This window comes from Rhizobium sp. ERR 1071 (assembly GCF_007828675.1).
Taxonomy (GTDB): Bacteria; Pseudomonadota; Alphaproteobacteria; order Rhizobiales; family Rhizobiaceae; genus Rhizobium; species Rhizobium dioscoreae.
In genome coordinates this window covers 1-56,292 of the sequence record NZ_VITM01000018.1, presented here as the reverse complement: position 1 = coordinate 56,292, position 56,292 = coordinate 1, and the positions used below count along the sequence as shown (strand labels likewise).

The window sequence follows — 56,292 nt, the reverse complement described above, 5'->3', positions numbered from 1 at the left end:
ATTGTGGCACGCGGGTTGCTTCGCCATCGTGATATCATTGGTAAACTACCGAACGGTAGTTTGTAAATCGGCGCGGGATCAATTAATGATGAGGAGCAGGCAGGCGTCGTCTGCACGGCGATCAAGGAGACAAACTGATGAAGGCATCAAAGGAAGAGATCGTGTCCGCTGCGCGTGAGCTCTTTCGCAACAAAGGCTATGCCGGAGCCTCCATGCAAGATTTGGCAGACAGAGTGGGTCTGCGCAAAGCCTCTCTCTACATGCGCTTTCCGAACAAGGAGGCGCTGGTAGCCGAAGTTCTCGACATGACGTTACGGGAGAGCGTGACGGAAGACGGATCGGATGAACGGCCCTGGATCGAGATATATTCTGACAGGATTCGAGACATCGCCCGGAGCCTCGCCGATCGGAGGCGGTGCGTGGGCCTGCATCTTGCCTACGGGGTTAATGACGAAACACCTGCCGCCAGGCAAGCAGTGCGCGCTTTCTTTCTTTCACTGAGGGAGTATCTCACGACGATACTCGCAAAAGGTATGTCGCGCGAAACCGCCATGCGACTGGCGACGGATGCGCTGGTGCGGATCGAGGGTGCAACCTTGATGACGGCTGTCTTCGACGAAAGCGATGCCATGGATCGGGCAATTCAGGCTGCCATCCACGATGCGACCACAGCCCCAAGCTAACCGCGGCCATAGGATCGTTCGTCATCAGGCCCCTCCCGGCAGGAGTCTGTCAGGACAGCGATTTCATAGGCGAGCGCTAGCGCCACGCCTCACATGGTCGACGAGCGCACGCAGTTTCGGAGCGAGATTGCGCCGACTGGGGTAATAAAGAAAGAACCCGGCGAAGGGCGGACAATAGTCCTGAAGGAGAGGGACCAACTGACCGGATTCGACGTAGGGCTTGAAGGTGTCCTCCATCCCGAAGGTGATGCCGCCGCCGGCACAGGCTGTGCGGATCATAAGCCACATGTCGTTGGTAGTGATCCGCGGATTAACGGCTACGTCAAACTCCCGTCCATCCTGGCCGAATTCCCACCGGTAGGGCGCGCTGTGCGGCGCCGGGCGCCAGCCGATGCACCGATGTGCCGAGAGTTCCGAAGGATGCTTGGGCCTGCCGAAACGTTCAATGTAGGACGGCGCGGCAAAGGCGCTCTGACGCTGCTCGCCCGACACCGGAACGGCGATCATGTCCTGGTCGATGACTTCACCCAATCGCACCCCCGCGTCATAGCCTTCCGCGACAATGTCGAATTCCTCGTCCGTGACTGTTACGTCCATCTGAACGGCGGGAAACTTGTCCGCAAAACCCGCCAGTAGCGGCCCGGAGATGAAGTGCTCGGCAATGGATGACACTGCCAGCCTCAATAGTCCGCTCGGCGCACTGTCGCGGTCCGCCGTCGCGTCGAGCGCCAGTCCGACCTCCGAAATGGCTGGAGCCACCCGCTGATACAGTCGCTCGCCAGCCTCTGTAAGACTGACACTGCGCGTCGTGCGCTGCACGAGCGCCACTCCCAGCCGATCTTCGAGACGCCGGATCGTCTGGCTTATGGCGGGCCTTGTAACGCCTAAATTCTCCGCGGCCACGCGAAAGCTGCGCGCATCGGCGACCGCCAGGAAAACAGAAATGCCGTTCAGATCGATTGCCATTGGTTAGTTTAGATTACCACCTTGGTCATCATTGAGCAAATTGTTCGATCTTATCGATGCGTCTACCTTGGATTTCACAACTAGGAGACAGCCGCTATGACGCTTGATCATTACAAACTTCTGGGACGGTCGGGCTTGCGCGTCTCGCCGTTGAGCTTGGGAACAATGACCTTTGGTTCCGAGTGGGGATGGGGTGCGGACGGCGACGAGGCCCGCCGCATCTTCGATCTCTATGTCGACCGGGGCGGCAATTTCATAGACACGGCGGTCAACTACACCGATGGTGGCGCCGAACGCCTGCTCGGAACTTTCATCGCCGACAAACGCGAGCGGATCGTCCTCGCGACGAAATTCACGATGGCGCGCGAACCGGGTAACCCCAATTCGGGCGGAAACCACCGCCTGAACATGGTGCGCTCCGTCGAGCAGAGCCTGACGCAGCTCGGCACCGACCGCATCGATCTGCTTTATCTGCATGCATGGGATATGACGACCCGGCCGGACGAGGTCATGCGGGCGCTCGACGACCTCGTTCGGGCCGGAAAAGTCCTCTATCTCGGCATCTGCAATACGCCTGCCTGGCGTGTCGCACAGATGCAGACGCTCGCCGACATCCGCGGCTGGTCTCCATTCGTGGCGCTGCAGATCGAATACAGCCTTGTGGAGCGGACCGTGGAACACGAGCTCTTTCCAGCGGCGACGGCCCTGGGCCTTGGGGTTCTTCCGTGGTCGCCGCTCGGCGGTGGCGTACTTACGGGCAAGTACTCCCTCGCCGATGTCGAGGATTCGCAAGAAGCGAGCGTGTCCGCCAGCCGCAAGGGCGTCATCGCCTCGTCCGGGCATCTGAACGAACGGGCGATCGAAATTGCGGAGGAGGTGAAGGCCGTCGCTGAAGAGGTCGGTTCCACGCCGTCACGGGTGGCGTTAGCGTGGACGCTGGCCAATCCGGTCGTCGTCTCGCCTATCGTCGGCGCCCGCACACTCGCCCAGGCGGAAGACAATCTGAAAGCATTGGATCTGGTGCTTACGCCGGAACAGGTGGACCGTCTGAACCGGGTCAGCGCGCCGAGCCCCATCTTTCCGGCTCGCTTCACGCAACGTCCTCTTGTCCAGCAACTGATCTTCGGCGGTGCCGCGGTCGAACGCCGCGATTGACCGAGAAAACGACGTGAGGCCTGTCGACGCGCGCAGCTTCATGCCTGTCGATAGGTCCCACCAAGCCCTCAGCAACAGGAAAGGACCGATATTATGACCATTCTTCCGACATACCGCCGGGCTGCCAGCCCGAGCTGGATAGTTCTGATCACGCTGGCATTGCTGTCGCTCGCCATGCCGGGCGCAGCTATTGCCAACACCGCGGCAACGCAGGTGCAGTCTCAGGACCGTGCCGCAATCGAGCAACGGAACAAAGCCATCGTCGAAGCCGCCTTCGAGAAATGGCGAGGGGGCACCTACGTCTTCGCGGAGCTTCTCTCGCCCGACGTAGTCTGGACGATCCATGGCTCCGGGCCGGTTGCCGGCACCTATCGCAACCAGGAGGATTTTGTCGAACAGGCGTCACGCCCGCTGACCAGCCGCCTTGCGACACCGATCGTGCCCGAGGTGCATAACATCTTTGCCGACGGCGACACGATCATCATCCGCTTCGACGGAGCGGCGACCACGACCTCAGGCGCGCCTTACCGCAACCAGTTTGTCTGGATACTCAAGATGAAGGACGGCCTCGTTGCCAATGCGGAAGCCTTCCTCGACCTCGTCGCCTACCAGCAGGTCGTGGACAACAACGCGCCACGCTCCCAGTGACCGACGCCTGCGGTTTCGGCGGACCTGGGTGTCTGCCGAAACCGCACCGCGCGGCAAAGCGCGTGCGCCTTCAAACTGAGAATACTAACGCTTTACGGAGCCCGACCATGCGACAGCCTTTTGCAGCACTCATCACAGCGGCCACCCTTTCGATTCAGCCCGTAGAGGCACAGGAGACGAATGTGCAGCCGAACCATCCCTATGCCGGTATGTGGGTTACCGACGACAACCGTGTTCGCCATGAGCTTCTGCCGAACGGACGCTATGTCGAGGCCCGCGGTCAGCGCGAGCGAGCTTATGAGGGCCGTTACGAAGTCGACGGGACGCATATCGAGTACTGGGACGACACGGGCTTCACCGCCGATGGCGATTTCGTTGATGCCAACACATTGCACCATGGCGGCATGATCTTGCGCCGCAAGTCGGTGACGCCGTGACATGCCGACGAGCCTCCACGGATGCGGGGCGGTTCAGAGCAATGGCTGAACCAGGTCTGCCTGAAGCCATCCGACAGGGGGCGCCGTTCACCTGCGCCCATCATCGTGACCTCTCCGCCTCTCGCAAGAGGTCTATGAAGGCCCGTAGCGGTGACGGCACGTGGCGGCTGCGCGGGTAGTAGAGTGCCAGCCCCGGTATCGACGGGCACCACTCTTCAAGGACGGTTATGAGTTGGCCGGACTCCAGAAACGGGCGGGCGAAGTGATCCGGCACATAAGCAATGCCACGGCCGTCTGCGGCTGCCTGCACGAGAAGATCGTTGTCGTCGAGAGTGAGATTACCCGGGACATCGATCGCCATTTCGGCGCCGCGTCTGGAAAATTCCCAGCGGTAGCGCTTTCCACTGGGCAAACGTTGGCGGATGCAACGATGCGCATTCAGGTCGTCTGGTGTATTCGGCCTTGCTCTGCCGCGGAGATAGGACGGCGCTGCCACCGCAATGAAACGGACATCGCCCCCGAACTTCACCGCGACCATGTCTTTCGGAACGGATTCCAGCAAGCGTATTCCAGCGTCGAAACCGTGTTCTACGATATCGACGAGCCGGCCTTCCGAAACCACGTCGAGCTCCACGTCGGGATAGAGATCCATAAAGCGAGACACGATGTCTGAAAGGAGAATGCGAGCGCCGCTTTTGTTGGCATTGATCCGCAGTGTGCCGCTTGGGGTTCCGCGCTCCTCCGCGAGGGTGTCGAGCGCTTGATCGAGATCCTGCAGAACCGGATCGAGGCGCGCCAGCAGACGCGCGCCAGCCTGGGTCAGGGATACACTGCGCGTCGTCCGATTTAAGAGCCGCACGTCCAATTTTGCCTCCAGGCCTATGATCGCGTGGCTAAGGGCGGAGCGCGAGACCCCCATAACGTCGGCCGCCTTGCGGAAGCTCTGGTGATTGGCCACCGCGGCGAAGGCGGCAAGATCGTTCAGGCTGGGACGCGCCATTCGTGAATTGTCCTCACTACCTCATCTCAAATTGAAGATCTTATAGCACCAGTCTGACAGCATTACCTTCGAAGTTGAACAATGAGGAAAATCACATGCCAAAGACATGGTTCATAACCGGCGCTTCTTCCGGACTCGGTCTGGAGATGACGCAACAACTGCTCGCGCAGGGGCACAAGGTGATCGCAACTCTCCGCCGGCCGGGAACGTTGACGGAATTCCAGCAGGAATACTGCGATCACCTGGATATCGTTCAGCTCGATCTGGTCGAGCCGGAGAGCATTGCCACTGCGGTTGACGCAGCCTTCCAGCGGCACGGCCGGATCGATGCGATTGTCAGCAATGCAGGCTATGGCCTGTTCGGTGCGGCTGAAGAACTCGCGAGCGAGGAGATCGATCGACAGATCGCCACTAACCTTACCGGGTGCATTCATCTGATCCGTACAGCACTGCCCCATTTGCGAACGCAGGGCGGGGGGCGGATCGTCCAGGTCTCGTCCGAAGGCGGGCAGATCGCTTATCCGGGCTTCAGCCTCTATCACGCGACCAAGTGGGGCATCGAGGGCTTTGTCGAAGCCGTCGCACAGGAAGTGGCGCCCTTCGGTATTGACTTCATCATCGCCGAGCCGGGACCGACTGGCACGAATTTCGGTGCCAATCTCGTCCACGCGACGCCGATGGATGCCTACGAGGAAACCCCCGCAGGCGCCGTTCGCCGTGCGATCAGCTATGGTAGCTTCGAGATCAAGGGGGATGCGGCGCGCACGGTGGCGGCTATCATAACAGCCGCCGAGAGCGAGAAGCCGCCGTTGCGGCTGACGCTGGGCAGCACCGCCTATTCGTCCATCTCACAAGCACTTTCTGCGCGCCTTTCCGCTCTTGAGGCGCAGCGAGACGTGGCAGCTTCCGCCGACAGGCCGGATCTATGAACCGCAGCAGTCCGGAACGGACTTCGAGAACATAAAAGGAGAGAACATGTCCATTCGGACAGCTATATTGGCCCTCGCCTTAGGCGTCTCGTCTTCTGCTTTCGCGCAGACGGCCGCTGAAAACCAGGTTGTAGGCACTTGGCGGATGATGTCGGCGACCATCGATCCCGGCGGCAAAAATATCGCTGCCTACGGAGAAAAGCCCAACGGCCTTCTCGTCTTCATGCCCGACATGCACTTTGTCGAAGTTCTGACCGACGCCGATGTTCCGCGGTTTGCGTCCAATGCCCGGGGTGAGGGCACCGATGACGAAAATCGAATGGCCATGTCAGGCAGCATCGGGTTCTTCGGCACCTACACGGTCGATGAGAAAGGAGAATTCAGCGGTAATCGTGTAGAAGGATCAACTTTTCCGAACTGGGTCGGCAGCGTGCGAACGCGTGACGATTTGAGGCTGGTCGTTGAAGGCGATCGCATGACAGAACGCTTCCGCAGGCCGGAAGGTACCGAAATCAGGATCGAGTGGCAGCGCGTCAAATGAGAAGCCGGGCGCGAGGCCTCCGAGCAAGGTCTCGACCTTGAGCGATTCGCGCTGCCAACCTGCCCGGGTATGGAGTCGATACAGAGCAAGAAAGCGATGCTGCACTGGCTCTTTCATCGCCTCAACTCCTGACACACGCAGCGTCACAGGCGGAGGGAATGATCCCTCCGCCTGTTCCATTCGTCATCGCAGTCCGATACTTGACGGTTCCGCGCTGAGTGCGTTTTCGAACAACGTTTTTCCTGGACCGGCCGGCCACTGGTCCAACCTCAACATAGGTCCGATCTCGCGTTCGAGGGCCGCGATATCTGCGATTCCCGCAACTGCGCCGTTGTCGACGAGCGCAGTCAGACGTTTCAGAAAGTCGTTCTCGCCCAGCAATTCCTCGGAAACCGCTGGCAAAGTATCTGCGCGTTGATGCGACCTAGGTCATGGAGCGCAATCATCTGCATCGACTGATCCGGCTGCATGAAATATGTGAAAATGCTGGTGTTCAAACCCATTCCCGGGAGCATCATCATCTCCATGAAGCTAGCGGCGCGGGTGATTGCCGTAGCGACCGAACTGCCGCCGCGCGTGGAATACGAGTTGACCGACCGCGGAAAATCGATGCTGAAGCCGCTTGCGGGATTTACCGATTGGATCCGCGACACATGGCAAGACATAGAAGCCTCGCGCACAGAGTTCGATGCGGCCGAACGACGCCGGGGTTAAAAGAAGCTCCGATCTGCCTCTACGAAAGCCGCAGGCCAATCACTGCGGCGCAAGGGCGTCCTTCGCCTCCCAGTCGTAGCTCCTCATATAGTCGAGAAACGCGCGCATGGCGGCGCTCGGGAGGCGGCGGCTGGGGTAGTATAGAAACCAGTGGGGCAGGGTAGGGCTCCAATCGCAGAGGAGCTCCACCAGTCGGCCGTTTTGTATGTGTGGTTTCGCGTAATCATCGAAGACATGGGCTATCCCTCTGCCCGCCAGCGCGGCCTGTAGTTCATTGTGCGCCGAACTGACGGTCAAGCGACCCGTTGGAGTGACCTCGATCTCCTCGCCTCTTTCGGCGAACCGCCAGGTGACCAAGGTGCCACCAGGAAAACGCCGTTTGACACAGTCGTGATCAACGAGTTCGTGCGGCGTCTGCGGCTCTCCGCACCGCTTTATGTAGTCGGGCGAAGCGACGATTGCATAACGAAGCGCGGGTCCAAGCGGGAGCGCTATCATGTCTTGGGCCAGTTGCTTGCCGAACCTGACGCCGGCATCAAAACCCTGTTCCACGATATCGATGACGGCCGCGTCGCTGATGATCTCGATCTTCACCTCGGCATAGGCCTCCATGAAGTCGAACACGAGCGGGCAGAGCACATGATCGACGGCCGGCGCCGGCGCGTTGATCCTGACAGTCCCGGATGGGCTATCGCGTAATTCGTCGACCTCGGCGATGGCAAGCCTGATATCGCTCAGCGCAGGTGCCAGACGTTCAAGGAGGCGCTGCCCGGCTTCCGTCGGAAATACGCTCCGCGTCGTCCGGTTGAGGAGCCGGATCCCTAGAGCCTCCTCTAGGCTATTCATTGTTTGACTAAGGGCGGATGAAGAAATCCCTCGCTCGAGCGCTGCCGCACGGAAGCCGCCACACCGCACGATGGCAACGAACACGTCAAAGCTGTCCAGTCGGATAGGATCCATTGCGAAGTTTTTCTAATCAAGCCGATAAACTAAGTGCAGGTTATCAGATCAATTGCGCCGTGTCATGATCAACGGAACTAACGCTTTGCCCTGTGGAAACCGCTTATCTTTGTTGATCTTTGATCGAGAAATGCGCCCAGAAAAGGAACGACTGATGAATGCCTTCACCCTCAACAGACGCACCATCATGCTGTCCGCTGTCGCGGGCGCATCAAGCCTGCTCCTGCCGAACCTAGGCGGCTCCGGCAGCGCCAACGCTCAGGCAGCGTCTTCGGTGGCTGGCAATGCTGGTCACTACCGCTTCCGCGTCGGCGAAATCAGCGCAACCGTGTTGAGCGATGGTGTAATTGGTGGCCCGCCGCGCGTCTATGCAAGCGACGCACCCGAAGCCGAACTTCAGGAGGTCCTGCGTCAGGCGTTTCTACCGGTCGACCACATGACGCTCAACCTCAACACGCTGCTGATCGAGACCGGTGGCCGGCGGCTTCTGATCGAGGCTGGCGCCGGCAAGACAATGGGCCCGAACGGTGGCCGCATCTTTAATAATCTGGCGGCTATCGGTCTTAGCTCCACGGACATCGACGCCATCGTCATCTCTCATACCCATCCCGACCATGTCGGCAACTTGAGAACCACGGACGGTGGCAAGGCCTTTCCCCGCGCCACTGTCTTCGTCCCGAAGGCCGACTGGGACTTCTTCGTCCGCACCGATCCGGATCTCTCCTACATGCCCGTGCCGGAGGAATTCCGTCTGCGCTTCGCGGCAAACATCAAGAACAGCCTCGCGCCGGTCATGAACGACGTCGAACTTTATGAAGCCGGCACCGAGATCGTGCCGGGTCTGGCGACGATCGTCGCATCCGGCCACACGCCCGGAATGGCTACCTTCCTCGTCCATTCAGGAAGCGACCAGTTGCTGCTGACGGCAGACCTTGCCTATCACCCCGTCGTCAACGTCGACAAGCCATGGCTGCCCGGACCCGACCGCGACAAGGAAACGGCCCTTGCCTCCCGCCAGCGCATCTTCGACCGCGCGGCTACCGAGCGCATGCCAGTGCTGGGCTTCCACTATCCGTTCCCCGGCCTCGGACGGATGCTAAAGACGGATGGCGGCTACGCCTGGGTACCCGCCAACTGGCAGTTCTGACGGCTGAGGAAAAGGAGAGATCGCATGGACCAGTCGAAGATTAACAGACGCGGTTTTCTCGGCACGATGGGCGCGGCCGCTACAGGACTGGCGCTTGCCACTCAGGCTACAGCGCAGACCCAGGAAACGAATGCTGCATCTCGAACCCCAGAATCAAACCAGAATATAGTAACTCGCACTTTGCCGCGCACCGGCGAGAAGGTCACAGCCCTGGGCCTCGGCACCTTCCTGACCTTTGACCTCAAGCCCGGGGATCGGCGCGACGCGCTCCGGCAGGTCTTCGAACGGTACGTCGCCGCAGGCGGTCGCGTCGTGGACACGTCGCCCCTCTACGGCTCGGCCGAAGTCAGTGTCGGCCAGTTCATGGGCGAGTTCGAAGGATCCTCCGAAATGTTCCTCGCCAACAAGGTCTGGTCGACGGGAGAATATCTCGGGGACGAAAGCCACGCCGTTGAAAGCTTTCGCCAGTCGCGCCTGCGGACATGGCGTGACACGATCAATCTGATGCAATGCCACAGCATCACCAATGCGCCGGTCGTCATTCCGCTGATGAAGGCATGGAAGAAGGAAGGTCTCATACGCCACGTCGGCGTGACCCACCACGAGTCGGCTGCGCAGGACCAGTTGCTGGCGATCGTTCAACGCGATGATGTCGATTTCATCCAGACGAACTACTCGATCTTCAACCGCGATGCCGAACGGCGCTTGCTGCCGGCTGCGGCCGACAAGGGTGTTGGCGTCCTCATTAATCTACCGCTCGAAAAGGCGCGCCTGATGAAGGTGGTCGAGGGACATCCGCTTCCAGGCTTTGCGCAGGAGTTCGGAGCGACCAGCTGGGCGCAGTTCTTCCTAAAATGGGTCATGGCACATCCGGCCGTTAGTACCGTCCTCTGCGGCACGTCCAACCCCGACCATATGAGTGACAATGTTCAGGCGATGACAGGCCCGCTTCCGGACGCACGCATGCGTGCCCGCATGGTAGCGCACATGGAAACGATCCCCGGCTTTGGCTCCATCGGTACGATGCCTTGGTATCCCGGCAAAGAGAAGATGTATTCCGGCCTGATCCGTCAGGCACAGGCCAATGCGGCGCAGCGCCTGCGGTAACGAACGCGGGCAACACGCCTTTGAGACTCACAGCACCGGGAGATATAGTCTTGCGCCCCACCAGACGTTCTCTTCTGACGGCCTTTCTGTCGCTACCTCTCATCGACGCGTCGAGAGTGATGGCGCTTGCACAGGCCGCTCCTGAGCTACCCCTGACCCCGTCTTGTCATGCTGGGGAAGACCTGACCCTTGAACGCGAGGCTGGCCCCTTCTTCAGGCCGAACTCCCCGCTCGAACGCGATCTTTATCCCGACGCGCCCGGCGGTGAGAGGATCACCGTGGCGGGATTCGTTTTCGACAATCGCTGCCGGCCAATCGCCGGTAGCCTCGTCGAGATCTGGCATGCGGACGAGAAAGGTGACTACGATAGCGTCGGCTTCCGACTTCGGGGGTATCAGTTCACCGATGCTCAGGGACGCTGGTGGTTCAACACTATCATCCCGGCGCTTTATCCCGGCCGAACACGTCATTTCCATTTCAGGGTCCAGCGCCCGGGAGGACGCCTCCTGACAACACAGCTCTATTTTCCTGGAGAAAGCAGAAACGCCAGGGACCGGCTCTTTCATGAGACGCTGGTCCTTGACTTGAGGAAAGCCGACGATGGCCAGTTTGGGCAGTACGATTTCGTGGTCTGACCTCTGGCGCGAGCCGGTCAAGCCATTGATGAGCTTCGAGATTGCTCCTCTAGGTGGAGTGAGACGAGTGTTCCGCAAAGCGGCTTGGCGAGCAGCCGACAGCGTGGGTGAAGGCGGTGCTGAACGCACTTGCTGACTTATAGCCAATTGAAAAAGCGATCTCCTCGATCCTTGTCGTGCCGGACTTAAGCGCTTCTTTGGCCAGCGCCATGCGCCACCGCAAAAGGTACGCGATCGGACCGATCCCGACGACAACACGAAAGCGCGTGGCGAAGGCAGACCGCGAGACACCGCAAAGCCTCGCCAGAGACGCGACCGTCCATTCTTGCACAACATTTTCGTGCATGGCGCGAATTGCTTTGGCCGTCACAGGATCTCGAAGGCCGGAGAGCAGACCACGGTCGGCAGGATCAGTTTGACCTGAAGGATCCAATGAAGGCATCCGGAGAATTTCGACCAGCGCCAGTTCGACGAGGCGGACAATAATGAACTCGCTGGCCGGTCCAGGATCTCGGCCTTCGGATTCCATCAGCGCGAGCAGGTTGTGAAGCCGGTGGAGTTTCGGTGAACGAGAGGGGATGTGGACAATGGGCGGAAGAAGCCCCGTCAGGAGATCCTCGTTGGCTGTCGAGAACAGAAATTTGCCCATGTGAAGCGAAATCGGTCTTTCCTGACCGGAGCCCAACTCTAACCGTCCCCCCTGTTTGGCGGCTACTGCCGCGACGCTGTCCAATGGTTCTATGTCCCTATTCGAAGTCAACGTAAAAGAAACCTTTGTCCGCAGCAGCACGAAATCGCCCTTGTTTAGCGACAGAGTATCGCAACCAGGTCGTATCAAGTCGCAGTTGCCATCCTCTATCCAGAAAAACAACAGGTCTCCCCGCGCTGGAAAACTCAAGCCCCAGTCACCGGCGGCGTCAATACCGCGACCGAGGAGAGCAGCGCGCGGTTGCAGCAGTCGGATGAGATCGAGGAAAGGATCCATTTTAAGGCTTTAGATAAAGTATTCTGGGGTTTCCATTATGGAGCGTGCAGAGGCGATAGCATAATTTGCCGGCGATTGAACGAGGCTGAAGCCTCCATCGCTGGAGAATATGATGATTAAAGTCACTGCCGCCGACATAGACCGCTTTATTGCCGAAGATGACGGCCAGCCCGTCGTGATGCTCAACCTGCTTCGGTTCAAGCCAGACGGAGGTCGCCAGCGTTATCTCGACTACCTCGCCATGGCGGGTCCGATCGTCGCCCGGTATGGCGCGGAAATCCTCTTCGCCGGCGATGGCGCGACCGCGCTCTGCGCCGAACCCGGCCAATCCTGGGATGCGGTGGCGCTGGTGCGCTACCCCAGACGAGCAGCCTTCGTCGAGATGATCGCCGATCCTGAGTACGCCGTTGCCGACCCAATCCGGATGTCGGCCTTGGAAGAGGCGGTACTGCAGCCAATCAGTACCATGACTAGATAAGCGGTGAGACAGACACATTTTAAAATTTGCAAGATCGTGCCTCCCTTCGCCGCCTGCCTGCAAGCAGGAAGGGCATCGTTTGCCCTTTCTTCGTCATGCATGCCTTGCTGATGAGACCTGCTCTACAGCAGGTCTTCGATCCTGATCGGTAGATGTCGTATACGTCTGCCGGTCGCGTTGTAGACAGCATTGACCACGGCTGCGGCCGCTCCGACCATGGCGACTTCGCCAAGCCCCTTAACGCCGGACATGTTGAGCTTGAAGTCCGGTTGATCGATGAAATCGACATCGATTGCGCCTATGTCGGCATTAACCGGCACGATGTATTCCGCAAGATCGTGGTTGAGCACACCGCCGAAGCGAGGATCTGTTTCACCGGCCTCGCGAAGTGCCGCGCCGATACCCCAGACGGCACCACCCCTGACCTGGCTTTCTGCCGTACGCCGGTTCATGACCCGGCCACAGTCGGCAACGCTGACGAAGTGTTTGACGCGCACGCGGCCGGTCGAGGTCTCTACGTGAACTTCCGCAAAATGAGCGATCCAGCTGAAGGCCATGAAGTCTGGGTATTCGGGGCCGGTGGTAGATGGGATGCCTCTACGCAATTGCTCGATCACCTGGCCGTCCTTGCCGAGCGGGATCGTGTTGACCGTTACCTCCAGGAAGGGGCGGCGGGTACGGGCTAGCTGGACATGAAGCGGCGCTTCCGACAATTGGGCACCGGTTAGAACCCTAAGCTCTTCCCGCAGCTTCAGGGCAGCGCTTCGCGCCGCCGGGGCAACGCTTCCCGTCCCCCACGACCCCGCGGTTATATGCTGCGGCGCATGTCCGGTATCGCCGATGCGGATATCAAGCTTGGACGGGTCCACCCCAAGAACTTCTATAAGCTCCGCGGCGATGACGCTACGGATGCCCTGTCCCATTTCGTGGCCGGATGTCGCGATCTCGCATCGTCCGCTCGAAGAAAGGCGAAGTGTCGTGACGGCCGCCGTCATCGATCCCTTGTAGCTACCACAGGCAACACCGAGGCCGATGCGGTCGCCATTCTCTGCCACCAAGGACCCCGCTTCGCGGGCTCGCCGGTTCCAGTCGATCATCTCAGCCCCGCGTCTCAGACAGTCCACAAGATGGCGCGAAGAGAAGGGCTTGCCAGTGATCAGATCGTTCTGAGCGTCATTGCGAATGCGGAACTCAACAGGATCTATTCCGACAGCCTCCGCAAGCTCATCGATTGCACACTCTGTGGCGTAACTCGCGGGATGTTCATGCGGCGCGCGCTGGTGGCCGGGGGTCTGGGTATCAACTCGGACGATATGGTCAGTGCCCAGCCAGGTCCCGTAGCCATACATGCGCGGGGGATTGGCGCCGTGCTCACAACCGAATCCGTCGTAACGGCTGTTCTGCTGGACAGTTTCGTAGAGTCCTGCCAGCAGGCGACCTTGTTCGTCTGCCCCAAGCCGAACGCGGTGACGGCTCCGCGGGCGATAGGATGCCGTATGAAACAAGTGAGCGCGAGGCATCACGAGTTTCACAGGACGGCCAAGCAGGGCAGCGGCACTGGCGACGAGCACACTCTGCTCCTGAATGCCGTTCTTCTGTCCAAAGCCTCCGCCGGTGTAGGGGCTTACGCCACGCAGACGCGTCGGCTCCAGCCCCATCATCCCCGCCAAGCCGCCGGCAAACGCCGCCGCCGCCTGCGTTCCTTCATAAATCCTGAGCTGACCATCCTCGAATGCGGCAGTCGTCGAGATCAACTCAATCGGATTATGATGCTGTTGGGGATGCAGATACTCGACATCGACGCGATGATTGGCGGAGGCGAAGGCAGCCTCAGCATCACCGGAAGAAAGCCGGCTCTCGGGCTCCGGCTCGCGGCTCGCTCGGTCGTCTTCCATCGCGGCGCTGAACGGCTCTTTGGCATAACGCACCTTAACGGCTTCCGCGCCCTCTATTGCCGCCTCCAGCGTCTCGGCAACAACGAGAGCGACCGGCTCTCCGCGATGACGGACGACGGGAACTGTCATCGGCTGATAACCCTTACCAGGTCGGCCGTAACCACCACGGGCCGCAGGCGTGGTCTTGATCTGCGAGAAATCTTCATGCGTGAAGATGCGAACGACACCGGGCACTTTTTGAGCGACGGTTGCGTCGATTGTCTCAATACGTCCCCTGGCGATCGTCGCTGGAACCGTCATCGCATGAAGCAGACCGATGATCGGCTGATCTGCTGCATATAGCGCTCGACCAAGCACTTTTTCTTGAGCATCGACCCGAGGGCGATCAGCGGTACGTTCCTGCGTCATTGCATCTTCCTTCCAGCTGTCATGATAGCGTCGGCAAGGGTGCGAGCACCGAGTTCAATTTTGAAGGCGTTGTGCTCGCCGGGTCGGGCATTGGCGAATGCCGCTCTGCCGGCAGCCAGAGCAATCTTTGGTTCGATAGACCTGCCTATCAAAAGCCCCTCTGCCTCATGGGCTCGCCACGGTCGGGTCGCAACGCCGCCGAGAGCGATGTGCGCCTGCCGTACGTGATCCCCATCCATCGTCAATGCGACAGCTGCCGAGGCGAGAGCGAAGGCGTAAGATTCGCGGTCGCGCACTTTCAGGTAGGTTGAATTCCTTCCGGCGTCTGTCTTTGGAACAGAAATTCCTGTCACGATCTCGCCGGTTTCAATCGCGAACTCGAGATGGGGCGTGTTACCGGGCAATCGGTAGAACTGGGCGATGGGAACGGAACGCGCTCCTGCGGGTCCGTGAAGCTCTATCGTTGCGTCCATCGCCGTTAACGCGACCGGCCAGTCACCAGGCGATACCGCTGTGCAATCGTCACTGATACCGAGCACGGCTTGCCCGCGATCCAGGCCACCGATCGCTGCGCATCCGGAGCCGGGCGCTCGTTTGTTGCAGGGGTAGGCCCCGATCGCGCCGTTCCGGAAGTACGGACAGCGGGTCCGCTGTAGCAGGTTGCCGCCAACGGTTGCCATGTTGCGAAGCTGCTGAGAGGTGGCCTTCGAAAGGCTCTCAGCCAACACGGGGTAATCACGACAAACGACGGCATGTTCGGCAACATCCGCCATCCGTGCCCCGGCGCCGAAAAACAGAACGTCGCCGCTCGTATCGATCCGGTCAGCTCCCTCCAGGGAGGCGATGTCGATGAGATGCATGGGACGCTCGACCCCGAGCTTCATAAGATCGTAAAGGGTGGTACCGCCGGCGATATAGCGCGCACCTTCACCTGCCGCCGCAAATGCTTCGGTGGCCTCACCAACGGTTTGGCGTTCACGTAGGATATTGATCTCATGGCTCAGCCTCGCTCGATCTGAGGAGCTGCCTGTTCGATCGCGGCAACGATGCCGACATAGGCTCCGCATCGACAGATGTTACCGCTCATATATTCCCTGATCTGATCTGGCGTCGACGCAAGTCCTTCCTTGACGCAAGCGATTGCCGCCATGATCTGGCCGGGCGTGCAGTAGCCGCATTGCAGAGCGTCATGGTCAATGAAGGCCTGCTGCATGGGATGGAGAGCGTCCGCGCTGCCGATACCTTCGATGGTCGTGACATCACGGCCATCGACTTTGGCGGCAAGCGTCAGACAGGAGGCGACCCTGCGCCCGTCGATGTGGACAGTGCAGGCGCCGCACTGACCGTGGTCGCATCCCTTTTTGGCGCCGACCAGTCCCAGTCGCTCTCGCAACATATCGAGCAACGATGCCCGTGCATCTATCTCTATGGCTCTGGGCTGGCCGTTGATCTGAAAGCTGACCTGAATGGTCGTGCCATTCTCAGGTGTAAGCTGTGGGCTCGATACTTGAGCTTTCGCTGTCACGGGCAGCAGGCCGGACACCGAGACCAGCGTTCCTGCCTCTAAAACTTGTCGCCGAGTGATCTCCAGAAACTGCCTATCGCGCGTGTCTGACATGAGGACTTCGTCTCCTGCTGGGTTACAACAATTTTGGCGTCATCCATTTCGGCACCAGCCGAAACCGCTCATTCCTTTCAAAGTAAGTCAGGCCAACCGGGAAGATTAGCCCGCAAATATCGCGCGGACTGATTAGCCAAACTTAGCAATGACCTCATGTGCTGGGCCGCAGGCGGGCTCGCGAAGATCGCATCCTCTTTAGGAAATCGAAAAGCCGGCATTCATTGCGCCATTGAGGAATGGCAAACTCTGCGTCGGCGTGCCAGACAAGGCGAGCATGGCATTCGCCACCGCTGGCGCGATCGGCGCCACTCCGGGCTCACCCATACCGGTCGGCTTGTTATCAGACGCGATGATGTAGGTTTCGACGGCAGGCATTTCGTTCATGCGCAAGACTGGATATCGGTCAAAGTTCGTCTGTTGCACAAGTCCATCCTTGAGCGTGATCGCGCCGTATAAGGCGGCGGACAGACCAAAACCGATACCTCCTTCCATCTGAGCCGCAATTTGGTCCGGCGCAACCGCGATGCCACAATCGACGACGGCCACAACACGACGCACGATCGGCCGGCCATCAAGCAGCCGAACTTCAGCAACCTGGCCAACAATCGTTCCGAACGCCTGGTGGACCGCCATGCCCCGAGCCCAGCCCGCTTCGAGTGGAGTATCCCAGCCTGCCCTGGCACAAAGCTCCTCAAGTACCGCCAGCCGGCGCGCGTCGCCGGCCTTCTGATAGAGGAAGCGACGATAGGATGCCGGATCCTGGGCGGCCCGGCGTGCCAGCTGATCGACGATATGCTCCATCACCATCGCCGTGTGCGAATTGCCGACGGAGCGCCAAAACCCAACAGTGACTGGAAAAGATGGCGTGAAAACCTTGCCATCGACAGTTATCGCGGTGGATAGATTGGGCGACTCCGCGATACCCTCGGTCGCCGTAAAATTCGGGGCAAGGGGAAGCAAGTTCTGGCAGACCGAATGGACGCGCCAACGCTCCGGGAAACCGTCCGCGCCGACCTGCACCCATATCCGATGATGCGACATCGGCCGGAAGTAGCCCAACCTCATGTCGTCCTCGCGGCTCCAGATCAGCTTGACCGGACGGCCCTCGACCCGCTTTGCGATCCGCACACACTCGACGACATAGTCGGAGCTCATGCCACCGCGGCGGCCGAACGAGCCGCCGGCAGGGATCACCTCGATGTCGACCCGGCCCGGAACGGTCCGAGCAGCCAGTGCCGCTTGAACCTGATCGACTGTGACAAGATGAGCGCCCGATGTGATTGTAACATCCCAGCCATCGACCTTGGCCACACAATCGAGCGTTTCCATCGGGGCATGGGCCAGATAGGGAAAATCGAATGCAAACTCCATGACATCGCCGTCGAAAGGCGCCTCCGGCGACGGACCCGTCGATTGAAAACTGCCGGGCTCCACATCGGTGCGCTCGGCAGCGATATCGCGGAAGTACGCCACAAGATCGGAAGACGAACGCATCTCGGCTTCGCTATCGTCCCATTCGATACGCAGTGCGTCACGCCCTCGCTTGGCGGCAAACGTCGTCTCAGCAAGGACCGCGACCCCCGTCTCGATGGCGAAGACATGCGTGACGCCCTTTACTTTCAGCGCGTCGGATGCGTCGAAGCGCAAAAGCTTTCCGCCGAAGCGGGGACTATGAGCGACCATTGCGACCAGTAAGTCCGGACGCTGGATATCCTGTGTGTAGACCTGGGCACCTGTGCTCTTCGGCAGGCTGTCTTTTCGCCGCACGCGCTCCGTGCCGATTAACCGGTAGTCTTCTCGGCGTTTCAGGATCGGCGTCTCGGGTGGGGTTTGCCGGGCGGCGTCGGCCAGGAGCTCGACGAAGGTCGCGCTTCGGTTGGAGCCGGGATGGGATAGGATACCGTCGCGGACCACAATACCACTGTCTCGCACGCCCCAGCGAGCGGCTGCCGCGGCTACGAACATAGCGCGTGCAGCAGCGCCTGCGTTGCGCATCAGATCCCAGTTCGAGGCGATCGAATTTGAACCTGCTGTCATTTGCACGCCGTAGGCGCGGAAATTGCTGTGCGCGTCGACGACGCGCACCTTGTTCCAATCCGCGTCGAGTTCTTCCGTGACGATCGCGGCGAGTCCAGCGTGAATGCCCTGTCCCAATTCCTGCTGTTTGTTAACGATCGTCACCCAGCCGTCATCGGAGATGCGGATGAATGGTCCGAAAGCGCTCGGCTCCGGGTCACCGCCGCCACCTTGCAGGATGGCGCCGATAGCCTGCATCGGATTGGTTGCGGCGTAGCCGACCACGAGAGCGCCGCCGATCAGAGATCCACCCAAAATCAGGCGTCGACGGGTCATCCGAAATCGTGGCTTTCTGTCTGAGGCGTCGGTCACGGACATTCTCCTGTTACCATCCTTGCTCTCACTTGCGCCTACTCACTGTGGGCACGCGGCGCCCGTATCGAGCCAAGCCTTGACCAATGACCCGAAGGCCTCTTGGGTGCCGGGGGCGGGCTTGCGGTTTGCACCCGGATGCCAGGCCCACCCCACCAGTTCATCCTGCGCCATGTGATGAAGCAGTTCATCACGTGTCATATGCGAACGCGCCGGATCCAGGAGCTGCCTGCAGATGTCGCCGAGCGTCTTGCCCTGCCAGGCCATCTCGATCGGCGCGAGCCTCCACTTGGGGTTTCCCGGCACACCGGACGCCTCGAAATTTTCGGCCTGATGGCAGGTTGAGCAACGAAGTGTCGGGGCTCCGCCGCCGTCGGCATCACGTGTAACCCAGGGCGTATGCGGGCGCATCGCCTCCGTCTGGGTGGGACGATCCGTGCGCGGATGACAGTTCATGCAGCGCGGATGCTCGATCACACGGCCGGCTTCTTCGAACAGCGCGACAGACCGCGCGGTCGGGTCCGTAATCTCATTGAAATCTGACACTTGCCGCAAACGCTCGAGTTCGACAGGCGGCAGTCTGGCCTCGATCGATTGTGTTTGTGGCATGGTGCGCGGGTAAAGGGTGTAGACAAGGCCCACGGCCGCCGCAACGACGATCACCCCGAATACCGTAGCAAACGCGAGCTTTAGCCGGCGACGCCATCGTCCTTTTGTGGCTGTGGGACCCGTCATGGTGCGGTAGCCAGCTTTGCTGCTGCATCATGGATCGCCGCGCGAATCCGAGTGTAGGTGGCGCAGCGACAGAGGTTACCGCTCATCGCGATATCGATATCCTCATCCGTAGGCTGCTTGTTCACTCGCAGCAGTGCAATCGCGCTCATGATCTGACCGGACTGACAAAACCCACATTGCGGTACATCGCGCTCAACCCAGGCATCCCGGAGAGCTGCTGCTTCAGCGCCGTTCATGCCTTCGATTGTGGAGATCTGAGCCGAAACGGCCGATCGTAATGAAACCGAGCAGGATCGAGCCGGCCTCCCGTCGAGATGGACGGTGCAGGCGCCGCACTGGGCTGCGCCGCAGCCGTATTTGGTGCCGGTCAGCGACAGATGATCGCGAAGCACCCACAGAAGCGGGGTTTCGCCATCTTCGTCGACGTCATGGGTTCGGCCATTGACCGAAAGCGTAAAAGACATGGACTAAATCCCTTTGACAGCGGCGAGTTTAGGATCGTGCGACCGTGATCGGATATGCCCGATCCGACAAAAAACATGCCTGATCCTCTCTGCGACTGCAGTGTGAGGCCACTCACGATTTTGGGACCCCACGTGTGAGCGGTGAACATCAACGTGATGAAGGCGATGAAAGCGCTTGCGGCCACGAACAGGGCGCACGCTAAGAGGTCGGCACTCGCGGTACGATTTTGCTGGCCGGCACGGATGACGAATTCTGCGACAATCATGTTCGGGACGTAGAAAAAGAAAACCATGACCGCGTCAAACCAGTCGTTCCACTCCGTCAGCGAACCGAAGAATCGCGATAGCAGAAACCAGGCGCCATACTCGATTCGATAGAGCCACGAGCCAATCGTCAGAGCAAACAACCGGATCGCCCAGGCACGGTGCAGTTCGTACTGGCGCGATCGTGCGTAGAGATAAGACATGGCTGCACTCAGCACCATGAGGACACCGTAAAGCCCAAACCCGATATCCATCAAAGTGCCGCCGACGGTGCCTTGTCCGACGATGAAAGCCAAACCTCCCACACCAGCGGCTGCGGCCGAGGCGACATAGATCCGTCCGAGCCATCTGTGCAGCCACGGGATCCTTCGCCGCAGCCTGCCGATTAGCTGGACCGGGCCCAGCAGAACAAGGATACTGCCAGCGAGGAAATGCGCGCCGATAGCGCTTGTCGACAGTCGCGAGGACGGATCGTATAAGTCGGGCAACGCCTCATTCCACCGATAGGCCTCACCGCCAACGAGGCTACCGCCGAAAAAGGCAATGATGTAGCCGGCGAATATAATGCCGCTCAGCCAACTCACCGCCGCAAGCAATCCCGCACTCCAGCTGGCAGCCAGACTGTGAAAACGGCGGCTGCTTCCGGAAAACGCCGTCATTGGGAGCGATACAGAACCATAGTCCGCCCGAGGAGTGGGATCCCCGCATAGCCTCTCAGTTCGAGCGCACCATCTTGTATCGTTGCCTGCCCTGAATAGGTGCGCCCGGACGATCCATCGTAGAATTTCCCGTCTTCCCAACGGCGATCCTGTGGATCCCATTTCAGATCGGTGAGGAAAGTGATCCCCTGAAGTGAGCGGCCTCGTAGCTTCGGGTCAGGATTATGGATGTCCTTCTTGAAGGTCTTACCGTCCGCTTCCATGAGCCGATCGCCATAAATGACACGGGCGGCAAAGCTGCCACCGGCGTCGAATACTTCGAACTTGAAGTTGCCTTCCTCTGTTTCCCAAACGCCCTCGATCTCGCTTGGCGACGAAGCTTGAGCGAGAGCCGTTGTGATCTGTAATCCGATCACTGCTGCCGTAACCATGACCGCCAGTGAGAACTTCTTGAGACGGGATTTCATCATATCGCTTCCTTTCCTTGGTGGAGAAAAGTTACGGTGAGGTCTTCCGCTGTAGAATGTCTAAAGTTTCAAATTATCTGCCTGATCCTCCGAGGCTTATGCGCCCAGAGAGTCGCCAGGTCTCGATGAATTTTCCGCTGTCGCCGGCCAGTCGTACATGGCCACAGCACCGCGCAGGCCAGGGCCGTCCTTTGTCGTCTTGGGCGACCGGCCTCGGAACCAGAACGTGACCGTGACGACGGCGGTGCCCGAACGTACGGTCTTATCCAGGAATTTCGATAATTTAGGCATCGCGCTGGGCATGAGATAGCACGTCACTGCATCAGCATCGGCGAGATCGCAAGCGTAGAAGTTGCTTCTGATGACCGAGACGTTGGGAATGTTTCTGGTGCGGACCCAAGCCACGAAGCACGGAAAAGGGGAGATCTCCACCCCTTTGATATGAGCGCCGGGAAAAGCCTTGTTGAGCGCAATCAGAAGCGAGCCCCATCCACAACCAAGATCATAAATTACGGCCTGGTCGGAAAGGCCCGCGTCGCGTAACAGGGCAACCACGTCGGCGGCTTCAGATTTCGCCAGTGGCCATGATGGCACCCTTGTGAATGCATGGAAGAACAATAGCGAAAGACAGACCGACGAGACTGCGGCAAGCAGAACGAGGGAAAATGCTTGATGCATTTGCGGTTCTCAAACTTTAAGCTTTGTCACGCCGCGATGGAGCGTCCGAGCATGGTCGAATGTCCGAGGACCGACTGTCTTAACCCGAATTGGAAGAACGATCCTGATCGCGATGTTGCTCATTAAGATGGATTTGCTTTCCATCAGATAGCAGATGCCGACGCGTCCTTTCGAGCACCATCCGCGGCCTTCGTCGGCTTATACGGTAGACGGCTGCAGGTGGAATATTGGCTAGGGTCCAGCCGACATACGTCGCCTTAAGGCCTAGACGATCGAGCAGCGGCCTGGCGATCGGGCATTTCGGGCCGTAAGTGAATTGGTAGAATGCTCCACCCGGGCGAAGATGCGAGAATGCACCTTCCAAGATAGCATGCACTTTGCGTAATGGCATCGATAGAAGAGGAAGGCCACTGACGACAGCACCCACAGGCGCTGAGGCATGAAGCGACAACTTGCTCAGCTGGGCCGCATCCATCTGGAGGGTTTTTGCGGTTGGGAAGCGATCGCTAAGTTGGTTCGCAAACTCTGAACCATACTCGACCAGCACGAGATTTTCTTCAGCGACACCTCGCTGCAGCAATGCCTCCGTAAAAACGCCGGTTCCGGGACCCAGCTCGATGACTGTGCCCGTCTGCGCGGATATTTCGGCGGTCATGAGTGACGACAGGGCGCGACCTGATGGGGTAACCGAGGCGACCCGAAGTGGAGCGGAAAGCCAAGCGCGAAAAAACAAGAATGCATCGGAAGCTCTATTCTTCATCGCTTGCTTGCTCCAAGATCCGGGCGCGTCCAATATCGCCGCTGAAGACGCCATCCCAAGGCGATGAGAAGTTCCGCGGCAACAAGCAGGATCAGTATTTTCAGCGCGAGCGCAGACGAATTGATGCCGGGGATCGCCAGTACCGCGAGGTAACCGGCGGCAATAAACAGCCCGTTCCACAGGACAATGCCCACTGAAACGCCGGCGACAAACCGCAGCGCGCTTGTCCCTAAGAGCCCCGCTGCGACAGGCGAGATCAACCGAACGGTCGGAATAAGCTGCGACAGGATCGTGAGCGCGCGCTCACGATCGCGCAGGGCGGACAGGGTCCAGTCGATACGGGGTCGCGATAAGCCAACCCATCCGCCAACAGAGTAAAGAAGCGCTGACGTCCGCTTTTGTCCGACCGCGCTGACGAGAAGATAGAGGCCGAAAGCTCCGAGCGCGCTGCCAACCGTCGTCCCCAAGACGGCCGTGTGGAGCGACCAGGCCTCATCGTTGGCCGCAATGCCAATAGCGACAAGAACCCCATAAGAGGGCAGGGCGGGTAAGAAACGCTCCGCAAGCCCGATCGCGAACAGACCAAATATGCCGTATATCGCAATCCAGTCGACCAGATGTCCGAGCGGGTCCATCTCTCAGCCCTCCCGCGCAATCGTTGTCGCGCTCAGGCTTGAGAGCTCCAGGGTGGGAGCCTGCGCGTTGAACGAAATCCCGGTCAGTTTCTCCGACATTTCCCAGAGCTTGTGCGCGACATGTTTTTCCAGCGCCTGGCGCGGGATTTGTGCTTCCGTCGGGTGTCCGCGCGTTTCGCCCAATCTATCTGGCCCGTAGTAGCCACCGCCTTTGGCCTTCGGAGATGTCGCCGCAAACAACGTCGGCAACGCGCCTTGTGCAACAGGCTGGAACAGGAACCACATCAACGACCGAAGAAGCCCCTGACCGCTGCGGCGACCCGGTCCGTTGTGTAGTAGATCGGTGCGCGATATTCCTGGATGCGCCGCGATACTGGTAACACCCCAGCTCGCTTCTTCGCTGCGCCGTTGCAGTTCGAACGCAAACATCAGGCAGGCCAGCTTCGACTGAGTGTAGAAAGGCATCGGCTTATAGCCACGCTCCGCTTGCAGGTCGTTGAAATTGATTGCAGCACTTGCGCTTCTAACAGCAATGCTGGAAAGCGTGACGACGCGTGGAGCTTGTGCTCGCATGAGCAGCGGCAGCAGGTGACCGGTCAGGGCGAAGTGGCCGAGGTAGTTGGTGCCGAACTGCAGTTCGAAACCGTCCTTGGTCGTCTGACGCGTCGGCGGCGTCATGACGCCGGCGTTGTTGATGAGCACGTCGATATGGTCGCGCGTTTCTTTCAGTCTTTTGCCGAGTGCCTCGATCGATGCGAGGCTAGCGAGGTCGACGATTTCCAGCGTGACCGATGCCTGCGGCGCCTGTTCCTTGATGCGCCGGACGGCTTCCGCGCCCTTTGCCGGATTGCGCCCTGCGATAATCACGTCGCCACCGGCGCGAGCCAACGCAAGTGCATCTTCGAAGCCCAGACCACCAGTCCCGGTGATCAGGATCGTCCGGCCCTTCTGGGAGGGCATATCGTCAAGTGTCCACGATTTCGACATCGTCAGTTCCTTTTGTTTCTGCTGGGGCAAGATCGTCCGCCGAAGACGCATAGTTCGGGGGCACGCCTTCGGCGGACAGACGGTCGCCCTGAGGTAAAGCGACCGTTCACGGATCCAGAACGGGGCGGTTCCGGGTTCCGAGCCTATGCGTTCGCGAGCGGCGGCCTTACCGCGACCTCACGCGTTCGTTGCATCCATGCAGGATATTCGGGCGCGATTCTGCTGATAGCTTCCAGCTCGGCAACCTCATCGGCACTAAGCGTGATCTCTGACGCCCCGACGCTGTCGTCGAGCTGCGCGACCGTTTTGGCGCCGACGACAACGCTTGTGACGTGCGGCTGATGCAGCAACCATGCCAGAGCAATTCGCGCGACGCTGACACCTTTGTCGGCGCCGATGCGTTCCATCACATCGATCACATCATAGGCTCGATCCATGGCGACCGGCGGAAAGTCGAACGTGGTCCGGCGGCTGCCTTCCTCGCCCTGCTTGTCGCGGCCGAACTTGCCGCTGAGCAGCCCGCCTGCAAGCGGACTCCAAACCAGAAGACCAAGTTTCTCGGCGTTGACGAATGGCACAATTTCCCGCTCGATATCGCGGCCTGCAAGCGTGTAATAGTTCTGCGTGGTGGCGATCTTCGAGATATGGAGGCGTTCGCTGTGGCCAAGGGCTCGCGCCATCTGCCAGGCTGACCAGTTCGACACACCGACGTAACGAACCAGACCCTGCTGGACGAGCGTATCCAGTGCGGAAAGGCTTTCCTCGATCGGCGTAACGGTATCGATATTATGAAGCTGATAGAGATCGATGTGATCGACCTGCAGCCGTCTCAGACTTGCTTTGACGCTGTCGATGATATGGCCTCGCGAGTTCCCCGCCTCGTTGGGCCCCGGGCCCATTGGACCGCAGACTTTGGTCGCGATGACCACGTCTTCTCGCCGAACAGCGAGATTTTTGAGCGCCTTCCCGACCATCTCTTCCGACGTGCCACTTGAATAGATGTCCGCGGTATCGATGAAGTTGATCCCGTGCTCGAGTGCTCGAGCGATCAAAGCCTGAGCGTCGTCCTGCTGAACGTTGCCCATATTGGCCCAGACCCCTTGGCCGCCGAACGTCATCGTGCCCAGGCAGAGCTCGGAGACGAAGAGGCCTGTGTTTCCCAGTGTGTTGTACTTCATGATCAGGTTCCGTGTGTTTCTTGCGATCAGCTTGGGTGACTGGTGGTTTAGTCAGCGCCGCCGAAGGAAAGTCGCGATGCGTTGATTTGTGATCAGGTAGACGATGCCCGCGAGAGCGCTCGCCAGCGGCACGATTAGCAAACCGAGCCCGAGCCCGTTCGGGATCTCGGCTGCCGTCGCCGCATCACTGACGACTCCGACGATCAGGGGGCCAAGTGCAGGTCCGGCAAGGCCGGATGCGATCATGACGAGGCTGGTCGCCTGTGCCTGACGCCCCGGACCGGCGATCAGATGCGCGGCACCAAAACCCCAGGGCAGCATGAACGAGAAAGACAGCATTCCGGGGACGAAGAGCGCAATGGACATCCAGCCATTCGGGGCAAATAGCGCCGCCGTTGTCGTCGTACTCGCGATCAGGAACAGAATAGCCGGCGGGCCAAGCACCTTGCCGGTACCTGAACGAACAGCGTGGTCAAACCAGCGTCCGCCGCCCAATGTCCCGATGATCCCCATCAACCCCTGCAACATGCCAAACGAAACGCCGACTTCTGTCGCGGTAAAACCATGAGTGCGGATCAGAAAAGGAATCGAAAAGGCATAAAAAGGTGCGCCTGCGAAGCCCAGAAAAACGGCGCCTGCGAACAACCAGCGGAAGGCCGGGGAGGACAACAGATCAAGGCTGGTACGCAGGAAGGGTTCGTCGCGGGAGGCTGTGGCTGGAAGCGAAGGAGTGGGGCCCGCCACAAGGATGGTCAACAGCCCGATCAGGACACCGATGGCTCCGGCACCCATCAAAACAACGCGCCAGCCGAAGACGTCTGCAACTGCGCCGCCTGCGGCAAACCCCACCATCGTGCCAAGTGGAATGCCCATTGCGAAGAGACCGATTGCGAGTCCCCGCCGCTCAGGCATGACTTTGCGGACGATAAGAGCATGGCCGGCCGGGACCGCGCCGGCTTCCCCAAACGCAACGCCGAGCCTAGTGAGCGCCAGGAATATAAAACTGGCAGCGAACCCGCCGAGTGTAGTCATGACGCTCCAGATCAGGATGCAAGAAACAAGTACGAGCCGGGGGGAGCCGCGATCGGCTGCTCGGGCGAGCGGTAATGAGAGAAGTGCATAGACGACGGCAAAGGCAAGGCCGGTGAGCAGGCCCATCTCGGTGTCAGTCAAGTCCAGATCCGCTTTGATCTTTTCTGCCAAAATGAATGGCAATATTCGATCGATCTGAGAGAACGCGTTGATGAGCAGAAGGACGACGCAGATGGCGGCCATTCGCGCGCCTTTAACGTACTCCCAGGTCGTGGCAGCAGGCTGTGCTCGTGTCTGTGAAGGGTCTATTGACCGGGCGACAATTTCTGTCATCTTGAGGTCACTCCTCGCTTGGTTGCACCCTTAAGCTAGATGGAGTGACCAATGACCAGAATGCCCGAACCTTCAAGAAACTTGCCTATTCCTGCAGAAGAGGCAATAATGCCGGCGAGGAGCCACGTATTGCCGTGGCCCCTGAAGCAACCGGAGCCTCGCTTGAATATACCCCTGCTCTCAGCCGTCAACGCTTACATCGAAGAACAGGGTGGCGGGCAGGGCCTGTTCCCAACGGCCATAGAAGGCTTCAATATCGTCCGCTCGTTTCAGTCGATGATGCCCATGCGGAACATCTATCGGCCATCGCTATGCGTGGTGCTGGAGGGAGCGAAGGAGTTGCAGTTTGGCGACGAGCGTCTTAATTACCGCAGCATGGAGTGCCTGGTCGTTAGCGTGGGCGTCCCCGCGACTGGTCAGATCGTCGCGGCAAGTGAGGAAACCCCTTACGTCGGCGTGGTGATCGACTTTGACGTGGCGACCGTGCGGGAAGTGCTCGAACAGTTGGAGGCGCTCCCCCCGCAGCCGGAAGTCTCGGGTCCGTGTGCCTTCGTTGCGAAGGTCGATCAACCGTTGGCAGATTGCATCCTCCGCATGGTTCGGTTGCTGGCTACACCAAAGGCAATTCCGATCCTGGCGCCCTCGATAGTGCGAGAGATCTGCTACTGGCTGCTGAGTGGTCCACATGGCGGCGAAATATGCAAACTAGCCTTGCCTGAATCTAATATTGAGCGCGTCGTTCGAGCCGTCTCAGTCCTGCACGCCAATTTTGCAGAGACGCTGCGGGTGGAAGAACTGGCTGGTATTGCCCGAATGAGTCCGTCATCTTTCCATCAGCATTTTAAGGCGCTGACGGCTATGACACCGCTTCAGTTCCAGAAGCAACTCCGTTTGCTTGAAGCCCGTCGCCTCATGGCTACGCAGGCTGCCAATGTTGCCGAAGCGGCTTACAAGGTCGGGTACGAGAGCGCGTCGCAGTTTAGCCGTGAATATTCAAGAACCTTTGGCGTTGCGCCCAAACAGGATGCTTTGAATCAACAGCGTCTCCACAACGAATATGCAAGCCGCACCGTTCGATCCGCGTAACCCAATTTGCAGCTAAAGTTGCAAGCTGGTCGAGCTGAGCCTGAACCGCATCCGACTACCCTTTCGGAGCCTGCAATTGGCAATAACTGCTCTCGGCTTTGTGGGTCGAGAGCACATCGAAACAGACAGGCGCCGAGCAAGGCCCCGCTCAGGCGCAACGTCGATCCTGTTCGACACGACAGCCTCCATGTGGCCGCGCTACCAGATTTCAAAGCAAAAAATCTGTCGTCACGTAGCAACATTCGGCGACCTGAAAGCGCGCGTTGCCATCTTCCCACGAAATCCACGCATGAGCATTTTCTCAAGCGGTAATCATGGAACGCAATGATTAGGAACCACATGAACCGTCAGAAGGCACATAACTCGCCGGGCGGGGGATTAACGCATTCCTGATCCGCCAGGCTTAAGACGCCGGATTCATTTTGGCCGCCGTGGGGTGAGGCCGGTCGAAATCGGGCCCGATAATATGCAGGCTTCGCAATGTTGGTAGTTCGAATTTCAGGAACCGCTCCGCCATTTGTCGCAGCTCGACGATGTTGTCGCTATCAGATTCAATTTTCCTACCCTGCTTCACGAGGCGTTCGCCAACTTCTTCCAAGAACGTCCAAACGTATGTCGCCAGCTCATCGCCACTCTTGAAGCCATTTTCGAGCGCCTGGATGAACAACTGGATCATGTGCGGCACACCGATCGCGCATCCGGTCACGGGCGAGGCAAGATGGCAGAGATCCGTGCTCACGCGAGCCCGTTGCACAATATGCCGGTTGAGGGCGCGACATTGATCAAGCGCTGTATCTGTCGGCTCCTGCGCAGGCTGAAGGAAGCCTGCGCCTGTCAACACAACAAGGCTCTCGACAAGTTGGCGAAAATCTATCCCACTCAGTTTCGGATGCCTCGCAAGCTCCCGCACGTGCTTAACCTGACCGAGATCGGCCGCCAATACCTCGATAACGGGATCATACAGCTCTGCGGGCAGCTCAACCTCTCCTCGTCCCAATGGAATTTTTTTCGGGATCTCGTCTGCTGGGACCGACAGCACGAAGGCTTGCGAATTCCACGCATCCCGCTGCTCGATGTTGGAGAGTTTTCGCGGACCTTTCACAAAAATATCGCTACGGAAACGGCGATTCACCAAATGGTCGCGCACCGTTTCGCGCATGAGGGGATTGTTGAATTTGGCAATATGGGCTTGCCCTTCCGGGCTTAATTGCAAGGTGTCGATGTCATCAAGCAGCCTAGCCGAACCGACAAATGTCAGCTTTGCTTCGGCAAGGCTCTCAGCTACATCTGAGAAATGATCGACATGCCAATCGGCGTTCAAATATTCGTGGGCGATGTAGTTGGGATCCTGTCGAGCAAGCTGGCCGAAATGATGCCCCGCAAACGGGTTCTGCCTGAAGAACAACGATCCCGCGTCAGCGATTTCCTTGGCGAACTGGAGCGCCGATTCAATGACCTGGCTAAGTCCGGATATGTCTCCACTTTGCCGTTGATACAAAGACATCAGGTGTCGGATTGGAACAATCGGTGCCCAGCCGGGCAAACAGTTGTAACTCACATACACGATGCCGCCCGGGCGAAGTCGCTGTCTAATAATCTGTTTGATCACCGCTCTGTTCGTCGCGGATACCCAACTCCAGACACCATGCAGCGCGATGATGTCAAACTGCGGAAGATCGCTTCGAGCCGCAAACTCTTCAAAAGAATCGTCGGAAAGCTGAACGTCGGCCCCGGAGGCTTCGGCGAGCTTGCGCGCTTCCACAGTTTGAGCGGGATTGAAGTCGCATCCCCAGTATGACCCGGTGGAGCCTGCCGCATGGATGTTGATCGACACGCCCTGCCCGGAGCCGAGCTCCAGATAGGTCGGAGCATCCTTAAACCCGGTCTCCACGCCCCGGCACAGGCAGGCAAGGCGTAGCATCGCGGGGCTCAATTCCCGATAATATCCGAAAGTGTATCCCAGTTCGGTAAAATAGCCGTGCGACCAGTCCATGTAGTGACCTTGTGACCGTACTTTTTCTCGTGCGGGCACCTGGAATTTTTGCGATGGCCGCATCGATCAAAATGCCGTCTCTTCGGCGGAATACCATGCCAAAACCGGCAGAAAACATGCCTAATCCTTCAATCCGCTATTGCACGGAAGAGGAGAGCCAGCGCTGGGGTTCGGAGATGGGCCGGAGTGCGCAACCGAAGGAGACACACTCACGGCGCTCCTTGGGCCAGTGCACGTGCCACGAAAATCGTCGATCCCTCGCCTTTATCCCAGTCATTGGTAAGGATTAGCAATTCATCGGTGCCGGGACGGATGACCATCGATGTGGAGCGCAAGTTATGCCCCTGATCCCGACCGGGAATAAGATACTGGCCTATGGGAAAACCGGCTGGATTGAATACCATAATTCGGCCCTGACCGTAGATCGCGACATAGACGTTGCCGTCAGCATCGATCCGGAGCGAATCCGGGCCTCCGCCCACGAAACTGTAAACTACTGACGATCCGAAGGGCGCAATTGTGGTCGGATCCGACAACGATACCTTGTGCAACTGACCGCCAGCAAGTTCGGTCACCCAAAGTGTCTTTCCGTCTGGGCTGAGGCCAACTCCGTTTGCTATTCTAAGGTTAGGTACTACCGGCACAGGCTTGCCACCGTTCGGCGCGATATAATAAACACCGCCGGTCGGTGTAGTTGATCCCCCCTTGAAGTCAGTGAAATAGAAGCCGCCTTCCTTGTCGAAAACGAGGTCGTCCGGCAGAAAACCGGCATCCCTCGACACGATCGGCTGGACGTCAGTACCGTCGGCCGCCATGCTTATCACCGACCCCCTGGACACAAAGTCACCGAGTTCGGCCATGTAGATGCGACCCCGCTTGTGAACGGCGAGGCCGGCAGGACGCAGTGTGGCATCGGGCAAAAGGCTGGACAGCTGTTTGTCCCGCGTCAGGCGAAAGACGGTCCCTCCAAACACTTCGCAAAACAGCAGGTCGCCGTTCGCGTCAAAAGTCGGACATTCAAGTTGAAGACCTTGTTTGGAAACCTTGAAATATTCTCGCGCCTCAACGGAAGGCAGATCGGCTTCGGCGATTGGCAAAGGCACCGCGCTTCTCAGCTTCTCCGGCAATTCGAGGCTGGGAAGCGCGCTGTTGGCATCCGCGGCCTTCGCGATGAAGCTCATCGAAGTCAACCCCGAGATCAACGCGATCACCAAAAGCAGCTTGTTCATCGTCTTTTCCTCTCGATTGGTAATGTCGCTCACAGAGCACGGGCCGTGATCAACCCAGGAGCTTCATGATTGCCGGCACACTGAGGATCGCTGCGTAGTAGCCCATGAACTGGACGCCGGTGTTCATTCCCAACACGCGATAGAGAATGCCACCGACGAGACCCACTGTCAGGATGACCAGAATGGCCAGAATGCCACCCTCCCAGAGGCCGATGACCAGGACCAAGCCGGCGAATGTCGCGATGATCGCCTCATGGCTTATATATTTAGCCACAAACGCTGCGGCGCTGCGGGCATGGTTCATGGCAAACGGATAGGCGATGGCAGCGGCGATCACGACGGAAATCAGACCCCAGATGAGGAATTCCGGTACCGACATCATTGTGTGGAGGTTGTTGATCGTGCCGCTTGCCGCATCGACCGTGAAGCGCGGCGGCGCGTTGAACAATGGTGCAGCAGGGCCAGCGGCGACCGGGCTAAGCGGCAGGCCAAACGCGATCAACGGGATGAGCGCTTCCGCGATATAAGTCGACTCTGTCACCCCATTGCGAACGGCGAGAACCGAGGTAAGCCGATGATAGGCATGCTTGATGCGAGCCCCGACGATTTCACCAGCGATAACCGTGACCGCAACCGGGCTGAACACGAACGTCGCGCTGGTGACGGCCGCGGCAGCCGCTGTTGTCGTGACCTGGCTACGATCGAGAACCCGGAAGGGGTTGGGGAAATAGCCGCCCCAGCTTTTGACATCCGGTGCCAGGGTTGTCTGACGGAGCTCACTGCGGTTCATACGCTTCTTTTCCAGCGGCGACATTGCAGAGAAGAGTTCAGCGACAAGCGGGCCCACGGCGATCCCGAGGAAGTAACTAACACCCAGCTTCACGTTGTTAGCAGCGGTGAAGCCCTGCAGAGCGACGATCATTAAAGTGAAGGGCACGAGCGCGGCGATCGATGCCCAGCGGCCAGCGGAGAAATAGGCGATGATGACAGCTGCGCCGATAAACAGCCACGGCGCCGACGCAGTGATGTAGGTCCCGAAGGGGGCGAGAATTACCGCGAACAGCACTGCGAGTGGCACGGCGATGAAAGCCGAGATCACCGAGCCGGCCAGCATCTTGCGCAACGCCACATGGGGCGCGCCCAGGTTACGAAGCGCTGTTGCCTGCTGGAGGAGGGGCAGTGCAAGCGTATCTCCGGGAATACCCAGCAGCGCCGTTGGCACAGCATGGGTCATATGTTTGGAAATGGCAGCGCACATCCAAAAGGTAAATACCGCAGCCGGGGGGGCGCCGAGGAGGACGACCAGAAGCGTTACCGGAGCGATGGTCGTCGTTTCGTCGGTTCCCGAGATCAGCCCAACGGCCGAAAACAGGATTGCGCCGAGTAGGCCGAGGCTGACCGTGAGGACAATTTCGTAAAGCAGACCGTCCATGTCACTCCCCCTTGCGGCCGGTGCTGCGGCCTTGTTCGTAGCTTTGGAAGACCTCGTAAAGACCGACCTGCCGCATCTCCTCTGCCACGACAGGAGGTAGGTCGCTCAGCCGTCCGATCTGGCCGCCTTCCTGTTCCAGCTGTTCAAGCACCTCCATCTGCCACGCGCTGGCGTCGGCCACATGCTCCGAGACCACACGTTTGGGCGGGTATATCCTGGCGCACACCGCACCGCTGGCAACGGAGCCGATAATACCGGCAAGCATGGCAAGCGCCTTGCCAACAGCCGGCGTGGCAGCCAGTGGCGCGATTATTTGGAGTGCTACGAAATATACGGCGACGCTCATTACAGCGCCAATCATCATAGCCTTGCCGAGTTGCGGACGGGAGACGACATCACCCCATACCTCCGCAAGCTGGCCCTGCGTGCCGGTGGCCCGCAAAACCTTAGATTCAGTCATGGTTTCCTCCCAAACAGCGCGACGCCGGCAAAGCTCCTCCTTCGCCGATCGCAGATCTTCCTTAAATGCGCAATTCAGCTAAAATCTCTTCAGCGCGGGCCGAACGCACGTCGTGATCTGCGGCAAGCCGTCTTGCGACCACATCGATCTCTTCGCCTTCCGCGCCGGCACCGATGGCGATATTTCTGGCATGCAGGGCCATGTGCCCTCGCTGAATGCCCTCTGTCGCAAGCGCCCTGAGCGCTGCCATATTCTGCGCGAGCCCGACGGCGACCGTCACTTCGGCAAGTTCCACAGCTGTTGCGACATTGAGGATCTGTAATGCGGCCTGGGCCGCCGGGTGCGTTTTGGTCGCTCCACCAACAAGACCAAGTGCCATCGGCATCTCGACTGTGCCGACAAGGGTGCCCTTGGTGCTGATTTCCCACGTCGTCAGCGACGTGTAGCGGCCCGAACGAGCGGCATAAGCATGAGCGCCGGCCTCGATCGCCCTCCAATCGTTGCCGGTTGCAACAACAACCGGATCGATGCCGTTCATGATGCCCTTGTTGTGTGTTGCTGCACGATAGGGATCGACAGCGGCAAACTCGTAGGCGTCCACTATGCCTTCCATGATCCGCTGGCCAGAGAACTCCGTTGTTGCGAGCGCTTCTTCCGTTACCTCGATGCGCGCGCGGGCAAGGCGTAGATCCGCAAGGTTCGAAAGGATACGAAGCCTGACCTCGCCGCCGGTGATCCGCTCAACGATCGGTGCGATGGCCTCGGCCATCGTGTTGACGGTGTTGGCGCCCATGGCATCGCGAACATCTACAAGCAGATGCAGAACGACCATTGTTCCGCGCGTCGTGGAGGGGAAGACATGGACTTCAATATCCCGGCATCCGCCGCCAAATTTAACGAGGACCGGGTCCTTCCCGTTGGCAACCGCGATGATCTCGTCACGCGCCGCAAGGATTGCCAGGCGGGCGCCGAACGGGTCGGACGTGCCCAGCACCTGAACCTGGGCACGCATGATTGGCGCGGTGGACGACGTCTGGAAGCCGCCGCAGCCGCGCACGATACGGGCCATATAGGACGCCGCCGCGACCACAGACGGCTCTTCCACGGCCATGGGAACAAGATAGTCTTTGCCATTAATCGTAAAGTTCGTCGCAATGCCGAGCGGCAGCTGGAACGTGCCGATGACATTTTCGATCATCCCGTTCGCTCGGGAGACTGGCAAGGCATCTGTCGAGCTGAGGACGGCACGTGCGGCTTCATCCAGTGACGCGGCCGCTGCCACTTGCGCCAGTCGCTCCCCCGGGGAAAGATTGCGCATGTTTTCTATGCGCGACGTCACCGTCCTCTTTGTCATGGCTCACTCCCAAACCACTGCATGCGTGCTTGCATTGGTGGTAAACTGTCCTAGAATTACCCCGTCGATCAAGGGACAGTTGTCCGCTTTATTGGAGGCACTGTCCCAATACAAAGGTGGGACAAGTTGAAGAGGGTCGATACCATCGTTGCGCATGTCAGCGGGCAAATCGCATCGGGCGTTTATGGGCCGGGCCACAGGCTGCCATCCGTGAGGGGAGGGGCAGAGAAGTTCGGGGTGTCCAAAAATACCATGGCGGAAGCCTATGATCGGCTTGTGGCTCGAGGGCTTGCCGTGTCTCGCCAAGGCTCAGGCTATTTCGTTTCGGAAAGCCGGCCTGCGCCCGTTCCGAAGCTCAGGCCGGATGTCACCGAAGCCTTGGGCATCATGTCGCTGCTGCGTGAGCAGCTAGACCAGAACTACCAGACGCGTCCCGGGGACGGACGCCCGCCAGCAAGCTGGACCGAGGATGCGGATATGCGTCGTATTTTACGGACGAGCCGCAGCGCCACCGCTGAGGTTGACTTCGGGTACGGAAGCTCCTGGGGCCTGGGGGCTCTTCGTGAGTGGCTTCGCTTAACGCTTGCCGAGCGCTCAATCGCCACCGACACCGATGGCGTGATGCTCACAAGCGGCGTCAACCACGGCCTCGATCTCATCATCCGCCAATTTCTTGAGCCTGGCGACACGGTATTCGTCGACAGTCCGGGCTATTATCCGCTCTTTGCCAAACTGAGGCTTGCAAAAGCAAACGTTGTTCCGATCCGGAGATTGGAGGACGGCCCGGATCTCGACGACATGCGTCAGAAACTGATGGTTCACCGCCCCAAGCTGTTTTTCACGCAGAGCCAGGCCCACAACCCGACCGGCGGCACGCTGTCGCCTGCCCACGCCTTCAGTTTGCTGCAGATGGCGGAGGTGCATGATTTTCGCCTGGTTGAGGACGATATATTCGCTGACCTGATCGCCCCGACACTGCCGCGCTTGGCTGCCTTTGGCCAGCAGCAGCGGGTTCTCTATGTCGGGTCGTTTTCAAAGACGCTGTCTGCGAGCTTACGCTGCGGTTACATTGCAGGCGCTCCGGACATAATTCGCAGTCTGGTGGATCTCAAGATGATCACCATGGTGGCGACATCTCTGCATGTCGAGCGCGTCGTGCTGGAGATGATCGAGAGTGGACAGTATCTGAAGAACCTGAGGCGTCTGCGCGGCTGGATCGAAGAGGGGACGAAGGCAACGGCCCGGGCGCTCGGCGATGTCGGACTGGAGGTTTCGCTGCCAAAGGTTCGCGGCTTTTACATCTGGGTACCCCTTCCAAATCAGATCGAAGAGGTCTCCTTCTGCCGTCGGGCGGCCGAGGCGAACATTTTCATTGCCCCTGCGAGCGTTTTCCACGTCGACCGCGATACGCCGGCCACACCGGCAATGCGTGTCAACGTCGCCTACGGCGCAGATTCGCGCTTTTGCGCCTTCCTGCGTGAAGAGATCCAAAGCAACTGAGTAAGAGATGCAAAGATGGACAATGTTAGGATAGTCGAAGTCGGGCCCCGGGACGGACTGCAGAACGAGGCGCGCGCTTTGGGCGTCGCCGAGCGTGTGCAGATGATTGAAGGTTTGATCGACGCCGGACTGAAAACCATCGAGGTCGGCAGCTTCGTTTCGCCGAAATGGGTGCCACAGATGGCGGGTTCAGCCGAGGTCCTCAAAACACTGGGCCAGCGCGACGACGTGACGTTTCAGATGTTGGTTCCGAACATGAAGGGTTTTGAGGCGGCGCGCGCCGCTGCGTCGCGGGAGATCGCGATCTTTGCCTCCGCCTCCGAGAGCTTCTCTCAGAAGAACATCAATTGCTCTATCGAGGAAAGCTTTGGTCGTTTTGCGCCCGTGCTCGAAGGTGCCAGAGAAACGGGCATTCGTGTAAGAGGTTATGTGTCCTGTGTTCTCGGCTGTCCGTATGAAGGCAGGGTTGCCCTCGGGTCAGTGGTCGACGTTGCCCGAAAACTTCACGATCTTGGTTGCTACGAAGTCTCTCTCGGGGACACGATTGGAACGGGAACACCCAAGGCCGCCGCCGCGATGGTTCGCGCCGTCGCTCAGGAAATACCCATGGCCGCCATCGCTCTTCATGAGCACAACACCTATGGGCAGGCGCTTGCAAATATCCTTGCCTGCCTGGAAGCCGGGGTGACCACTTTCGATGCGTCCGTTGGTGGTCTAGGAGGGTGCCCCTATGCGAAAGGGGCCACGGGAAACGTTTCGACGGAGGAACTCGTCTATATGCTGGAGGGCATGGGTGTATCCACAGGCGTCGACTTGGCTAAGCTGGCGGCCGTCGCTGTTACGACTGCAGAGCGCCTCGGGCGGCGTCCGGTGTCGCCAATTTCCGAAATCATCGCAGAAGAACAGCGTTCGGCCTTTTGAGGGCGCGAAGCTTAGTCCAGGGGCCCCCCGCCGCCAGCGCCACGCACCGCGCTTCGGAAACGGAAATCTCCACCTTCAGGAGCGCGCGCCCGACACCGTCGCGATAAAGGCGCGCAGGTCGGCCAGCATCAGTTCCGGCTCTTCCAGCGCGGCGAAATGCCCGCCCCGCGGCATGTCGGTCCATTGCACGATGTTGTAGGTCTTCTCCGCGAACGAGCGCGGCGGCGGCACGAACACCGGATCGGGGAAGGCCGCAAAGCCGGTCGGCACCTGGATACGGGTGCCGGCCGGGAGCATCCGCGACTCCTCAAGCCGGCTGCCGTAGTAGATCCAGGTTGCAGTCACGAACGATGCCGGCGCAATGTAGAGCATGATGTTGGTGAGGAGTTCCTCTTCGGAAAACTTCCTCCAGATGTCCGGGTCGCCATCGGCGGTTGTCGGAAGGTCGGCCCACTTGCCGAACTTTTCGAGTATCCAGCCCGCCGCTCCGACCGGGCTGTCGGCCACCGCGACGCCGAGCGTTTGAGGGCGGGTCGCCTGCTCGTGGAAGTAGGCGCTCTCCCGATCGGCAATCGCGGCCCGCTTTGCGGCGAAGGACTTCTCCACGTCGGTCGTCGGAGCGGCATCCTCCGCACGAACGGTCATCATGTTGATATGGATGCCGAGCAGAGCGTCCGGTCGATCATGCGCTGCCCAGACCGCAAGGGCGTGGCCCCAATCGCCCCCTTGAATGAAATACGGCGCGCCGCCGAAGAGTTGGATCATCAGCCCATGCAGGAGCGTAGCAGCTCGCCGCGGGCCGATCGGGCCCGTGATCGGGCTGGAGAACGCGAATCCAGGTAGCGAGGGGACGACGACATCGTGCCCATCCGCTGCGAGCGGCTCCAACAGCCGCTCGAATTCGAGATACGAACCCGGCCAGCCGTGGAGAAGCAGGACAGGCGGCTTGGAACCATCGCCCTTCACATGAACAAAGTGGATGTGCTCGCCTTCCACGTCGGCCATGAAGTTGGGGAGTGCGTTGAGCCGCTGTTCGATCGCACGCCAGTCGTAGTGTCCCGCCAATACGCGACGAGCCGCTTGAGGTCTTCAACCCCGACCCCCGCCGATCAGCCTCCCGCGTCCGGCAGCTGGCTCCAGTCATAAGCCTCGACCTTGGCTCTGATCGTGGCGAGCCGTTCGTCATGGATGTTGATCGTGTAGGTTGAGATCATGATTGTTCTCCGCTTAGAGTGAAAGGAAACCGCCCTATTGTGCCGAATTCCCAAGAACCCCGCGTCATCTCTATCGATAGCCGTGTTACAAGCGCTACGGACTCGCCGGGACGAGGGCCGGGAAGACAGGTACGGCTCCGTCGGTCAGCAAAGCACCTTGCCCTCGATCGCGGCATGCCGGCGAGAACAACGCCGCCGCGGCTCCGCGGCGGCGGGTTTGCGAACTGGCTATCTCTTGAGAAGTGAGACCTGCTTCTCGAAGTCGGCCAGATCGAAATAGTCGCGCCAGACAGTGATTTCCCCGTTCTCCACGGTGATCGTACCCATGACCGGCAATGTGATCGTGGCGCCACTTTCATGGGAGAACACATCCATCCGCTCGTTCAGAACAATATTCCCCGATGCCGCGATATTGGTCACAGCCCAGTCTACCGTAAACGCCGTTCCAACCCCGAAGTCCGAATGGAATTTGCGAACGTTGTCCCTCCCTATGATGTCGGGCAGCGGCACGTTGTCATAGAGGACGTCATCCGACAGCATCGCAAAAGGGCGTCCTCAATGCGATTTGCGCTCCAATGGCCGAAGAAAGTGGTGGCGATATCGATAGGGTTGGTGGACATGTTTGCTCTCCAGAGAGGGTTTAATAAAGCTTGACGAAATTGTTTGCCGGTAGTGGGCCGCCAGGAAACTGCGTGCCGGCCACTGATTGAGATGGGTCCAATGTTCCACGCCGAACAAAAAATGCGCAATTAGTCGCGACTAAATTGGGATCTGCTGCCATAACCGACTTGGAAGCCCGCGCTGGTCGCGTCCCAACCTGCCAAGCACTCGAACAATAGCGCGTCATGCCCCACCTCCTGATGAGAAGCCTTCGTCCGACACGCGCGAAAGAAGCAGAAGCCTGCGATGTCCTTAGCTCACGCTGTTGACGATGCCGGACCGAAGTGGGATCACTGCGGTATTAGCATTGATAGACAGCGCGTACCTTCCTAAGCAATCAAGGGCCGCGCTGGTCCCTTCGATAGGGGGGCCGGAAGCTACTTCTCCTTCGACCTGTGTCTTCTTGTCAACCGGATCAGGCGTTGAACCCGGCGTCCACGTTGAGAACCGCGCCCGTTATCAAACTTGCGGCGGGACCAGCCAGGAAAGCGACTGAGCTCGCAACTTCTGCGGGCTCACCAAATCGACCAAGCGATGTGAGGCTCCGCTGATAGTCAGCATTCTCGCCATTGGCAGGGTTCATTTCAGTGTCTGTGGAACCAGGAAGAACAAGATTGACGGTAATACCTTGAGGCCCCAGTTCGCGCGAAAGTCCACGCGTAAACGACAGAAGCGCCGACTTCGACATAGCGTATGCCGTCACACCAGGGAAAGGCACACGCTCTGCCAGCGAAGAGCCAATAGAGATGATCCGGCCTCCCGATGAGAGATGTGGAATTGCTGCCTTCGCAAAGAGGAAGGGCGCACGAACGTTCACATCAAGCATAGCCTGCAAGTCGGCGAGTGCTAGATCTGCGCTCATGCCGGCGGTTCCAATACCTGCGCTGTTGACGAGAATATCAAGCCCTCCGAGCGTGCTGACCGTTTGGTCGACGGCGCGACTGATGGCTTCCGGGTCAGCACTGTCTGCCTGAATGGCTAGCCCGCGCCGGCCTTTCTGCTCGATCGTCTGAACGACCGATGCAGCCCGTTCCGCCGAGCGCTGGTAGGTGAATGCAACATCCGCGCCGTTCTCAGCCAGAGCGATAGCGATTGCCGCTCCTATTCCTCTTGAGCCACCGTTTATCAGGGCACGCTTTCCAAGCAGATCCATGACGATTTCCTTTATGCAGTGATCGATGCACAAATAAGTAGAGGCATTGCAATCCATCGTCAACTGATTTATGCAGTGGTCGATGCAAAATAATGTTTCGATACCGCCAGCCAGCTCACCGCCGACTCGTCCTCCACGAGGCCGGCCGCGTGAGTTCGACCGCCAGGCTGCGCTTGCCGCGGCAACACGACTGTTTTGGATCAAGGGGTACGAGGCGACTTCGATTGCCGACCTGACGGAAACGATGGGGATCGGAACCAAGAGCCTTTATGCGGCCTTCCTCTCCAAGGATGCGCTCTATGCGGAAGCGCTCAAATATTATTACACGACCTACGAAGGGTTGGTCTGGACCCGCTTCAGAGCAGCTTCGACCGCGAGAGAGGCAGCTCTCGCATTCCTCCAGGATTCCGCGACCGCCATGACGGGTGGAGATCTCGATCTCCCGCATGGCTGCATGGCGACGCTTGCCACCGTTGGCAGCGAAGGACATTCCGAACTGGGCGAGCTCATGCGAGTGACGCGTGCGGGCGGTTTTGATATCCTCAAAGCGCGCTTCGACAGAGCGAAGAGTGACGGCGATCTCAAGCCCACGGCAGACACAACCAAACTGGCGAGGTTGGTGCAGACAGTTCAAAGTGGCATGGCAATTCGCGCCCGTGACGGAGCCGATCGAGCCGAGTTGCATGCAGTGGCGGAGCTTGCGCTTTCCGGTTGGGACAATATCACCGCCAAATGATTATATCTGCGTGGCGAGGTCCGATCCTATGCCAGTGAAAACATAGACGGGTAGCGGGCTTGGGGTTCAGAACAAGAGCAGCACTGCTGAGCGGTGCACATGCCGGCGAAATATGCAAACTAGCCTCGCCCGAGTCGAACATCGAACGTGTCCTAAAAAACCATATCCACGTTGCATACCAACTTCGCAGATACTTAACGAGTTGATCAGTTGGACGATGTCGCCCGAACGAGCCCATCGTCGTTTCACCAGCACTTCAAGGCGCTGACCTAAATGATACCGTTCAGTTCCAGAAGCAACTCCGTCTGCTGGAGGCGCGCCGCCTCATGGTGACGCAGGCTGCCAATGTCGCCGAAGCGGCCTACAAGTCGGCTACGAGAGCGCGCGCAGTTCAGCCGACAATATTCCCGAACCTTTGGCGTTGCGCCCAAACAGGTCGCTTTGAATTAACAGCAGGCCACACACCGAATATGCAAGCCGTACCGTTCAGTCTGCTTGATCTGGTGTGCAGACAAGTTGCGACCAGCTCGAACTCGGTCGCGGAATTTGTCTGCAGTTACTGAGATCCTGCGATTGGCGACAAGCAGAAGTTCAGACAGACGGATGATTAGCTAGGCTTCGTGGAAAAAATTGATCCTACTCTTCATCCCGGCCTGCTGAAGCTATCGGATGCCAAAACCACAGAATCCCGCCAGCACGCACCGTACTTGGTCTGGAGTTCGGTGAGGTAAGCCTTTGAGGTTCTGGACCCAACGGTCCTGCTAGTTTTGCGTAAGGGGGTGGAGATGCCAGGCTTTCTAAATTTGATGGGGAAATGGCGTATACGTACGCCGCAGGCATTGTGGAGAGCGTTCACGAACGCGGCAGATGCTCCGCAGGCGCCGACTTCACCGACGCCTCTCACCCAGACAGGATTGGCATCGAGATCGGGCATGTCGATAGGCACGACTCGACATCGGGCACGTCACCATGGACCGGCAGCAGATAACCGGACAAATCACCGTCCACGAATCGATTTCTGCTGCCTCTCACAAGGCTGCGGAAAGGCCCCATATCATCTCGGTCTAAAAGAAGATGTTCGGCCGGACGGTCGTCTGGACATGCGGCTGGATCATGCAGGTTTGCTCCCAGAAGGTCTTCCTGCACGATCGAAGAAAGCTCGACGCCGCGGCAAACAAGTTATTGACCGATCGTTCCGAATATATTATTTAACCGATCGTTCTAAAATAAAATTGCGCATGGCGGTTCGACGGAGAAAGGACAAACATGATCTCATTGAAGCAGAATTTAGGTCAGGGAGACTGCCGATTTTTTTCGCCGCTCGTCAGGATCGCGCTGTGCATCGGTCTTACAAGTGAGGTGCAAGCCGGTCCAGGACTTCAGAACGAAATGAGGGTTGGTGACAAAATGACCCTAAATAGCGAGTCTCCACGCTTAGGGAAGCGCATGTTGTTGGTCGAACTTCATGGCACGACGACCTATGTTTTCGATAGTACGCATGAGGTAGCAGGGCCGGTCATAGAGGTCCTTCGTTCATTAGGATTCGAACTCGTGTTGCCTGCAGGGGTTTCCATTCCTGCTGAGGGCCTGTTGCCGATACCCACAGACGCTATGCGTAGCGCGGAGCCGGACCACGTGTTTCTCATGAATTTTTCGAAGGATGAGGCGGTCGTCCGGCGGGTGATTGCCGCACTAAGCGCGTTTTCCAGAAAAAGGGTCTACCGAATGAACTCGACTGTGGCAGAGGCCTTCTCCGACCATTGGAATGCAAGCCGATTGGGGCCGATAGTCGCGGAGGCTATCGAGCAATTCCCGATGGTGAAGGATGCACTATGACATTGCATCCTGAGCTTGAGCGGGCGAACAGCCGAGGACGTCCGCGGCAGTTCGACCCCGATGAGGCGCTCGCCGCCGCCATGCGTGTGTTCTGGGAGCATGGTTACAGTGGCGCCAGTATCAGTATCCTCGTGAAAGCAATGGGCCTCAATCGAGGCAGTCTCTATGCCACCTTCGGTGACAAGGAGGCGCTGTTTCACAGGGTTATGGAGCTCTACGAGCGCGAAAAGACTACCTACATGATGGATGCCCTTGATCAGCCTACGGCGCGCGGGGTGGCCGAGCGGCTTTTTCGCGGTACGCTTGCGCTCCAGACTAACTCCGACAACCCAAAAGGAAGTATGGGAATTGTCCATTCGGTCAGCCATGCACCTGGAGATGAGGCAATCCGCACCTTTGTCATGGAGCGAAGCAATTTCTGGCGGGAAAAGCTGATCGAGCGCATGATCGAGGCGCAGCGCCAAGGTGATTTTCCCTCTACGATAGATGCGAAGAGCCTTGCTCTTTCCTTGAAAGCCGCGAGCGACGGCTTACTCGTGGCTGCTGGAACAGGCGCCAGCGAAGCCGAACTGTCAGGCATTGTCTCAATCTTCTTAGCCATGTGGCCGGGAAATTGAGCCGTTAGAAGGCCGGCAGCGAGACAGTAACACATTAACGAGCGGACCTGCGGGTGCCGCACCACCCCGCGATCCTGGTGGATCCCGGGCGTGACCTCCTATGCTCTAAAACTGGAATGTAAAATATGACCCAACGCTCTTTGGCGCCTACGCAAGGCGGCGGAAGCTCTGCGCTTTCGATCCTCATACTTGGTCTTTCCGGCTTCGTGCTGGTGACGACCGAGTTCCTCATTATCGGCCTGATCCCGCAGGTGGCCCGCGAGTTTACGATCACGACTTCACAAGCCGGCTGGTTGGTAAGTCTCTTCGCCTTTACCGTTATGATTTGCGGTCCGTTTCTCACCGCAAGGTTGGCGCATTTTGATAGAAAGAACCTATTTCTCGCGATCTTAATGATCTTTTCGGCGGCGAACCTGCTTGCCGCACTTGCGCCCAACATATGGGTTCTTGCCATCGGTCGCTTCATTCCGGCGCTAGCGCTTCCAGTATTCTGGGGAACTGCAAGTGAAACAGCGGCGCAACTTGTGGAGTCCCGCCACTCTGGTCGCGCGGTCGCGCGGGTTTATCTCGGCATCTCCGCTGCTCTCGTCCTGGGCGTTCCACTTGGTACTGTCGCGGCAACGTCGATTGGTTGGCGCGGATCATTCATCATCCTTGCAATGGCGTCGCTCCTGCTGACCGCGATGACGTGGGGTTTTATGCCGCGCCTGTCCAGTGCCTCGCAAGCGGCTGGATCGCACGAAGAGCCCTCTCTGATCAAGGATCGAACTTTCCTTGCCCACGTCGGCCTTTCTGTCCTCGTGTTCGTCGCCATGTTCACTGCCTACACCTTCTTGGCAGATCTGCTGGAGAACGTCGCCAGGATCGACCCGCAGTATATCGGTTGGTGGCTCATGGGCTTTGGCTTGATCGGACTTGTCGGAAATTGGATAGGGGGACTGATTGCCGATCGAAACTCGCTTTTTGCAACGCTCACCTTCACCGTAAGTTTGATTGTCGCAATGCTTCTTTTCACCCCGGCGGCGCAGAACCACTGGCTTCTTGGAGCTGTACTCGGGCTTTGGGGCATCTCCTACACCGCACTTTTCCCGGTCTGCCAAATCCGGGTGATGGAGGCCGGAAAAAAGGCGCAGGCCCTGGCGGCAACAGTCAATGTTTCGGCGGCAAATGCGGGAGCAGGGATCGGGGCGATCACAGGCGGTGTTGTCATCGACCACCTGCATTTGTCTCAGCTTGGACATGTGTCCGCTGTGATTGGCGCAGTAGCGATCGCTTACGCTTTACTGATCCTGCGAGCGAAAAAAACTGCTTTAGCTCCTCATCTAAGTAACTGCCTGCCAGTGATCCGCTGGTCGGCACGATCTCCAAACAGAAGCAGCCGGAGATAAACAATGCGCTCCACTTTTACTCTCAACATCAACGACGAGCGAAGAACTGTCACCGCGCCGCCGCGCATGCCGCTGCTCTGGGTCCTGCGGGATCTGGTAGCTCTGACGGGGACCAAGTACGGCTGCGGTGTCGCGCAATGCGGAGCATGCACCATACACATCGACGGAAAAGCCGTCCGGTCATGCGTTTTACCGGTTGGTGAAGTGGGCGATGGCAAGATCACGACCATCGAGGCGGTCGGCAGAACGAACAACGGCGACAAGGTGCAACGCGCCTGGATGGAAATAGAGGTCGCTCAATGTGGCTACTGTCAGCCCGGTCAGATCATGGCTGCTGTCGCATTGCTCAACGAACGCCCAGCACCTTCCGACGTTGAAATCGATGCCGCGATGTCGGGTAACCTTTGTCGCTGCGGGACATATCCGCGCATCCGCGAAGCGATCAAACTGGCCGCGACGGGGAAGACGGACGCGATGCGGACCTTGATCATCGGACCCTCCGCCGATTCTGAAATGAAGGAGCCGTAGCATGTTGCGACGCGAGTTCTTGAAGACAGGCGCTTTCTGCGTTGCCTTCTCACTGGCATCAAAAAATAGGCAGGCGTTCGCAAAAACTGCGACGCCCGTCGATTCCGGGAACGCCGCTTTTTCGCCGAACGCGTTCATTCAAGTTCAGCGTGATGGCCAAGTTCGCCTGACAATTCCGAATGTGGAAATGGGCCAGGGTATCTATACAAGTGAAGCCGCAATCCTTGCCGAAGAGATGGATCTCGGCCTTGATCAGGTTATCGTCGATCATGCGCCGGCTTCTCCGGTCCGCTATACGATGCCACTACAGGCAACGCAGCTCACCGGCGGATCGACATCGATCCGCGGTTCGTGGGATATTCTGCGGTCCGCCGGCGCAACAGCCCGTCTGATGCTCATAAACGCGGCAGCGTCGCGTTGGAACGTCAGCCCCGACGGTTGCGAAGCAAAGCGTGGCGTCATAACCCACATTCAGTCCGGTCAAAGTTTGGCCTACGCCATGCTCGTCGATGATGCGCAACGCCAACCAATTCCTGACGCCGTTCCACTAAAAGATCGCAGCACGTTTACGATCATCGGGAAATCATGGCGGCGCACGGACACGCAAGACAAGGTACTTGGAGCCACACGTTTTGGCATCGACGCCCAGCCGCCGGGTCATAAATGTGCAGCGGTCATCATGAGCCCGACATGGCATGCGAAACCGCGCCTGCAAAACTTTTCTGTTCCGCCAGACGTCCATGAAGTTGTCGTCCTGGACGATTGCGTCGCAGTTGTCGCTGACGATTTCTGGACGGCAAGCGAAGGAGCGAAAGCTGTGTCAGTCGAATGGGACTACAGGAATTGCACTCCGTTCGATAGCGCGCGACTGCGTAGTTCTTTGAAACATGCTGCCTCTGCGGCAAAAACGCTCACCGCACGCCACGACGCCTCATGGGCCGGAAGGCCCGTAACACAATCCGCAGAATATGAGTTTCCAGCCCTGGCGCATGCGGCGCTGGAGCCGATGAACGCGACGGTAGCCTACAGGGAAAGCGAGCTCGAAATCTGGATCGGGACGCAAGCGCCTGGTCGGGTGCTCGATGCAGCCCATAGACTCACCGGTCTCCCAAGAGAGCGGATCCAGGTTCACAATCATTATCTTGGAGGTGGCTTCGGGCGCCGCGTCGAGACGGATCAGGTTGAGCAGGCCATTCGAATAGCGATGAAGGTCAATTATCCCGTTAAGGTCATTTGGTCTCGGCCGACTGACATCCAGCGCGATTTTCCTCGACCGCCTTTCCTCGATCGAATTTCGGCCGCACTTGATGCTGACGGTTACCCGATCGACTGGACCGATCACATCACAGGGAGCTCAATTTTCAGTAGATTCGCGCCGCAGTTCATGCGGGAGAACGGTGTCGATCCCGATACTGTCGATGGCGCAGATAACCTACCTTATTCCATTCCGGCCGTGCGCGTACGATGGACGCCCTTCGACATGCCGGACCAGAGACCGATAGGCTGGTGGCGCGGAGTGGGACCAACTCATAATCTGTTTCGAGTCGAGTGCTTCCTGGACGAACTCGCCAACCATGCGGGCATTGACCCCTACCTGTACAGAGCTCGGCTCCTGCAGAACAATCCAAGGCTTCTGAGAGTGCTTCATCTTGCGGCCGAGAAGGCTGACTGGCAGCGGCCGCTAGAGCACGGTTTCGGCCGGGGAATCGCTGTGGGAAAAGCCTATGAGAGCTACGTGGGCGCCGTTGTCGAAGTCGACGCCACGTCAGCTTCGGAGATCCGGCTCATGCGTTGTGTCTGTGCTGTCGATTGCGGTCTTGTGATAAATCCAAACACGATCGCTGCACAGATAGAAGGGGGTCTAATTTTCGGCTGGACGGCCGCATTATGGGGTGAACTCACATACGCAGGCGGTGCGGTGGAACAAAGCAATTTCCATGATTATCGTCTCATGCGGATGAACGAAGTTCCCTCGATCGCAGTGCATCTCGTGGAAAGCGATGAACATCCTAGCGGCGTTGGAGAACTGGGGACGGCGATCGCTTCACCGGCGCTGGCCAATGCCGTTTTTGACGCCACAGGCTTTCGCTCCAGACGCCTGCCCTTGATGCCCGCGATTGCGGAGCATTTGCAATCCAGCTCCGGCGGGATTTTGCATCGCATGGATCATCTCATGTCGTCATTCATGCGACAGGGAGGCGAGCCTTGAAATCTTTCATAAGAATCATGGCCCCCCTTTGTGTCGTTGCCGCAGCAGTTCCAATCGCCATCTTCGCAAAGAATATCTTGAGTCGAGATCCAGAGATCTCCGCGCCCGACATTGCGCCTTCTCCTGAGTTGATCGCAAGGGGAGAATATCTCACGCGCCTGGCGGACTGCCAGGCTTGTCATCAAGTGAAGGGCGGTAAACCGTTCACGGGCGGTCGCGCGTTCGAGCTTCCTTTCGGCACGTTGTATTCGACAAACATCACGCCCGACGTCGAGACCGGTATCGGAACATGGAGCGATGACGACTTTGTAAGGGCCTTGCATCGTGGAGTGCGCCCTAACGGTGAAAACCTCTATCCTGCTTTTCCATACGCGTCATACACCGCACTTAGCCGGGAAGACGCTGTAGCGATTAAGTCGTATCTGTTCACGCTGAAGCCGGTTCGTGCGCCGGCCAGGAAAAATGAGCTATCATTTCCGTTCAATCAGCGCTGGGGCATAGCTCTCTGGAATGGGTTCTTTCTTTCAGACCGGCGTTTCAAGTCGGATCCCGCCGTTCCGGCAGCAGTCAACCGAGGCGACTACATCGCCAATGCACTTGGCCATTGTGGAGAGTGTCACACACCGCGCACGCTGGCCTTTAATTTGAGCGATCGCATCTACGCCGGTGCAAGCCTGGAGGGCTGGAATGCCTACAACATCACGGCCCACAAAGAGTATGGGATCGGTGCCTGGTCAGATGAAGAGCTAAGACGATATTTACTGGAAGGACATGCGCCGGGGCGAGGAACAGCGACCGGGCCTATGGGAGAGGTGGTCGAATACAGCCTTCGGCATCTGAGAACAGACGACGCATCTGCCCTGATTTCCTACTTGCGCACGGTACCTCCGCGACCGGAAGGCTTTGCCGCTCACCCAAAAGAGGACTCGATGATGAATGCTTCATCTCTATCGCTGCCAGTAGTGGCAGCCGAAATCGTTGATCCGGGCCAGCGCGTCTTCGAACGCAATTGCGCGAGTTGCCATGCATGGAATGGTGATGGTCGACAGCAACAGACGGCGGCACTAAAAGGCCTGCGGACGATTTATGATCCTTCAGCTGCGAACCTGCTTCAGGTGATCCTTCATGGAACCGAAACATCCACCTTGCCCGGGCGGTTCGCCCCTATGCCTTCTTTCGCGTCACTGAGCGACGGAGAGATTGCTGATCTCGTGAACTTCATACGCCGTTACGCAGGCTCCGGCGGAAACCAAATTGGTGTAGGAGATGTCGCAGTTGCCCGCGAATATAAGCATTGACGATGGTGAACGAGACCGGAACCGCGACAGGGAGTCATACAGTCGTTCGCAAATGCTTCGAGAGGTCTGCAGGATGGCGCGGCTTTCTCCCCCCTAGCCGCCGCACCAAGCCGACTTCACTGCGGCTCTCTTGCCAGAAGTCAAAATCCGCACCACCCCGACGCTGTCTGCCCCGGGATGGATTGACCAGTCAACGTTGCGGCCTTCGTCATGCGCTAGGCCGCATTGCGCGCTTCGTGTTGGTAGCGGCGGAACATTGAGACGACCCGCGGATGCGTCCCATCGGGCACACTTCCGATGATCTCAACAAGACGGCCAGTGCGACTTTCACGCTTCACCCAGTCGCTGATCGTTTCTGCGCATGTATGGTCCAGATAGCCCAGATCCCGCCCGGCGAGCCGGATGTTGCGGTTTGCCGGCAAACCTTCCAAAGCCGTGAGGAGAGAAGGGACATCCTTGCAGGTGGCCGAACCGCTAAGCCTGACCGAAATAGTTTCGCCTTCGTCGGCGCGCTCGATCCGGAGCCTCTTGCGCAGATAGGGCAGGACTTCGATCAAGGAGAGCAAAAAGCCTAGCCCGACCCCAAGCAGCAGGTCTTGAGTGACGACCATCGTGACCGTGACCAACCAGATAACTACGGGCATCCAACCATGATGGTCAAAGAGGTGACGGACATGATGCAAGCTGACGAGACGCCAGCCGGTCACCAGCAAAACCGCTGCGAGTGCCGTTAACGGCACCAGGCCCAGGAGCTCGGGCAAAAGCGCGACAAGCGCCAGCACCCAGACGCCATGCATGATCGCTGATGCGCGCGTCTTTGCTCCCGCCTGGATGTTTGCCGATGAACGAACAATAACACCAGTGATCGGCAGAGCGCCGAGCATGCCGCAAATGCCATTGCCGACGCCCTGCGCGAACAATTCCTTATTGAAACGCGTCCGTTGCCCGTCGTGCATCCGGTCGACCGCGGCAGCTGACAGAAGCGTTTCCGCACTGGCGATGACTGCAATGACCAACACGGTTGCTAAAATACCCGGCTCTGTCAGTCGCAGAAAATCATCGGCAGCCGGTATGGAAATTCCGTCTGCAAGAGATGCCGGAAGCGTAACGCGAGCGATCGGCAAATTCAGTGCAACTGTGATAATCGTTCCAAAGGCGACCCCGATCAGAGCTGCGGGAATAAGCCGCAGCGAAGCCGGTCGGAACCTCTCCCAGCCGACCATCGCCACGAGCGATGCAACTCCCACCATCAAGGCTATCGCCTGGTTGGTAATGCCGTTGCTCCAAAGGTTGCTGACACTGTCGGTGATCGCTGTGACATTTTCGATCCCTCCCGCAGCCGGTCTGGCATCCATAAGCACGTGCATTTGACCAAGGATGATCAATATGCCGATGCCTGCCAGCATACCGTGAACTACGGCGGGAGAGATTGCTCTAAACCAAGAGCCGATCTTGAGAAAGCCGGCAAGAATCTGCAATGCGCCGGCGGCGACAAGGACAGGTCCGAGCGCTGCCACGCCATATTGTTCCACAAAGCCAAATACGATCACTGCAAGCCCAGCGGCGGGTCCCGAGACCTGCAACGGGGAGCCGGCCAGGGAGCCAACGACGATCCCGCCGACGATACCTGAGACAAGACCCATCGCAACCGGAACGCCGGAGGCAATTGCAATGCCCAGGCAAAGCGGGATAGCGACTAGAAAGACGACGATAGACGACGCGAAGTCATTGAGAGAGATAGCTTTCATCGGCTCACTCCGCTGCAATTGCGTTCAGGGATGGAACCACCTGCGTCACCCCGCGACCAGAGACGGCGACCGGTAGCGGTTGGCCATCTTCGATATAGGTAAAGCGACTTGCGGCGCCGTCATAGACGAGGACGCTCCCGGTCTCGATATCAAAGAACCACCCGTGCAGGCTGACCTCATTGCTGGCAAGCTTTGCCGCGACAGATGGATGCGTGCGTAGGTGATCGAGCTGCACCACGACGTTCTCCATGGCAACGGCACGAATACGGTCTTTCTCGGCGAGATTAGGTGGATAGGCCTCGCAGACGATGGAATGGGCGGCCTGGCTATGCTTGAGCCAGGCCGCTACGTTGGGCATAGGACCGAGCAGTTCCGGGTGGCAAAGACCCTTCATCGCGCCGCAGTCCGAATGGCCGCAAACAATGACGTCGCTGACGCCCAGCGCTACAATGGCGTATTCAATGGCAGAGGAAACCCCGCCATTAGCAGTCTGAAACGGTGGCACGATGTTGCCGGCATTCCGGCAGACAAAAAGCTCGCCCGGACCCGATTGAGTGATTGTTTCAGGCATGACGCGGCTGTCGGCACAAGAAATCATGAGAGCCTGAGGCCGCTGCCCCTCACGTGCCAGTTTACGATAGAGTGCGGAATGCTCCGGGAAAACCGAGCCTCGAAAATGCGAGATGCCTTTGGATAGATCTGCCATTCTTGAATCCTCGTTTATGCCGGCTCATGACAGCGTCACGCCGGTTCGTTGCTGAATGCGAGTGAGTTCGCATGTGCGAGATAATCAGCGATCAACGAGCAAAATAGGGCATCAAAAGACTTTTCGTCTTCATCGAGATCACAATCATGAGAGGTGGAGTGGTGTCGCTGAATGATCCCATTGATCTTGCTTAACAATTGTCGTTTGCGTTAGAAAATATCTGCTAATACGCTGAAAATAAATGGAGTATGGGAGATACCTAAGCAGAGCCGCGAGCCGCGTGAGGAGGTTGCTCACGCGGCTTCTTGAGAATATGAAGCCGAACAGATGCAATCAGAGATAGAATTGCTGCATTGCAGCATTGTCGGCTGTTATGCTTGTTTCTTTTAAGCGCTGATTGAAGCGCGCGCGGTGCCGACTATGAATGGGAGTGGATAGTCAGCGTATGCTTCGACCGGCCCCATTTGGCGTCACCATCTTCTCCGCTGGCTAGGCGGCAACCAACCTCATCGGATGCTCCGTGATGCAACTTCTCGAATGGGAACATGTCTCTTGTGGGCGCAAGGCGATATGCCTGAAGATGGAAACAATTTGCCTAATTCTCTAAGAGATGAACGAGAGCGATCCACACGATTCCGGAGGAGCAGACTTGGCGAGACGTCTCCACGACGCGATGGCTGCGCTTTGCAGCTGATGCGTTCGTCCATCGCCTGATTTGGTTTGCTGAAGTTTTGGCTCGTGTCTGGTCAGGCGACCAGAAAGTTTAGCGTCAAGCCGGTTCCTACAGCCATGACCATAAGAGCGACGTCGGCCAGCAGAGCCCGGAAAATGCTATGACGCGCCGGCTGCAAACGGTTCAGGTAGTCGTCTCGGAAATCTTCCATAGCTTTACTCCTAGTTTCACGATCATCGACGAAGCGATGGCGGTCAGCGCCGCTCGTCCCGTTTCGACTGAGGAAACCTACCTTGAGGCTGTCGCACAAGTTTCGCAGTGTTGGGGCCAAATTGTAACGAAGTGTAAGGCAGTGGCCCGACAGAGGCGCCCGTTGCGGTTTCACGTTCAGCGGTAGTTGGGAGTAATGGCGCCGCGGATGTGCCGCCGACTTCCTTCATGCCTTGCACGAATATTGGCAACTTCTCGAAGCTCTGAAATTAGCTCACGCGGCCGCAGCCGCCTCACTTCGTGAGGTGTCTGCGACGGGAGGCGTTGAAAGCTGGAAGGCGTGCCTTGCGCTAGCTGCTCAGTGGGGATGGCCGCGATTTGGCGGTGCAATGGAGGAGCACTGAAGCTATCTCCATCGCCGCGTTGGCCACAGGAGACCAGGCCTAGATACGTTGTCGAGTGTAAGGGGGTAAGCCGCGCACGCCCCGTTGCATTGACGCCAGCAGCCACTAACCTGCGTAGGCGCGCTCTGACACGGTCGGCGACGACATCCCCAAAGGCGATCGGCGGTTCGCACGACAGCGTCGCGAGTTTCAAAGTCTCATGAGTTGATATCTTGGCTGTCAGGCGATTTTGATTGACTTGAATTCGTCACAGGTCTTTTTCAACGCGAGTTCGATTGGGATGCGCTCAAAGCTGGAGGCCGCCACGAAGCCCACGGCCTTGGAGTTTACGTTCACATATTCCGCGTCTTCAGCCGTCGAGATCGGGCCGCCGTGTGAGAGTAGAATGAGATTAGGATCTGCATCGAGCGCGGTATCGAAAATCTCACCGAGACGGGTGATGGCAGCGTCCATCCCAATAGCGCTTCTCGAGCCTATATCGCCGCCGATGGTCAACCCCATATGGCCGACGATCACATCGACACCGGCTTCAGCCATCGCGCTCGCATCTTCCGGGTTATAGACGTAGGCGAGGGTGAAGAGATCGCGTTCCCGCGCCTTTCGCATCATATCCACTTCACAGGCAAAGCCGAGGCCGGCATTTTCCAGATCGGTCCGGTAATTGCTATTCTCGTGGCGGCTGAGCGTCGGGAAATTGATGACCCCCGAATAGCCGATTGCCTTCACCTCATCGAGTAGGTCATCGATGTCGCGTGTGGGATCTATCCCGTAGACGCCGGCGATCACGGGTATAGTCCGCTTTCTCGGCATTATAGATTGACGCCCAAGACGCAACATCACCTCGTTGGCGTCGCCGACGGGTATCGCTCCAACCAAGCTCGGCAGGCCGTTGACCCTATAGTAACCTGAATTGTAGACGACGATCAGATCGGCTCCGCCGAGTTCGGCGCAGCGCGCAGAAAGGCCGTTGCCTGCCCCGACCGCCAGGATTGAGCGGCCTCTTGCCGTTTCCGCCGTCAAGCGTTGCAGGACTTCGTCTCTTGTGAATCTTGTCATTTCCGCCTCATCATTTTTGGTTCTCGGCAAGTTGCAGCAGAGTATCGGCGGCAAGTTCGGAAACCGCGGGATCGTTGATATGCGCATCGATTTTGATGACAGGGATGTCCCGCCTCAGAGCCTGCTCGAATGTGTCGATAAACGCTCGATCGGCCGCCGGATCGAAAAAAGGGGCGCCTTCTGCGTCGTATGCGGAAAAGCCCCGCATCGGGATAATAGCGACAACCGGCGATCTGGCGCCCTCCAGCTTGCCGGCAATGAACCTGGCGACGTCCGCGGCCTCACTCGCCGAAGTACGCATCAGTGTCGTACTTGGCGTATGGCGGATGAAATTTCGGCCGTGAAATCTCGCGGGGACGGTCTCCAGCGGGCCGAAATTCACCATGTCGATGGCACCCGGCAGAATGACCTGAGGGATCGCCTTTTCAACGGCTGCGTCAAGCCGTCCCGGGCCAGCAGAGAGACGTCCTCCGACGACTTCGTCGGCGATCTCGGTCGTCGTCAGGTCCAGCATCAGATCGATATGGCCGTCACGGATGAATGTCTCAGCCGCACGCCCGCCGCTTCCGCGGGCGTGGAACACGAGCGCGTCGAGCCCGGCTGCGCGAAAGCGCTCGAACGCTGCGTTTGCCGCTAAGGTGGTGGATCCGAACGCGGTAATGCCGACACAGACGCTCGCGGGATTCTCATGCGGGGTTTCCGCCTCGGCAACGAGCGTTTTCATAACCGCCGCGCTTCGGCCGAGAAGCGCCCGCAAATATTCTCCCGTCCCCAAGATATCCACGACCGAATGGACGAGGACGACGTCCTTGGCATCGACGATGCGAGACATGTCGCCCGATACGGTTGTCGCGACCAGAAGCTTTGGCAGTCCGTAGGGAAGCCGGGCGAAAGCCGCGCTGGCCAGGGCGGTGTTCGTTCCGCCGCCCATGGCAAAGAACCCGCGCACCAGACCGCGCCCAACAAGCGCGTCCAGGCACAGGGAAAGCCCCGTCATCATCACCTGCAAGGCAGCTTCGCGGTCTTGTCGCCGCCGCAGGTCCTCCAGGTCGGAGCCCGCTAACGCGGCGATCTGCGACGCGGATATCGAGGGCGTCATCGAGGTTGAGCCCAGAACGCCGCAATCGATGAGAATGCACCCGAGGCCATGCCGCTCGAAAGCTCCGAGCAGGAGCACGATCTCGCTTTGCTTCGTGTCGAGGGTCGTGGCGATAACGACGCCAGGAGAAAGACCCTCAGCGATATCCGTCACTTGGTTTTGCGCATCCATCGTGTTGCTCTTCGTCAGTTCGGCTGCAAGTTAGTGGATCGAAGCCTTCGAGGTGAAGAACCAGTTGAGCTTTTTGCGCATGACCAGCCAAGGACCGGTCCGTCGATCATTTACCTTGCTCGCCGGTTTCCAGAATTTCTTCAATGACGTCCAATGCCTTGCGCAGCAGCTCGATCGGTCGTACGAATGGAAGCCTCAAACTATCTTCAAATCCGTGTTCCGGCGAGAAGTCCGGGCCGGCAGACAAGAGCAGATTGCGGCGTAGCGCACTTTGTCGGAGGCTGACGGTGTTGGCGCCGGCCATCCTGATCCACAGTGCCGTTCCTCCATCCGGCTCGGCCCAGGACCAGTCTCGGGAGCGTCTCTGTAGTTCATACCGCAACTGCTCGAGATGATACTGCAATTCCGTCTTTCGGTGGGCGCGGGCCTGGGCGATGTGCGGAAACATCTGTGCTGCGATCGCCTGATCGATGATGGGATTACCGAGGTCGCTGGCGGCCTTGAACGTGGTCAGCGTCTTGATCAGGCCCTGCCCAGCACGGATCCAGCCTATCCTTAACCCACCCCAAAACAGCTTCGACATGGTGCCGATCAGTGCCGACCGGTTCTCTTCGAGGTCTTTCGCAAGGGGCGTGTCGGGCAATCGGGAGGTGAGACCCAGTTCGTTTTGCGATCCGTCTTCGACCAGGAAGACTTCATGTTTGCGCAGCATGGCGCAGACGGCGGCCCTTTCGTCCTGGTTCAGGGTTCGGCCGAGCGGATTGGAGACGTCGGAAAAAAGATAGGCGACCTTCGGCCGCCGCGAAAGGAGCCCTTCCATGGCTTGAAGATCCAGCCTGAGATCGCCGTTGAGCGGCGCACAGATCAGGCGGGCGTTCCCGTGTCGAAATGCCTCCAGCGCGCCCCTATAGGTCACGGCCTCGACGAGAACCGGGTCGCTGGATCGGACGAGGATGCCGGCGAGAAGCCAGATCGCCTGCTGAGCACCGTTGGTGATGATGATATTGTCGGGCTGGGTTGGAAGGCCGAGCTCACAATAGTACCGCGCGATTTCCCATTTCAGATGCGGAAGACCACTCGACAGATATCCGACGTCGGTAACGGAACGCGCCAGATCCTTACCCTGAAGGCTTGTAATCACATCCAATACGACAGGTGACGGTTGCAGCGAGCCACTGGATACGTCGATCGCCGAAGGGGCGCTGCCTTCATGGCCACGCAAGCTGACATTCGGGCGCTCGGCGATATGCAAAAAGGTGGCGGAGCGCAGGATGCGGTGACCGCTGCCATGCCGGCTCTCGACTAGAGCGGATCCGCGCAGGCCTGCATAGGCCGCGGTCACTGTTCCCCGACTCGTTCCAAGCGCTTCGGCAAGCAAACGCTCCGACGGCAGATCGCTGCCGATCGGCAGTGCATTGTCGTTGATCAGATTCCTGAGCGCGCGTTCCAGGCGCTCAGCAAGCGTTCCGCTGCCGACGGCCCAATTGCCCAGAAGCCTGCTAAGACGGTATGCGCTTGTTTTGCTCAATACAAACCTTTGGGCCACTTGTCATAAAGTGGACTTTGCCATCTCTACGCTGCCGGCGCAATCTTTCGAAAGCGGCACTTCTTCGGCGCGGTGGAAAGATATACGCCGGACTTCGCCGAAAAGACCTTCTCGCAGCTCGAAGGTTTTGGCTCCTATGGCTTTCCCGAAAGCCATGCCGCAAGTTTCGCCCTCAT

53 protein-coding genes and 1 pseudogene are annotated in these 56,292 nt (G+C 58.7%); 22 read left to right on the top strand and 32 right to left on the bottom strand.

Annotated features, from left to right (window positions below; all coding sequences use genetic code 11):
• Positions 1-137 precede the first annotated feature (137 nt).
• Positions 138-683, top strand: a complete 546-nt coding sequence (locus FBZ99_RS31270) for a TetR/AcrR family transcriptional regulator (RefSeq protein WP_145636888.1) — start codon at positions 138-140, stop codon at positions 681-683.
• Between the two features lie 63 nt (positions 684-746).
• Here FBZ99_RS31270 and FBZ99_RS31265 read toward each other — a convergent pair whose 3' ends face one another.
• The gene (locus FBZ99_RS31265; RefSeq protein WP_145636885.1) at positions 747-1,649 is read right to left on the bottom strand and encodes a LysR family transcriptional regulator; all 903 of its coding nucleotides are present in this window, start codon (positions 1,647-1,649) and stop codon (positions 747-749) included.
• A gap of 96 nt (positions 1,650-1,745) precedes the next feature.
• Here FBZ99_RS31265 and FBZ99_RS31260 point away from each other — a divergent pair, with 96 nt between their 5' ends.
• From FBZ99_RS31260 to FBZ99_RS31250, 3 genes are all read left to right on the top strand, one after another.
• Positions 1,746-2,804, top strand: coding sequence for an aldo/keto reductase (locus tag FBZ99_RS31260; RefSeq protein WP_145636882.1), 1,059 nt, complete (start codon positions 1,746-1,748; stop codon positions 2,802-2,804).
• A 93-nt stretch (positions 2,805-2,897) separates the two neighbouring features.
• Positions 2,898-3,452 carry a nuclear transport factor 2 family protein gene (locus tag FBZ99_RS31255; RefSeq protein WP_145636879.1) on the top strand — a complete coding sequence of 185 codons (555 nt, stop codon included), beginning with the start codon at positions 2,898-2,900 and terminating at the stop codon, positions 3,450-3,452.
• 107 nt (positions 3,453-3,559) lie between these two features.
• Positions 3,560-3,889: an Atu4866 domain-containing protein gene (locus FBZ99_RS31250; RefSeq protein WP_145636876.1), complete on the top strand. Its 330-nt coding sequence runs from the start codon at positions 3,560-3,562 to the stop codon at positions 3,887-3,889.
• A gap of 100 nt (positions 3,890-3,989) precedes the next feature.
• On the opposite strand, the gene FBZ99_RS31245 is transcribed toward FBZ99_RS31250, so the two are convergent.
• The gene (locus FBZ99_RS31245) at positions 3,990-4,889 is read right to left on the bottom strand and encodes a LysR family transcriptional regulator (protein WP_145636873.1); all 900 of its coding nucleotides are present in this window, start codon (positions 4,887-4,889) and stop codon (positions 3,990-3,992) included.
• A 95-nt stretch (positions 4,890-4,984) separates the two neighbouring features.
• Here FBZ99_RS31245 and FBZ99_RS31240 point away from each other — a divergent pair, with 95 nt between their 5' ends.
• From FBZ99_RS31240 to FBZ99_RS33690, 3 genes are all read left to right on the top strand, one after another.
• Complete coding sequence (locus tag FBZ99_RS31240) at positions 4,985-5,818, top strand: SDR family oxidoreductase (RefSeq protein WP_145636872.1); 834 nt, start codon at positions 4,985-4,987, stop codon at positions 5,816-5,818.
• A gap of 46 nt (positions 5,819-5,864) precedes the next feature.
• A complete protein-coding gene (locus FBZ99_RS31235; RefSeq protein ID WP_145636970.1) occupies positions 5,865-6,359 on the top strand; it encodes a lipocalin-like domain-containing protein in 495 nt (164 codons plus the stop codon).
• Between the two features lie 468 nt (positions 6,360-6,827).
• A complete protein-coding gene (locus FBZ99_RS33690; RefSeq protein WP_145636869.1) occupies positions 6,828-7,073 on the top strand; it encodes a winged helix-turn-helix transcriptional regulator in 246 nt (81 codons plus the stop codon).
• Between the two features lie 39 nt (positions 7,074-7,112).
• Here FBZ99_RS33690 and FBZ99_RS31225 read toward each other — a convergent pair whose 3' ends face one another.
• Positions 7,113-8,033: a LysR family transcriptional regulator gene (locus FBZ99_RS31225; protein WP_145636866.1), complete on the bottom strand. Its 921-nt coding sequence runs from the start codon at positions 8,031-8,033 to the stop codon at positions 7,113-7,115.
• Positions 8,034-8,187: 154 nt separating this feature from the next.
• Between FBZ99_RS31225 and FBZ99_RS31220 the strand changes: the two genes are divergently transcribed.
• From FBZ99_RS31220 to FBZ99_RS31210, 3 genes are read left to right on the top strand one after another with little or no spacing between them, the layout of a single operon-like run.
• A complete protein-coding gene (locus FBZ99_RS31220) occupies positions 8,188-9,180 on the top strand; it encodes an MBL fold metallo-hydrolase (RefSeq protein ID WP_145636862.1) in 993 nt (330 codons plus the stop codon).
• A gap of 24 nt (positions 9,181-9,204) precedes the next feature.
• Complete coding sequence (locus FBZ99_RS31215; RefSeq protein WP_145636859.1) at positions 9,205-10,287, top strand: aldo/keto reductase; 1,083 nt, start codon at positions 9,205-9,207, stop codon at positions 10,285-10,287.
• Positions 10,288-10,337: 50 nt separating this feature from the next.
• Positions 10,338-10,922, top strand: a complete 585-nt coding sequence (locus FBZ99_RS31210; protein WP_145636856.1) for a dioxygenase family protein — start codon at positions 10,338-10,340, stop codon at positions 10,920-10,922.
• Between the two features lie 49 nt (positions 10,923-10,971).
• Here FBZ99_RS31210 and FBZ99_RS31205 read toward each other — a convergent pair whose 3' ends face one another.
• Entirely contained in the window at positions 10,972-11,907 is a 936-nt protein-coding gene (locus tag FBZ99_RS31205; RefSeq protein ID WP_145636852.1) for an AraC family transcriptional regulator, read from the bottom strand.
• 109 nt (positions 11,908-12,016) lie between these two features.
• Here FBZ99_RS31205 and FBZ99_RS31200 point away from each other — a divergent pair, with 109 nt between their 5' ends.
• The gene (locus tag FBZ99_RS31200) at positions 12,017-12,385 is read left to right on the top strand and encodes a DUF1330 domain-containing protein (RefSeq protein ID WP_145636849.1); all 369 of its coding nucleotides are present in this window, start codon (positions 12,017-12,019) and stop codon (positions 12,383-12,385) included.
• A 122-nt stretch (positions 12,386-12,507) separates the two neighbouring features.
• Here FBZ99_RS31200 and FBZ99_RS31195 read toward each other — a convergent pair whose 3' ends face one another.
• The 14 genes from FBZ99_RS31195 to FBZ99_RS31130 all read right to left on the bottom strand — a co-directional run bounded on the left by FBZ99_RS31195 (position 12,508) and on the right by FBZ99_RS31130 (position 26,889).
• A complete protein-coding gene (locus FBZ99_RS31195) occupies positions 12,508-14,688 on the bottom strand; it encodes a xanthine dehydrogenase family protein molybdopterin-binding subunit (RefSeq protein WP_145636846.1) in 2,181 nt (726 codons plus the stop codon).
• Positions 14,685-15,674, bottom strand: a complete 990-nt coding sequence (locus FBZ99_RS31190; protein ID WP_246661243.1) for an FAD binding domain-containing protein — start codon at positions 15,672-15,674, stop codon at positions 14,685-14,687. The genes FBZ99_RS31195 and FBZ99_RS31190 overlap by 4 nt, the downstream gene beginning before the upstream one ends.
• Positions 15,675-15,688: 14 nt before the next feature.
• Positions 15,689-16,306 (bottom strand): (2Fe-2S)-binding protein, encoded by a 618-nt coding sequence (locus tag FBZ99_RS31185; RefSeq protein ID WP_145636839.1) that lies wholly within the window; start codon positions 16,304-16,306, stop codon positions 15,689-15,691.
• 198 nt (positions 16,307-16,504) lie between these two features.
• Complete coding sequence (locus FBZ99_RS31180) at positions 16,505-18,661, bottom strand: xanthine dehydrogenase family protein molybdopterin-binding subunit (protein ID WP_246661238.1); 2,157 nt, start codon at positions 18,659-18,661, stop codon at positions 16,505-16,507.
• A 78-nt stretch (positions 18,662-18,739) separates the two neighbouring features.
• On the bottom strand, positions 18,740-19,432 hold the full coding sequence (locus FBZ99_RS31175) for an Isoquinoline 1-oxidoreductase subunit (protein ID WP_145636833.1): 693 nt from the start codon (positions 19,430-19,432) through the stop codon (positions 18,740-18,742).
• Positions 19,429-19,896, bottom strand: coding sequence for a (2Fe-2S)-binding protein (locus FBZ99_RS31170; protein ID WP_145636831.1), 468 nt, complete (start codon positions 19,894-19,896; stop codon positions 19,429-19,431). Before FBZ99_RS31170 ends, FBZ99_RS31175 begins: the two co-directional genes overlap by 4 nt.
• Complete coding sequence (locus tag FBZ99_RS31165; protein ID WP_145636828.1) at positions 19,800-20,819, bottom strand: DUF2306 domain-containing protein; 1,020 nt, start codon at positions 20,817-20,819, stop codon at positions 19,800-19,802. The genes FBZ99_RS31170 and FBZ99_RS31165 overlap by 97 nt, the downstream gene beginning before the upstream one ends.
• The gene (locus tag FBZ99_RS31160; protein WP_145636825.1) at positions 20,816-21,289 is read right to left on the bottom strand and encodes a DUF2147 domain-containing protein; all 474 of its coding nucleotides are present in this window, start codon (positions 21,287-21,289) and stop codon (positions 20,816-20,818) included. Before FBZ99_RS31160 ends, FBZ99_RS31165 begins: the two co-directional genes overlap by 4 nt.
• Before the next feature lie 93 nt (positions 21,290-21,382).
• Positions 21,383-21,964 (bottom strand): class I SAM-dependent methyltransferase, encoded by a 582-nt coding sequence (locus FBZ99_RS31155; protein WP_145636822.1) that lies wholly within the window; start codon positions 21,962-21,964, stop codon positions 21,383-21,385.
• A gap of 79 nt (positions 21,965-22,043) precedes the next feature.
• Entirely contained in the window at positions 22,044-22,724 is a 681-nt protein-coding gene (locus FBZ99_RS31150; RefSeq protein WP_145636820.1) for a class I SAM-dependent methyltransferase, read from the bottom strand.
• Entirely contained in the window at positions 22,721-23,359 is a 639-nt protein-coding gene (locus tag FBZ99_RS31145) for a DedA family protein (protein ID WP_145636817.1), read from the bottom strand. The genes FBZ99_RS31150 and FBZ99_RS31145 overlap by 4 nt, the downstream gene beginning before the upstream one ends.
• A gap of 3 nt (positions 23,360-23,362) precedes the next feature.
• Positions 23,363-24,346, bottom strand: a complete 984-nt coding sequence (locus FBZ99_RS31140; RefSeq protein ID WP_145636814.1) for an SDR family oxidoreductase — start codon at positions 24,344-24,346, stop codon at positions 23,363-23,365.
• Positions 24,347-24,489: 143 nt separating this feature from the next.
• Positions 24,490-25,524, bottom strand: coding sequence for an aldo/keto reductase (locus FBZ99_RS31135; RefSeq protein WP_145636811.1), 1,035 nt, complete (start codon positions 25,522-25,524; stop codon positions 24,490-24,492).
• Between the two features lie 51 nt (positions 25,525-25,575).
• The gene (locus FBZ99_RS31130; RefSeq protein WP_145636808.1) at positions 25,576-26,889 is read right to left on the bottom strand and encodes an MFS transporter; all 1,314 of its coding nucleotides are present in this window, start codon (positions 26,887-26,889) and stop codon (positions 25,576-25,578) included.
• A gap of 162 nt (positions 26,890-27,051) precedes the next feature.
• On the opposite strand from FBZ99_RS31130, the gene FBZ99_RS31125 reads away from it, so the two are divergent.
• Entirely contained in the window at positions 27,052-27,975 is a 924-nt protein-coding gene (locus FBZ99_RS31125; RefSeq protein WP_145636805.1) for an AraC family transcriptional regulator, read from the top strand.
• 403 nt (positions 27,976-28,378) lie between these two features.
• On the opposite strand, the gene FBZ99_RS31120 is transcribed toward FBZ99_RS31125, so the two are convergent.
• The 5 genes from FBZ99_RS31120 to FBZ99_RS31100 all read right to left on the bottom strand — a co-directional run bounded on the left by FBZ99_RS31120 (position 28,379) and on the right by FBZ99_RS31100 (position 34,443).
• Positions 28,379-29,968: a class I SAM-dependent methyltransferase gene (locus FBZ99_RS31120; RefSeq protein ID WP_145636802.1), complete on the bottom strand. Its 1,590-nt coding sequence runs from the start codon at positions 29,966-29,968 to the stop codon at positions 28,379-28,381.
• 209 nt (positions 29,969-30,177) lie between these two features.
• Positions 30,178-31,197: an SMP-30/gluconolactonase/LRE family protein gene (locus FBZ99_RS31115; protein WP_145636799.1), complete on the bottom strand. Its 1,020-nt coding sequence runs from the start codon at positions 31,195-31,197 to the stop codon at positions 30,178-30,180.
• A gap of 49 nt (positions 31,198-31,246) precedes the next feature.
• Entirely contained in the window at positions 31,247-32,629 is a 1,383-nt protein-coding gene (locus FBZ99_RS31110; RefSeq protein ID WP_145636796.1) for a tripartite tricarboxylate transporter permease, read from the bottom strand.
• A 1-nt stretch (position 32,630) separates the two neighbouring features.
• Positions 32,631-33,089: a hypothetical protein gene (locus FBZ99_RS31105; RefSeq protein WP_145636793.1), complete on the bottom strand. Its 459-nt coding sequence runs from the start codon at positions 33,087-33,089 to the stop codon at positions 32,631-32,633.
• Between the two features lie 61 nt (positions 33,090-33,150).
• Positions 33,151-34,443 (bottom strand): hydroxymethylglutaryl-CoA reductase, degradative, encoded by a 1,293-nt coding sequence (locus tag FBZ99_RS31100; RefSeq protein ID WP_145636790.1) that lies wholly within the window; start codon positions 34,441-34,443, stop codon positions 33,151-33,153.
• Between the two features lie 126 nt (positions 34,444-34,569).
• Between FBZ99_RS31100 and FBZ99_RS31095 the strand changes: the two genes are divergently transcribed.
• Both FBZ99_RS31095 and FBZ99_RS31090 read left to right on the top strand, forming a co-directional pair.
• Positions 34,570-35,943 (top strand): aminotransferase-like domain-containing protein, encoded by a 1,374-nt coding sequence (locus tag FBZ99_RS31095; protein ID WP_145636787.1) that lies wholly within the window; start codon positions 34,570-34,572, stop codon positions 35,941-35,943.
• 15 nt (positions 35,944-35,958) lie between these two features.
• Positions 35,959-36,864: a hydroxymethylglutaryl-CoA lyase gene (locus tag FBZ99_RS31090; RefSeq protein ID WP_145636784.1), complete on the top strand. Its 906-nt coding sequence runs from the start codon at positions 35,959-35,961 to the stop codon at positions 36,862-36,864.
• Between the two features lie 75 nt (positions 36,865-36,939).
• Here FBZ99_RS31090 and FBZ99_RS31085 read toward each other — a convergent pair whose 3' ends face one another.
• The 3 genes from FBZ99_RS31085 to FBZ99_RS31075 all read right to left on the bottom strand — a co-directional run bounded on the left by FBZ99_RS31085 (position 36,940) and on the right by FBZ99_RS31075 (position 39,891).
• Positions 36,940-37,929, bottom strand: coding sequence for an epoxide hydrolase family protein (locus FBZ99_RS31085; RefSeq protein ID WP_210248408.1), 990 nt, complete (start codon positions 37,927-37,929; stop codon positions 36,940-36,942).
• A 377-nt stretch (positions 37,930-38,306) separates the two neighbouring features.
• The gene (locus tag FBZ99_RS31080; RefSeq protein WP_246661237.1) at positions 38,307-38,618 is read right to left on the bottom strand and encodes a limonene-1,2-epoxide hydrolase family protein; all 312 of its coding nucleotides are present in this window, start codon (positions 38,616-38,618) and stop codon (positions 38,307-38,309) included.
• A 535-nt stretch (positions 38,619-39,153) separates the two neighbouring features.
• Positions 39,154-39,891, bottom strand: coding sequence for an SDR family NAD(P)-dependent oxidoreductase (locus FBZ99_RS31075; RefSeq protein WP_145636781.1), 738 nt, complete (start codon positions 39,889-39,891; stop codon positions 39,154-39,156).
• 82 nt (positions 39,892-39,973) lie between these two features.
• On the opposite strand from FBZ99_RS31075, the gene FBZ99_RS31070 reads away from it, so the two are divergent.
• The 8 genes and pseudogenes from FBZ99_RS31070 to FBZ99_RS31035 all read left to right on the top strand — a co-directional run bounded on the left by FBZ99_RS31070 (position 39,974) and on the right by FBZ99_RS31035 (position 48,503).
• Entirely contained in the window at positions 39,974-40,627 is a 654-nt protein-coding gene (locus FBZ99_RS31070) for a TetR/AcrR family transcriptional regulator (protein WP_246661236.1), read from the top strand.
• 83 nt (positions 40,628-40,710) lie between these two features.
• Positions 40,711-41,126: pseudogene (locus FBZ99_RS33970) on the top strand (helix-turn-helix domain-containing protein); the annotation flags it as partial.
• A 767-nt stretch (positions 41,127-41,893) separates the two neighbouring features.
• Positions 41,894-42,463, top strand: a complete 570-nt coding sequence (locus FBZ99_RS31060) for a hypothetical protein (protein ID WP_145636774.1) — start codon at positions 41,894-41,896, stop codon at positions 42,461-42,463.
• Positions 42,460-43,080, top strand: coding sequence for a TetR/AcrR family transcriptional regulator (locus FBZ99_RS31055; protein WP_145636771.1), 621 nt, complete (start codon positions 42,460-42,462; stop codon positions 43,078-43,080). The genes FBZ99_RS31060 and FBZ99_RS31055 overlap by 4 nt, the downstream gene beginning before the upstream one ends.
• Positions 43,081-43,205: 125 nt before the next feature.
• Positions 43,206-44,468: an MFS transporter gene (locus FBZ99_RS31050; RefSeq protein WP_145636769.1), complete on the top strand. Its 1,263-nt coding sequence runs from the start codon at positions 43,206-43,208 to the stop codon at positions 44,466-44,468.
• A gap of 3 nt (positions 44,469-44,471) precedes the next feature.
• Complete coding sequence (locus FBZ99_RS31045) at positions 44,472-44,996, top strand: (2Fe-2S)-binding protein (protein ID WP_145636766.1); 525 nt, start codon at positions 44,472-44,474, stop codon at positions 44,994-44,996.
• Between the two features lies 1 nt (position 44,997).
• Positions 44,998-47,205: a xanthine dehydrogenase family protein molybdopterin-binding subunit gene (locus FBZ99_RS31040; protein WP_145636763.1), complete on the top strand. Its 2,208-nt coding sequence runs from the start codon at positions 44,998-45,000 to the stop codon at positions 47,203-47,205.
• Complete coding sequence (locus tag FBZ99_RS31035; RefSeq protein WP_210248407.1) at positions 47,202-48,503, top strand: c-type cytochrome; 1,302 nt, start codon at positions 47,202-47,204, stop codon at positions 48,501-48,503. The genes FBZ99_RS31040 and FBZ99_RS31035 overlap by 4 nt, the downstream gene beginning before the upstream one ends.
• A gap of 215 nt (positions 48,504-48,718) precedes the next feature.
• Here FBZ99_RS31035 and FBZ99_RS31030 read toward each other — a convergent pair whose 3' ends face one another.
• The 6 genes from FBZ99_RS31030 to yczR all read right to left on the bottom strand — a co-directional run bounded on the left by FBZ99_RS31030 (position 48,719) and on the right by yczR (position 56,098).
• Positions 48,719-50,251, bottom strand: a complete 1,533-nt coding sequence (locus FBZ99_RS31030) for a SulP family inorganic anion transporter (RefSeq protein ID WP_145636760.1) — start codon at positions 50,249-50,251, stop codon at positions 48,719-48,721.
• 4 nt (positions 50,252-50,255) lie between these two features.
• Positions 50,256-50,957, bottom strand: a complete 702-nt coding sequence (locus FBZ99_RS31025; protein WP_145636757.1) for a carbonic anhydrase — start codon at positions 50,955-50,957, stop codon at positions 50,256-50,258.
• A gap of 746 nt (positions 50,958-51,703) precedes the next feature.
• A complete protein-coding gene (locus FBZ99_RS33305; protein WP_186450372.1) occupies positions 51,704-51,841 on the bottom strand; it encodes a hypothetical protein in 138 nt (45 codons plus the stop codon).
• 622 nt (positions 51,842-52,463) lie between these two features.
• Entirely contained in the window at positions 52,464-53,300 is an 837-nt protein-coding gene (locus tag FBZ99_RS31020) for a phosphoenolpyruvate hydrolase family protein (protein WP_145636754.1), read from the bottom strand.
• A 10-nt stretch (positions 53,301-53,310) separates the two neighbouring features.
• Positions 53,311-54,570 (bottom strand): Tm-1-like ATP-binding domain-containing protein, encoded by a 1,260-nt coding sequence (locus tag FBZ99_RS31015; protein ID WP_145636749.1) that lies wholly within the window; start codon positions 54,568-54,570, stop codon positions 53,311-53,313.
• Positions 54,571-54,676: 106 nt separating this feature from the next.
• Positions 54,677-56,098, bottom strand: a complete 1,422-nt coding sequence (gene yczR, locus FBZ99_RS31010) for an aminotransferase-like domain-containing protein (RefSeq protein WP_186450371.1) — start codon at positions 56,096-56,098, stop codon at positions 54,677-54,679.
• Positions 56,099-56,292 lie beyond the last annotated feature (194 nt).

What these genes read in the sequence shown, in the direction of transcription:
- FBZ99_RS31270 (WP_145636888.1), top strand. Translation starts at nt 138, where the DNA reads ATGAAGGCATCAAAGGAAGAGATCGTGTCCGCTGCGCGTGAGCTCTTT.
- FBZ99_RS31265 (WP_145636885.1), bottom strand. Translation starts at nt 1,649, where the DNA reads ATGGCAATCGATCTGAACGGCATTTCTGTTTTCCTGGCGGTCGCCGAT.
- FBZ99_RS31260 (WP_145636882.1), top strand. Translation starts at nt 1,746, where the DNA reads ATGACGCTTGATCATTACAAACTTCTGGGACGGTCGGGCTTGCGCGTC.
- FBZ99_RS31255 (WP_145636879.1), top strand. Translation starts at nt 2,898, where the DNA reads ATGACCATTCTTCCGACATACCGCCGGGCTGCCAGCCCGAGCTGGATA.
- FBZ99_RS31250 (WP_145636876.1), top strand. Translation starts at nt 3,560, where the DNA reads ATGCGACAGCCTTTTGCAGCACTCATCACAGCGGCCACCCTTTCGATT.
- FBZ99_RS31245 (WP_145636873.1), bottom strand. Translation starts at nt 4,889, where the DNA reads ATGGCGCGTCCCAGCCTGAACGATCTTGCCGCCTTCGCCGCGGTGGCC.
- FBZ99_RS31240 (WP_145636872.1), top strand. Translation starts at nt 4,985, where the DNA reads ATGCCAAAGACATGGTTCATAACCGGCGCTTCTTCCGGACTCGGTCTG.
- FBZ99_RS31235 (WP_145636970.1), top strand. Translation starts at nt 5,865, where the DNA reads ATGTCCATTCGGACAGCTATATTGGCCCTCGCCTTAGGCGTCTCGTCT.
- FBZ99_RS33690 (WP_145636869.1), top strand. Translation starts at nt 6,828, where the DNA reads ATGAAATATGTGAAAATGCTGGTGTTCAAACCCATTCCCGGGAGCATC.
- FBZ99_RS31225 (WP_145636866.1), bottom strand. Translation starts at nt 8,033, where the DNA reads ATGGATCCTATCCGACTGGACAGCTTTGACGTGTTCGTTGCCATCGTG.
- FBZ99_RS31220 (WP_145636862.1), top strand. Translation starts at nt 8,188, where the DNA reads ATGAATGCCTTCACCCTCAACAGACGCACCATCATGCTGTCCGCTGTC.
- FBZ99_RS31215 (WP_145636859.1), top strand. Translation starts at nt 9,205, where the DNA reads ATGGACCAGTCGAAGATTAACAGACGCGGTTTTCTCGGCACGATGGGC.
- FBZ99_RS31205 (WP_145636852.1), bottom strand. Translation starts at nt 11,907, where the DNA reads ATGGATCCTTTCCTCGATCTCATCCGACTGCTGCAACCGCGCGCTGCT.
- FBZ99_RS31200 (WP_145636849.1), top strand. Translation starts at nt 12,017, where the DNA reads ATGATGATTAAAGTCACTGCCGCCGACATAGACCGCTTTATTGCCGAA.
- FBZ99_RS31195 (WP_145636846.1), bottom strand. Translation starts at nt 14,688, where the DNA reads ATGACGCAGGAACGTACCGCTGATCGCCCTCGGGTCGATGCTCAAGAA.
- FBZ99_RS31185 (WP_145636839.1), bottom strand. Translation starts at nt 16,306, where the DNA reads ATGTCAGACACGCGCGATAGGCAGTTTCTGGAGATCACTCGGCGACAA.
- FBZ99_RS31180 (WP_246661238.1), bottom strand. Translation starts at nt 18,661, where the DNA reads ATGACCCGTCGACGCCTGATTTTGGGTGGATCTCTGATCGGCGGCGCT.
- FBZ99_RS31175 (WP_145636833.1), bottom strand. Translation starts at nt 19,432, where the DNA reads ATGACGGGTCCCACAGCCACAAAAGGACGATGGCGTCGCCGGCTAAAG.
- FBZ99_RS31170 (WP_145636831.1), bottom strand. Translation starts at nt 19,896, where the DNA reads ATGTCTTTTACGCTTTCGGTCAATGGCCGAACCCATGACGTCGACGAA.
- FBZ99_RS31165 (WP_145636828.1), bottom strand. Translation starts at nt 20,819, where the DNA reads ATGACGGCGTTTTCCGGAAGCAGCCGCCGTTTTCACAGTCTGGCTGCC.
- FBZ99_RS31160 (WP_145636825.1), bottom strand. Translation starts at nt 21,289, where the DNA reads ATGATGAAATCCCGTCTCAAGAAGTTCTCACTGGCGGTCATGGTTACG.
- FBZ99_RS31155 (WP_145636822.1), bottom strand. Translation starts at nt 21,964, where the DNA reads ATGCATCAAGCATTTTCCCTCGTTCTGCTTGCCGCAGTCTCGTCGGTC.
- FBZ99_RS31150 (WP_145636820.1), bottom strand. Translation starts at nt 22,724, where the DNA reads ATGAAGAATAGAGCTTCCGATGCATTCTTGTTTTTTCGCGCTTGGCTT.
- FBZ99_RS31145 (WP_145636817.1), bottom strand. Translation starts at nt 23,359, where the DNA reads ATGGACCCGCTCGGACATCTGGTCGACTGGATTGCGATATACGGCATA.
- FBZ99_RS31140 (WP_145636814.1), bottom strand. Translation starts at nt 24,346, where the DNA reads ATGTCGAAATCGTGGACACTTGACGATATGCCCTCCCAGAAGGGCCGG.
- FBZ99_RS31135 (WP_145636811.1), bottom strand. Translation starts at nt 25,524, where the DNA reads ATGAAGTACAACACACTGGGAAACACAGGCCTCTTCGTCTCCGAGCTC.
- FBZ99_RS31130 (WP_145636808.1), bottom strand. Translation starts at nt 26,889, where the DNA reads ATGACAGAAATTGTCGCCCGGTCAATAGACCCTTCACAGACACGAGCA.
- FBZ99_RS31120 (WP_145636802.1), bottom strand. Translation starts at nt 29,968, where the DNA reads ATGGACTGGTCGCACGGCTATTTTACCGAACTGGGATACACTTTCGGA.
- FBZ99_RS31115 (WP_145636799.1), bottom strand. Translation starts at nt 31,197, where the DNA reads ATGAACAAGCTGCTTTTGGTGATCGCGTTGATCTCGGGGTTGACTTCG.
- FBZ99_RS31110 (WP_145636796.1), bottom strand. Translation starts at nt 32,629, where the DNA reads ATGGACGGTCTGCTTTACGAAATTGTCCTCACGGTCAGCCTCGGCCTA.
- FBZ99_RS31105 (WP_145636793.1), bottom strand. Translation starts at nt 33,089, where the DNA reads ATGACTGAATCTAAGGTTTTGCGGGCCACCGGCACGCAGGGCCAGCTT.
- FBZ99_RS31100 (WP_145636790.1), bottom strand. Translation starts at nt 34,443, where the DNA reads ATGACAAAGAGGACGGTGACGTCGCGCATAGAAAACATGCGCAATCTT.
- FBZ99_RS31090 (WP_145636784.1), top strand. Translation starts at nt 35,959, where the DNA reads ATGGACAATGTTAGGATAGTCGAAGTCGGGCCCCGGGACGGACTGCAG.
- FBZ99_RS31080 (WP_246661237.1), bottom strand. Translation starts at nt 38,618, where the DNA reads ATGCTGTCGGATGACGTCCTCTATGACAACGTGCCGCTGCCCGACATC.
- FBZ99_RS31075 (WP_145636781.1), bottom strand. Translation starts at nt 39,891, where the DNA reads ATGGATCTGCTTGGAAAGCGTGCCCTGATAAACGGTGGCTCAAGAGGA.
- FBZ99_RS31070 (WP_246661236.1), top strand. Translation starts at nt 39,974, where the DNA reads ATGCAAAATAATGTTTCGATACCGCCAGCCAGCTCACCGCCGACTCGT.
- FBZ99_RS31060 (WP_145636774.1), top strand. Translation starts at nt 41,894, where the DNA reads ATGATCTCATTGAAGCAGAATTTAGGTCAGGGAGACTGCCGATTTTTT.
- FBZ99_RS31055 (WP_145636771.1), top strand. Translation starts at nt 42,460, where the DNA reads ATGACATTGCATCCTGAGCTTGAGCGGGCGAACAGCCGAGGACGTCCG.
- FBZ99_RS31050 (WP_145636769.1), top strand. Translation starts at nt 43,206, where the DNA reads ATGACCCAACGCTCTTTGGCGCCTACGCAAGGCGGCGGAAGCTCTGCG.
- FBZ99_RS31045 (WP_145636766.1), top strand. Translation starts at nt 44,472, where the DNA reads ATGCGCTCCACTTTTACTCTCAACATCAACGACGAGCGAAGAACTGTC.
- FBZ99_RS31040 (WP_145636763.1), top strand. Translation starts at nt 44,998, where the DNA reads ATGTTGCGACGCGAGTTCTTGAAGACAGGCGCTTTCTGCGTTGCCTTC.
- FBZ99_RS31030 (WP_145636760.1), bottom strand. Translation starts at nt 50,251, where the DNA reads ATGAAAGCTATCTCTCTCAATGACTTCGCGTCGTCTATCGTCGTCTTT.
- FBZ99_RS31025 (WP_145636757.1), bottom strand. Translation starts at nt 50,957, where the DNA reads ATGGCAGATCTATCCAAAGGCATCTCGCATTTTCGAGGCTCGGTTTTC.
- FBZ99_RS33305 (WP_186450372.1), bottom strand. Translation starts at nt 51,841, where the DNA reads ATGGAAGATTTCCGAGACGACTACCTGAACCGTTTGCAGCCGGCGCGT.
- FBZ99_RS31020 (WP_145636754.1), bottom strand. Translation starts at nt 53,300, where the DNA reads ATGACAAGATTCACAAGAGACGAAGTCCTGCAACGCTTGACGGCGGAA.
- FBZ99_RS31015 (WP_145636749.1), bottom strand. Translation starts at nt 54,570, where the DNA reads ATGGATGCGCAAAACCAAGTGACGGATATCGCTGAGGGTCTTTCTCCT.